The sequence below is a fragment of the Lysinibacillus xylanilyticus genome (assembly GCF_001708185.1).
GTDB lineage: Bacteria > Bacillota > Bacilli > Bacillales_A > Planococcaceae > Lysinibacillus > Lysinibacillus xylanilyticus_A.
On sequence record NZ_MDDN01000014.1, the window covers coordinates 1 to 57,671 of the forward strand.

Consider the following 57,671-nt stretch of genomic DNA (forward strand, 5'->3'; position numbering starts at 1 on the left):
CGATATGTTTCTTCACCTGCACAACATGTCGCTGAAAATCGATTAAATCGTGAATTTACTGCAAGCAAACCCAACGAAAAATGGGTAACAGATGTGACGGAGTTCAAATTAGGAAATGGAAAGAAAGTATTATTTACATAAGTACCAAACATTTGAAGCGTTACAACAAGCGATTGAGGATTATATCCAGTTTTACAATAACGATAGATACCAAGAACGATTAAACGGCTTAAGCCCATTAGAATATTGGGCTAAAGCCGCTTAAAAGCTTTTTATTATTTCCACTGTCTACTTGACAGGGAGCAGTTCATAGTGGTGAGGGGAATTTTTTTATACATGTTTATATTTATCTTCTCTTAAAAAGTATAAGTTAATTAGTTCATTTGCTAGCTCGCATGGCAGTTTTTTTTGTTCAAGTAAAGTTGTTAATATTAAACGCTCCAAGGATCCTACAAAACTATCTACAGCCACATTAATGTCTACACAATATAATTGTAATAGATGCTCACAATCATGGAGGTGTATCAGGGAAATTAACTGCTGTGTAAGCTGGGATTTAACTATAACTGACTGTTCGGATTCAAATAATCCAATTTTCGTTAACTTCGGATTTTCAAGTATGTAGACGAACAACATTTTTATTTTTTGCTTCAGCGTTCTAACTAAACCTTCTATTCCCTTTACAACTTCCTCTGAATGTTTACTCATGATTTCATCAAATCCACGCTGAAATCGTTTATTCAGATCGTTATACAGAGAGTCCTTACTTTCAAAATATAAATAAAAAGTTGGTTGTGTTACATTGGCAGCTTTTACAATGTCACTAATTTTTGTATCATGATAACCTTTTTCAGAAAATAGCTCTACAGCCTTTTCAAGCAATAATTGTTTACTTCGTTCACCATTTGAATTAATCTTCCTACCTCTTGCCATACTTTCCACCTTATCTTAGTTTGTAGTTCCTTCAAGTATTATTATTACTAAGTAATGCCAAATTATTAATATGTCCTGCTTATCAACATAACGTGTGGTTGATTTCCGTTCCGACTAGGCGCTTTGTTGCTGTCGCTTCGCTTTCGCACAGATAAATTGCCACAAGATGTGGCGTTCTTAGACTGAGTTCCTCTATTTCAGTAGATGTATGGACACCCATTGAAAGGGAATGTCATCACAACTTTTGGTGATGAGTCATATGCTCAGCAATTATATCTCTTCATAATTAGGTCCGGATTCATCTTACCATCTATAGAGTTGGGAGACTTCTGTAGCAGATGTTTCATTTTCGCTACAAAAATATTTCGCTAAAATAAGTTAAAAAATTCCACACTATCTGAATAAAATCATTATAATACAGCCCCTATTTTTTTACTATAAAATATTGTGAATATGACATTTTTTTTGCAACAAGTACTTATATTGTCTAACTAATCCAACTTTTATTTCCTGTTTTAGGATGGAGTCTTACTGCCCTTTAATGCGGGATAAATAGCAAAGAAGCTGCTTGTGTTCGTATTTATAGGTATACTTTGAAGATTTATCGAAACAATAACTCGTTTTATCGAAACTTTTTGGCCTTTTATCGAAAAACAACCTCTTCCTATTTTAAAAAAAATACAAAAATGGGTATCTAAGAATTTCTTCTAAGATACCCATTTTAATTACTATTGTTTTAAAAGTTTTCTTTTCAGTTTTTCACTAAGTTCTTTTACTTCCTTCACGCCAAATAATAAATAGGAGCCTACAAGCACAGCACCAAAAATAACAAGACCTACAATAAATGTTATCCACCTGTTGTCAAATACTAAATACTTGCTTGAAAAGTAAATAACAATCGTAATAATGATTGTTGGTGGAACTGCTCTGAAAAATTGTAGCTCTTTACTGAAGACGCCCATTTTCAGGTCATATTTATAGGCTGCATAAATAATCAGCATAATAAAGTTTGTCACCGAACTCAAAAGTGTCCCCCATGCAATTGCTTCTGCTCCACACTTATCGACTAGTAGCATAATAACGGCAATGTTAATCCCGAATACATTCACTAAGCTGAAGATAACAGGTGCCATTGAGTCACCCTTTGCATAGTAAAAGCGAGTTATATACGTGTTTGCTGCTAAGAAATACATAGATAACACGAAAATCGCTAGAACTGGTGCTGTAATGGCAGTTGAATTTTCATCAAAACTACCACGTTGATATACAACCTGCACAAGGTTTTCTGCATAAAAATATGAGTAGATTGTTACAGGAATAAGTAATAACAAAAGATAATGTAGTCCTTTTGAGTACAAAGTTTTAATGGAAGTATAATCATTATCTGCTTCTTTTTGGCTCAAAATTGGATAGATAACTGTCGTTACTGCTGTAATTAAAATTGCTTGAGGGAATTGCATGAGCCTCGATGCATAGTTAACAGCAGCTACTGCCCCTTCAGATAACATTCCAGCAAAAATACGTTGTAATAATGCGTAAAGTTGAATTGTTGCACCTCCGAGCATAATCGGTAAGATCATTACCCACAATTGCTTTGAAGCAATGTTACGCTCAAATGAGAAACCAACCTTATACGAATCCATTTTTCGATATCCGACAATTAAGAAATACACCATTATTACTGCACTTACTAATGCACTAATACCATATCCAATTGGGCCGATATTTGGAATATTAGATAAACCTACAGCAATTACTAAAAAGATTGCATTGTAAATCAAAATGGCGAAACTAGACAAATGGAATTTTTGATTTACATTTAGCAATCCACTATACCATGAGGATAATACGAGTAAGATTGATGAAGGCATCATCCAATAATACAGATTTTTAGCTAATTCTAAATCCTCTTGACTAAACTCGCCCTTTTCAACTTTAGCTTGGTTAAACATGTCCATAATCGGATTAGTAAACGCTAACATCACAACTGTCATTATTGATACAGTTAACAAGACAATTGTAAAGGACTGTTTAACAAATAGTGCACGGTCCGTTGTTTCTCGATTATAAATAGAGATGACGGCAGTCGTAAAAGCACCACCTACGACTAGATATAAAAAATTAGGGATTGTGTAAGCTGTGAAGATACTATCAGCAACATGGGTACTACCATATTGATATCCGATAATCATTTCACGTAAAAATCCGAAAACACGGGCCACGACATTAATAATCGCAACTGCCCCTACTACTTTTATAAATTTATTCATAAGCCATCCCTACCTTCGATGGCCGACTTGTAAATCGCTATACAGCGAGCTGTTATATTTTTTTCATCGTGAATGGTTAAAACCTTATCGACCGCTTCACGATTCATATATTGATCTTTTGGCGTGTTCACTGCACGCAGCATCTCCTCAGATAAAACCATAGCGTTTTCAGGCTCCACTAAATGCCCTGCGCCTTCTCCAAGCAAAGATACAAGTCCACCTACATTTGAAGCAATAACAGGTGTATCTGTCGCTAATGCTTCTAATGCCACTAACCCAAAACCTTCCAAATGGGATGGTAATACAAAGACATCACTTGCTTGGAACCACTTCACTAGTTCTTGTTGTTTTAGTGGATCTATAAATTTGACGTCTCCACTGATTAATGGTTGCAAGGATTGGAAAAATGCTTGATCTCTTCTAGAACCTACAATATTTAACTCTAAAGGACGAGATACTTTTGTTTTTAGCATTTGGAAAGCTTGTAACAGCTCCTCCACGCCTTTTTGCTTAATAACATTTCCTACAAATAAAAATCTGAATGGCTCCGAAGCTAATTGCAGTTCTTTGCACACTGCTGCTTGACTTCCTTTTGTGAAAACCTCACGATTCACACCCATACTAACAATAGAGATTTTATCAGATTCAATCCCAAAATCTTGTTCAATTTGTTGAGCTAAGACAGGGCCTACTGCAATAATATGTTCGCTTTCACGTAAAATACTGGCTGTCCAGTTGCGAATTCTTACATTTTTCTTGGCCATGCGCTCAATATCGCCGCCATGTGCTGTCACGATAAAAGGTATACCAAACATTTTCTTTAATAGCAACGACAGCATACCCGATGGGAACACATAATGTGCATGTGTGACATCAATAGACTTTCTGTTTTTTAAGCCTTTCATTAATGTCGATAAGCCCCATTTTGTATATTTCATAATGGTGTTTTTCTTACCTGTCGCCGGATTTGCATTGACTGATATATCTACGTCTAGTCCTGCTTTTTCAAGTGCAGTGACTTGGTTTTTCACAAAAATACCAAATGATAAATGATCAGATGTTGGATACATATTACTAATGACGAGTACTTTTTTCATAGACGTGTCACTGCCTTTTTCATTAATTCCTGACCATGCATGGCCTCTTGATGAATATGGGTAGCAATTTGTTTCGTCTCTGCAATTGACTGCCCCCAATTGCTACTTAATTTGCCAACTACTGTGGATAGAGCCTTCCCATCATCCTCTATATCCTGCATTTGTAAGCAACGATCTGATGCGCCCACAAAGGACATAAAATCCTGTACTTTTGTATGATAGGATATCGCAATAATCGGCGTTTCCGAATCGGTTGCCAAAATAAGCGAGTGTAGACGTGTACCGATGATAATGTCCTGCTCCTCAGTTACCTCAAGTAATCGCTCTGGCACCAAATTTTCCTCAATAATTTCTGTATGTGCACGTTGTTGCATTTTTTTCTGAATATCCTTCGTCACAGTGACGTCTTGCGGGAATTTCGTGGCAAAAAAAGTAATTTTGACATTATGCTCTGAAATTACATTATCTAAATTTTTCGCCATACCAGTAACGTACGAATCATATTTTTCAACATTTCCCTCTGGCCAATAATTTGCATTATAGTATGGAACCGCTGATACACCTATCTTAATTGGTTTTTCTGCGTAATTTTGACGATCCCTTTTTAATGTAAATGCAGGATCACCAATGATTTCTATTGGCTTTTTCACCCCAATACTTTGCAAAAGCTTCTTGGACTGAGGATCACGTACAGAGATACTTGCTGCATAACGACACATCGCACGAATACTGATTTTTCCAGAAAACGTATCAAGTGGTCCAGCGCCACATCCGTATATAATGTAGGGAATATTACTTTGTTTTGCCATCATTGCATACGCTCCATACAGGTGAGCTTCACGTTTATAGAAATCCATTAAAATACCACCTCCACCAATGATGAGGAGGTCAAATGTTGCTACATATTGTTTATTATTTTTAAAGGTATGGATAAACGTTTTAAATAAATTACTCTTTCTGTAATACAATGGATAGCTGTGTACCCCATAACGTTCGGATGTTTGTTGTGTGTTATTACTAAAAACGGTAATGTCATCACTAGTTACCGAAAATGTTTGTTTTACTTGTTGAAGAATGCCGTATAATATTGATTCATCACCATTATTATCATTGCCGTAATTCCCCACAATGCCTATTTTCATTAAAAAACATCCTTTTACTTTTTAATACTGAGATTATACCACAATTGTAGATTTTCGTTCTTTTTAAAAATAGTAAAAAAAGGCGAGCTTTAAAGGCCAATACTAGAAAAATTAAACTATATTTCTATCTAATACGGCTCCCTTTGCTTTAAAAACAAAAATAGCAAACTAGATAAAATACTACTAGTTTGCTATTTTTTAAAGGCAAAACCTTTCTTTAAGGACTACTGTTATTGATGGATTGCTCGATATAGGAATAATCCAAAGTGAGCGCGACTAATCGCTTCATTTGGCTTAAAAGTGTTATCACCATAGCCAGTTGTAATATTATTTGCTGCTAGTTGCTGAACATATGAATATGCCCAATGATCCTTCGATACATCTTTAAAGTTAATGTTACTTGTTCCTTCTAGGTCATAAGCTAATGCTACAACCTTCGCCATTTGTGCACGCGTTAAAGTACCATTTGCATCAAAGGTATTGTCGCCTTTACCACTCATAATACCAGCCTCTACTACAGCTGCGATTTGTTTATAATAAACGTGATTCGCAGGAATATCCTTAAAGCCTGGATTTTTTACATTGGATGTATCTAAACCAAGTGCGCGACTAATAATAACTGCCGCATGTGCACGTGTCAGTTTATCATTCGGTCTAAATGTGCCATCTGCTTGACCTGTAATTATATTATTCTTTGTTAAGTACTCAATTTCTTTATAGTACACATAATTATCTGGAATATCTTTAAACAAAGAAGGTTTTGCTACAGTCACCGCAGCCTCTGCACTTTTTGTTCCTAAAGTCGCTATCACCTTACCAGTAGCACCTGGATTTTTAGCTGTAAACTTACCATCATTAGTAATGGTACCGATATTACCTTCTACAGACCATTCCACCTGTGATGGATTGTAAACTAGAGGTTTGCCACCATCATCCTTTGCATCCATAGTAAATTTAACCGTTTCGCCAGCACTTACTGTTTTTGATTTTGGCGCAACGTTCAATGTTGCCGGAGCATCTACTACTTTCACTTGGAATGATTCAACAGCAGTGCCATCATGGTTGATGTAAATTCGATCATTACCGGCTTTCGTTGCCGTATAGTTTAAACCATTAATGTTTAAAATATTATTCTCAGATGTTAGCGATAAATGACCATCGAGTGGAAGTGCATTATAGTTCTCATCTAATACATATTGTACTGCTATACTAGACGAAGCACCTTCTAAAAGAGTTGCATAGTTTGTACTATTTGTCTTTTTAATATATTTTCCTTTACCAGTTGGTGCCGTACTAACAGCTTGTAATGTTGCAGACACAAGACGTTGCGTGTTTCCTGAATTCGATGGTAGGTTCGCTAATACGACATTATTGCTACCGTGATTTCGAATACCCATTGTTGTTGAGCCGCCACCATCTAGGTTAATTGCTTGATCGACACCAAGCGATACTAAATAATTAGCAAGTTGAACCATATTCATACCTTTACTATGACTTTGACGTCCATCTACCGTAATAAAGTGTACTGTTTTTCCATTATCACTTGTCGCAACAACTGTACGTGGTGCAACCTCTTTTGCACGAGAACTAGATGTGCTCATCATAATGTAAGGCTTATTATCCTTTACTAAATACGGACCACTTGCCATGATAAATTTTGCATCCTGCCACTGCTTATCAATAGAGAAGTTAACACTCAGCTCATCTCCAAGTGCTATTTGACTTAGCTTATTGTGCCAATCTCCCCCTTGTAATGAAACAACAAAGCCAGTTGGAGGAATAGATATTTTATCCTTTGATCCATAAGGTGTAATTTTTGTAACTTTTCCTGTTAACGTTTGTCCAAATTTATTTTCAGTAATTGGCGCACCTGTATCAACTACGATTTCAAAACCATATTCATTTGTATTTGTTGTTTTACTATAAAATTGTGGTGTGTAAATCATCGATTCGTTAATATTACGTTCACGGTTCATTCCTGACATTGCATAATTTGTGCCTTTGTGAGAAAGCGTTACATCAAAATCAAAATAGTCAATCTCACCGCGGCCATCTGCTGTCATCCCGAAAGCTGTAGGGACATTCATATATTGATCGGTGCCGTTTGAAACCGCTCCACCGTTTAAAATAACATTATCTTTAGCTAGTAAAAATAATGGGTAACCTTCTGACATATTGAAGAAACTTGCATTAATAGCACCGACTACACGATTCCCCTCGCGTGAATTACGATTAGCATTCGCTACTGTCGATTCTTTTCCATTGACTGTTGCAGGCATACCCAATTGTACCTCTGTCATTGGCTCATCGACATTTACCGTAATATGATTTATAGAATTTGTATAGGTATTTTTGTATGTATATTGTTTATACTGTATACCTTTCGATAATGGAATATCCTTCGTAACTGTTTGGAATGCATAGGCATTCAATGGACTAACAACCATTGACAATAACACAACTAAAACCAGTAAATTTTTCGCTATTTTTTTCATTTTTTTTGCGCTCTTAAGTAATATAGAGCCCTCAACTCTCCCTTCGTATGCTTTACTTCTATAACACTATCAAAAATATGCCAAAATAGCTATGGAACATTTAAGCTATTTTCCAGTTTTCTAGGAATTGTCAAGAATGCTATTCATATAGTCTCATTTTGTGATTTTTCTAACGTTTACCTTTATCGTGACCCTATAACTTTGTTAAAATGGTGTAGAAGTTTAGGAGGGTAAAAATATGAAAAAACTATCAATCATTGCAATGCTCATGACTGTAGTCGGCTTGCTTTTTTGGCAACCCCAACTGGCATCTGCTGCTGATGAACTCACAGGGCATTCCCATGAAAAGGGACTTCGCTATTTAATTTCCAAAAATGCATTAGTAAAAGATGCAAAAGGAAGTTATCGTCCAAATGATAATGTGACACGCGGAGAATTCGCTTCTTATTTGGCAAAGGCCATGAATCTTCAAGAGACTAGCGACATAGTCTTTAAGGATGTCCCAGATACATATTTGCATGCAAAAGATATTAAACTTGCTGCTTCAGCTGGGATTATTACAGGCTATGGAGATGGTTCATTTAAACCGAATGCCGCTATTTCAAGACAGCATATGGCGATTATGCTAGAAAGAGCTATTGATTACTTAGAAATTCCTAAAGGTACTTCTACTATTACCTTTAAGGATAATGCATCTATTATTAAAGACTACCGCCAAGCAGTAGCTGTAGGTGCCCAATTAGGGATCATTCAAGGCTCTAATGGTTACTTTATGCCTAACAAAAATGCAACTATTGGACAAGCAGCTACGTTTATTCACCGTTTAATGACACTTGCTGGTGATTCAAATACTGGTAATACGAACGATGGTAAGCCAAACACTGGTGATCCAAATGACGGCAACTCAAATGGCGGTAAGCCAAACACTGGTGATCCAAACGATGGCAACTCAAACGGCGGTAAGCCAAACACTGGTGATCCAAACAATGGCAACTCAAACGGCGGTAAGCCAAACACTGGTGATCCAAACGATGGCAACTCAAACGGCGGTGAGCCAAATCCTGGAGATCCGAATACAGACTCCCCTAAATACGTTATTAAGGAAATTTCAAACGGCACACTAGTTGGCAATCAAGGATTCGCTACTTTTGCAGATGCTGAAAAGGCCATGACAAAAAATACACAGGTTATTGTTCAGAATGATAAAATTGTGAAAATGTCTTCAGGCTATGTCGTGACAAATAACTATGTTGCACTAAAATCTGAAACAATTAATGACTCGATTGGTGTTGCAGGTAATACAGAGATGGAATACCTTAGCAGTGATGAAACACAAGTAAAAGTACGTTTAGCTGGTCAAGTCGGCTACTTAAAACACGCTGATGTTACATTAATCCCATTTGCAATGAGCAAAGGTCGCTCTTACTATACAAATGAGAATGGTGAAATTAAACACACGCTCTACGATTACAAAACAAATAAATATTCTTCTAGCTATGTTTACGGAAAGGCACCTTCTTTCATGAAGCCAGGTGAAAAATACTATAGCTGGGATGGCATCTCTTTCACAAATGGAAATGGGTCTTCTAAAGGGGAAGCCTATAACTACTATCAGTTTTTACCTGCTCGCGCAACAACACAATACACTGCAGAAGAAATTGATGCTTATATTATGCAGAAGTTAGCGGAGATGGAAAGTACGGGGATTACGCAATATAAAGATGCAACAAAGAAAAGTAAGTTAATCGGTTTAGGCAAAACATTAAAAGAAGTAGAAGCAAAATCACAAATTAATGCGATGCTTATTTTATCACTTGCACAGCATGAAAGTGCTTATGGTATGAGTCCTCATGCACAAGACTTAAATAACTTGTTTGGTTTGTATGTATATGATACTAACCCACTAAACAAAAAGTTTGATAGTATTGTTGCCAATATCAATGAGCTTGTTGATAAGTTTTTACAGCCAAACTATATCACGCCAGGTGGTTCACCAGGCAGAAACTTTGCCAACGGCGCTGTAGTTGGTTCAAAAGCTCTTGGCTTTAACGTAAAATACGCTTCTGACCCATACTGGGGTGCAAAAATTGCAGGACATTACTACCGTGCTGAAAAGGCATTAGGCTTTAAGGATGCCAATAACCCATATACGATTGGTATCACAACAACGCCTGGTTTAAATGTTCGTACAGAAGCATCTACAAGTAATAGTCCACTATTCACGTATGCACGTAGTGGAATGCCTGTTATCATCACTAACTCTGCTACAAACGGTTGGTATGAGGTTCTTTCTGATAAACTTCATACAGGAACAGCTTTTGTTAGCAAAGACTATGTACAAGTGATCAATACCGTAAAATAAAAAAGAAGTCGTCCTATCATTAGGACGGCTTTTTCTCTGTGAAGAAAGCAGTTTTTCAGGTTCTAAAATATTGTTATGGAGGTGGGATCGACACTCCTGCTGAAGAACTACGCATTGTGCCTGTAAAAACAAAGGTGGCGGATAGAACGCCCGATATACAAAAAGAGATGCCTCAACTGACTATTGAGACATCTCTACTATTGTTAATATGAAAGTTTTTTATTGTCCGTTTTTATAACCGCCGAGGCCAGGATCACAAAGCCAAGCATTAAAATAAATATTAAATCGAGTAAGCCAGTATGCATAGACACTGTAAATAGAGTAATGACAAATGCATAAGCTACTGAGTGGAAGCTACGAATACCGCCTTGCTTCACTTTATTATAAATTAATGAGATTAATACACCATATAAGAAGAATCCAATCCCTACAAGTACATAACCGCCATCTAAGAATAACTGACCGATAAACGTAGGCGTTGTTGTTCTATTAGGGCGTGTAATATATTTACCTTCTTCTACACTTAGTGAGTTTACAACTTCTGTTACTTTCATACGAGGTGACACTTGTTCACCTGATCGAATCGTGTTAAAGATACCAGCATGGAGTTCACCATTTAGGTAACCTTCTTCTTGCGTATATTCAATAATTTTACTTAAAACAATATGTCCAGTTACACTCTCACCATTTAATGAACGAATCCATTTTGGCGTTAAGTTAACTTGCTGCTCTACTGTTAACAGTTTTTCTTTTTCTGTTTCAGTTAATTCTACATCTGGTTGTTCACGGCTATTAAATTCCTTCGTCGTATCTTCTGATACAACACGTAGGAAACCAAACATTGAGAAAGCTACTCCGATGACAAACAGAGCTGAAAGGAACCATGTTAATTTCACACGCTTCACAACATAATGGAAAATAATAATACCAGTAAATAACATAATAATTAATGGTGTACGGTAACCCATTAATAGGAACAAGAACATAACAGCAGCATAAATAGAACCGTATACTAATACTTTCTTCCATGTCATGTGCTTTTCTAAAATCATTTTATACGATAATAACAATAAAACTCCAAACCATAATAATTGGGCAAAGAAGTTTAATTTTGGATCAAGGTTACGTCGACTAGATTCATCAGAAATTCCGAGTCCTCCACCAAAAATCATTAATAAATATGAAGCTAAACCAAGTAAAGTTAAGAATACAATAAAATGAACAACATATTTCCCTAAGAAAGATAAACCAAATGATGGGATTGTCCATTGTAATTTATCAATAACGTACACACCGATGTAATAGCATGCAAGTGCTAAAAATACCGCTGGCCAAATTGATACTTTTACATTAAATAACTCAAATCGATGGAAATCGAATAGACTCGTAAAGAAATATAGCACTAATATAAAAGGTAAAAAGAAGTACGGTGAAAACGTATCAATCTTATTGACCTTTGCTAAAGTTTGTTTCAATTTATTCATAAATGTCATACATCTAAGTAGATGTGATTGCCCTCCTCTATCGCAAATCATAGTTGTGTCTTTTTTTCATTCTTATACAAAACAAGAGTTATTATATCATAAATACAGATAGACTTATAGAAAGGAATGAAGTGATTTTATATAAAATTATGCAATAATTTCTCATTCTGCCTAATTAATGGCCCATTACCATAACGTGTGGTTGATTTCATTTCCGACTGGGGGCGTCTGATGAGCCGCTTAGACCGAAAGAATGTTGGTCATGAAGACTTATCACAATCCCCACTACCATCAACTTATATACAGGGCATACGTCTTAACAATTGTCATCCATTTTGATGAGGTGCCAAATTTTAATGATTCATCCATTATTTATGTGTAATATGAGTAATGTAGTGCAATTTTGATGGAAAACATAGAACTAAGGATGTGGATTTAATGCAGAAATTATTCATTTCATTACTTGTAGCATGCACTTTTATGCTTATAGCTTTTTTAGCACCTACACAAGCTAAAGCAGCACAGAAAATCGGTGTCGTTTTCTCTGAAAGTAGTGAAAAATACGCCAATACAACACACCCAGGTGGAACATTTAATGGCCAGTCTGTTTCTGAAAAGGTGGACTATAGCTCCACGTATAATAAGGAACTTAAAGCATTTCTTCTCTATCAGCAACAAGGCTTCCAAGTAGAGAAGATTTTTGAGAAAGACTTAAACCATTTAGAAAATTTAAGTGAATATGATGCAATCGTCTTTGCCTATACAGTCATGATGAATCATCAGCAACGCGAAAATGTCAAAATGTACGTTCGAAATGGCGGTGGTGCAATTTTTGCCTTCCAGACAGCGCGTAATGAATCAACAAAATTCCCTAAATCCGGCCAAATGGATCTTTCTCCATTAATCTATGATGTCGATTCATGGGTAATGGAGTGGGATAATTTAACCGAGGTATTCAATTCACGTTTTATTGACGATATCGTATTAGGAAATTCCACGATAAGCAATATTAATACTGTTCATCCAATTATTCAAAATACAACAAAAGAGCTTGGCAAAAGCAAGCTTACTCTAACAAAAACAAATCGTGATTGGGTAGAAATCATTAAGCCTTGGCAAGGGGGATCTGCAACACCTATTTTATATTTCTCAGATTACAATTTCACAGACAAGGCTAAAACAATGAAAAAGAATGAATTTGGCGCTGCTCATGCTATCGAATACGGTAAGGGCAGAGTTGTTCAAATTGGATTCAAAATCTATGATTATATTAATATTGATGCTAAAGCTGATTGGCAAGATCACGAAAATGGTGCTGCCTATTCCACAACTACTGGTGACAAGGATGCACAAGTATTTATGAAGCATGCTCTCAATTGGGTAGCCGACAATCATAATGGCAATGTGCCCCGCCGTTATAATCTTTCGCTTTACTCTGACGGGGTGCAAGGTTATGTAGCACCGTCCGGTAAATTTGTTTTCTACTCTACTGTAACGGTTAAGAACAATGGTAATGTGCCTGCTCGAGGTACATTGAAAGTAGAAATTTTAGACGCAAACGATAAAGTGGTTGGTAAAGGGCATGAACGTTACATCCCAGGCCTTGCTGCTGATTCCACAACAGACAATGCTGATAAAAAAGATATTAGTACCCATACCGAAAAATATCAAATTTCTATGCCTGGTAATTTAGCTGCCGGAACATATACGATACGTACATCCTTTATAGAAGGACGTGATGATCGCAAAAATGCTAATGAAAAATTTGCAACGATTGCAGAAATTAAAACGCTCACACGCGCAAAAGGTTCCAACAAAGCAACAATTGCTGCCGCACCATTCTTCCCAGATGTAGCATCATCGAATGGTGCCTATCATGATATTAAAAACTTATATGCACTTGGCATTGTAAAAGGTTCTAACGGGAAATTTAATCCACAGGGTACACTGACTCGCCTTCAAGCAACAGAAATGATACTGCGAGCATTAGGTATTCCAGCATCAAACTCAGCTACATTAAATGCGAGTGACATCAAAGCAAGTGAGTATGGCTATGCAGTTTTAGCAACAGGCTTACGCTACGGCATTATTGCATTAGAGGATGGCAAAATCAATGCCCACCAGCCAATGACGCGCGCTGCTATGGCAGAAGCACTTGTCAACGGCTTCAAGCTACAAGGCCACACGAATCATACTTTCACAGATGTACCTGCATCTCATGCTTATTATAAAGATGTCCAAGCTTTATATGCACTTGGCATTACAACAGGCTATGCCGATCATACATTTAAACCAAATGGTACAGTGACACGTCAAAACTTCGCGCAATTCATAAACAGAACACTACATGCAAATTCAAAATAAGTAAGATGCTACTTTGGATTCAAGATAAGTTACTTTTGGACAGCTGATAAAAATACTGGAATCGATGATAAAACAGCGAACATCGCTGATAAAAGTACTGGAACCGATGATAAAAACTCAACATCGCTGATAAAAGTGCTGGAATCGATGATAAAAACTCAACATCGATGATAAAAGTGCTGGAATCGATGATAAAAACTCAACATCGCTGATAACATTCCTTTTAACTGTACTACAAAAAAGAGCTACATGGTTCGTTACCTGAACCATGTAGCCCTTTTTATTATTGCTTTGAGTAATACTCCGATATTCCTTTGTAAACAGATTCAGCAAATAACTCAGCATATTGATCATCCGTCATTTTAGCGTTGTCTTCATTATTTGTGAGGAAGCCTAGCTCGACTAAGATAGATGGAATAGCCATGTTGCGAATTACATAGTATTGCTGTTCTTTGACACCACGATTTTTCATTTTTAAGTTATTAACAATTTGATTATTTACAAATGTAGCAAGATCAACGTCTTCCTGATGCATGTCCCCTGTTGAAATAGCATAATATGTTTCAGTGCCCTGTGCAGAAGTATTCGCTGCTGAGTTCACATGGATACTTACGAAGACTTCACCGTAATTAGCATTTGTAAAGTCAACACGGTCTTGTAGTGAAGGATAGGTATCCACCGTACGAGTCATCAATACCTTCGCACCCGCAGCCTCTAGCTTTTGCTTCACAAGTGTGCCAACCTTTAATGTGATGGCTTTTTCAGAATTAGAACCTACAACCGTTCCAGGGTCCTTACCACCATGACCTGGATCAATAATGATAATACGATCTTTTAACGCATTACCATTTTGATTTAATAACTTTAAGTAAGATTTATGGACATACCCTGTTTGACCATTAGAGGTAACTTGTGCCCAGTATCCGTTAATACTGTTCACTTGAACATATTCGCCCTTTTTCAGCTTACTTACTACCGTAGAAGTAGAGTTAGCTTCTGTGCGAATGTTTAAATTGTCAACTGTCACTCGACCAAGTAAATCACCTGTAACTGATGGCGTTATTGGGTCTGGAGTTGGAGTTGGAGTTGGTTTTGGGTCTGGAGTAGAAGGCTGTTCTACTTTAATATCCTCTGTACTATTTGCCACGATATAACCTGGTAATCCGTTCACTTCTGTTAAATAGTAGCCACTTACCGTCTTATAAACTGGTAATTTCACTTTACTATCGACAGTCGAAATAACCTTTGAAGAAGATGTTGGTTTGACGTAAATATTTATACTTTGTGTTGTAGTAACTTGCTTTTGAACATCCCCTAATGCATTACCGTCCGCATCTAAAAACTGTGCATACTTTTTATAAATATAAGCATAGGTATCTTCTGATGAAACTTTTAACCAATCTCCTTCAACTGCATAGACTGATAGTTTACCACCTTTATTCACTGTACCCACAATGTTAGCATTAGATGAAGAATCTTTGGATTTACGAATATTCAATCCGTCAGTCGTTGAGGAAACTAATCCAATGACCTGTGATGGATCAGGTACAGCTACACCTTTAACAGGTAACTCTAAACGATACTTTTCACTTTTCGCACGCGCTACAAATAACGCAAACTGTGCACGTGTCACTTGGCGATCTGGGTAATAATTTTGACCGCTCCCTTTTGTAATACCATTATAGTAAATTGTATTCACGTATTGAACGTAGTCATGTGTAATATCTACGTCCACAAAAGGAGAATCGACATTTTCATATTCACTTGTATCAAGCTTAAATGCTTTCGTTAATACATAACTCATTTCATCACGAGTTAAAGGTTTGTTCGGTAAGAATTGTCCCTTTGTATTTGTTTTAAAGTAACCAAGCTGTACGGCACGTTCTACATAACCTGAAAGCTCACTGCCAACTTGAACATCTGTGAAGCTTGATTTATTAACAACTAGTGGTTTATTACCTGAAGCAACAACAACCATTTTGGCAACTTGTCCACGCGTTACGTTATTATTTGGTTTAAAATACGTCTTCCCTTTTTCTGTATATCCTTTAATCACACCTAAATTCACTAAATAATTGATCTCTTCATAAGCTTCATGCTTTGAAGAAATATCTTCAAAATTACCACTTGCACTTGCATTATGTATGGTAAAAATAGAAGCTGATATGAATAAGATGCATAACATAAGACAGATTTTCTTGAGATACAATGTCTTTTTTCCTCCCTCCCTATTCTCATATCCATTTTAACAAAATTTAACACTTGAAACCAGCATACAAATGTAACTATTAGTATTTTTCGGGTTTATCTCAAAATATAAGGATTATGTCATCCACAACTTTTCGTGAAGAGCCAAATATAAACTCTCATTCATTTATAAATGACTCGAAACAAAAAAGAGCTACATCGTTCACTATGAACAATGTAGCTTCTATTTATTATTGTTTTGCGTAATATTGTGAAATCCCTTTGAAGATAGATTCAGCAAATAACTCAGCATATTGATCATCCGTCATTTTAGCGCGATCTTCATTATTTGTGAGGAAGCCTAGCTCGACTAAGATAGATGGAATAGCCATGTTGCGAATTACATAGTATTGCTGTTCTTTGACTCCACGATTTTTCATTTTTAAGTTATTAACAATTTGATTGTTTACAAATGTAGCAAGATCAACGTCTTCCTGATGCATATCACCTGTTGAAATAGCATAATATGTTTCAGTACCCTGTGCAGAAGTATTCGCTGCTGAGTTAACATGGATACTCACAAAGATTTCACCGTAATTAGCATTTGTAAAGTCAACTCGGTCTTGTAGTGAAGGATAGGTATCCCCCGTACGAGTCATCAATACCTTCGCACCTGCAGCTTCTAGTTTTTGCTTCACAAGTGTGCCAACCTTTAATGTAATGGCCTTTTCGGAATTAGAACCTACAACCGTTCCAGGGTCCTTACCACCATGACCTGGATCAATAATGATAATACGATCTTTTAACGCATTACCACTTTGATTTAATAACTTTAAGAAAGATTTATGGACATACCCTTTTTGACCATTATAAGTAACTTGTGCCCAATAACCGTTAATACTGTTCACTTGCACATATTCGCCCTTTTTCAACTTACCCACTATCGTAGAAGTAGAGTTAGCTTCTGTGCGAATATTTAAATTATCAACTGTCGCTCGTCCTAATAGATTACCTGAAACTGTTGGAGGAGTTGGATTTGGATCTGGCGTAGAAGGTTTTTCTGCTTCAACATCCTCTGTACTATTCGCTACAATATAGCCTGGTAAACCATTCACTACAGTTAAATGATAGCCACTTACCGTCTTATAAACTGGTAACTTCGTTTTGCTATTAACTGTTGTAATAACTTTCGAAGAAGAAGTTGGCTTTACGTAAACATTTAAATTTTGTGTTGCTGTAACCTGTTTTTGGACATTCCCTAATGCGTTACCATCTGCATCTAAATACTGAGCATACGTTTTATAAATATAAGCATATGCACCTTTATAGGTAACTTTTAACCAGTCTCCTTCAACCGCATAGACTGATAATTTACCGCCTTTATTGACAGTGCCTACTATATTAGCAGAAGATGAAGAATCTTTAGATTTACGAATATTTAATCCGTCAGTTGTTGAGGAAATTAATCCAATAACCTGTGATGTATCAGGTACAGATACACCTTTAACAGGTAGCTCTAAACGATACTCTTCACTTTTCGCACGCGCTACAAATAACGCAAATTGTGCACGTGTCACTTGGCTATTTGGGTTATAATTTTGACCGCTTCCCTTTGTAATACCGTTATAGTAAATCGTATTCACGTATTTCACGTACGGATTTGTAATACCTACATCCACAAAAGGAGAATCGATATTTTCATACTCACTTGTATCAAGCTTAAATGCTTTTGTTAAAACATGACTCATTTCATCACGAGTTAAAGGCTTGTTTGGTAAGAATTGCCCCTTTGTATTTGTGGCAAAGTAACCAAGCTGTACAGCACGTTCTACATAACCTGAAAGTTCTGTGCCGACTTCTACATCTGAAAAGTTTGATTTATTGACAACTAATGGCTTGTTACCTGAAGCAACAACAACCATTTTGGCAACTTGCCCACGCGTTACGTTATTATAAGGTTTATAATACGTTTTGCCATTTTCCGTATATCCTTTAATAACACCTAAATTTACTAAATAATTGATCTCTTCATAAGCTTCATGATCTTTAGGAACATCTACAAACCCACCACTAGCTTGGGCACTATGTATTGTAAACATAGAAGCTGAAATGAATAAGACACATAATATAAGACTGATTTTTTTGAGGTACACTGTCTTATTTCCTCCCTTCCTGTTCTCGTGTTCATTTTAGCAAAAACTCACAGACAAAACTATCATACGAACGTAACTATTCTACTATTTTTAGGCATCACCCCTTGATTATTAATATTTCATAAAAAGAAGAGAGCCTGCAGATGCAAACTCTCCTCAATTTATACATTATTTAAAAGAACTTCCCTGCATGGTATTACTTAAAACGTAGCCCTTGTCTAAGTAATACGGAATTTTAATTATTTTTGTAATTGTTGTGCGCGTTCAATAAATGTTTGAAGTTGTGAAATTTTTAACATTTCATCGTAACCGAAATTACCATTTCCTTTACCTTCTGTAATACCATTTGAAGCTAGAATTGAAACAAATTCATTTGCCCAATGATTTGCAGGAGCATCAGTAAATGTTACAACATCGCCTTGTTGTTCTAATCCAAAAGCATGTACTAATACTTTAGAGACTTGAGCACGTGTTATCGGTGAAGATGGGTTAAATTTACCATTACCATCACCATCAAAGATACCTAACTTCGATACAGCAGCAATCGCACCAGCATGTTCATATGTTGGTTTTACGTCTGTAAATTTCGTATTTTTATCGGATGTATCCAAGTTAAGTGCTTTAGCAATTTGCTCTGCCACTTCAGCACGAGAAGCGTAAACTGTAAAATCGATAGCAGCTTTCTTTACTTCTTCTTTAACAGCTTCAGCTTGTTCACTATCAAATGTTGCTACGCGTTTAGCACCAATGTAACGAGAACCCCAATAATATGGATCGTTTACATCTGAGTAACTAACACCTTTACCTGTTTGTGAGTGAATCATTTTTCCGTCACCTGTATATATCGATACATGTGAAACACCTTTACCACTAGTATTGAAGAATAGTAAGTCGCCCACTTGTAAATCGTCTTTTGCTACCGCTGTACCTTGTTCGTACTGTGAACTTGATGTACGGTTTAATTTAATACCTAAATCTGAAAATACTTTAGATGTAAAGCCTGAGCAATCAAGCCCTTTAGTAGTTGTACCTCCATACACATATGGAATACCTAAATATTTGGATGCTGTTTCAGTTACATCAGATGCTGTAGCTGCTTCAGCTGTATCTATGTGAGTTGTTGTAAATAACATAAAGGATGCAAAAATCGGTAATAACCATTTCTTTTTCATATTTCGGTATACCCCTCTCTGAACTTTTTTGCCTATAAATAGACTATCATAAAAGGTGCTATTTTAATTTTTCAATTGTGTAACGGTTTACAAAACGCAAAAAAACGCTGATACACCAACGTTTCCGTGGTTTATCAGCGTTAAAATATGGGTATTAATTAATGGATATCCCGGCGTTTTGTAACATTCCTGTAATATTAGCTATGCTTTGTCACAATAGAACACGAGATTCATAGGAAGTACTAATGAAATCGTTACGGATTTCAGGTATTTTCACGCGAATAATTGATTTGCTTCGACTTCGCGTATCCAGTCGCGTGCCAGGATTCTCCGAGGGCGTGGGTATTTTCCGGGCGCGTGGAGATTTGCTTCGCTTCCGCGGATATTTATCCCAGCTTCGCGGGTATTTACCTTGGCTTCGCGGATATTTGCTTCGCTTCCGTGGGTATTTGCCCCAGCTTCGCGGATATTTGCTTCGCTTCCGCGGGTATTTGCCCCGGCTTCGCGGATACTCGCTTCGCTTCCGCGGGTATTTGCCCCGGCTTCGCGAATTTTCCCCGGCTTCGCGGATATTTGCCCTGGCTTCGCGGATATTTGCTTCGCTTCCGCGGGTATTTTCCGGGCGCGCGGGTTTTCGCTTCGCCTTCGAGGGGATTCACCTCTGCCGTGCGAATTTCTCCGGCTTCGCGGGGATTTACTTTGCTTCCGCGGGCATTTACCCCGACTTCGCGGATATTTGCTTCGCTTCCGCGGGTATTTGCTTTGCTTCCGCGGACATTAACCTCGGCTTCGCGGGTATTTGCTTTGCTTCCGCGGATATTTGCCCTTTCTTCGCGGGTATTTACCCCGACTTCGCGGATACTCGCTTCGCTTCCGCGGGTATTTGCCCTTTCTTCGCGGATATTTACCCCAGCTTCGCGGATATTTGCTTCGCCTCCGCGGGTATTCACCCCAGCCGCGCAAATATCCACCACTACCCACGGGTATTTATTTTCCCCTCAACCCGCTCAAGTTATTGACTTGAAAACAATTGCACCCAATAGTAGTTTCCTTTGCTGTCAATGGCGATGGCTACTCCGGTATTTGTGTAATTTTCACGTAAAATATTTTCACGGTGTGTTGGAGAGGCCATCCACGCTTTCACGGCCGCTTCTGGTGATGGGATGTTTCTTCCTATATTTTCTCCTAAACTCGTATATGGATAGTCGAATAATGTCGCTAGATCCCACGGCATTCCGTAATAAGGGGATTCGTGCTCAAAATAATGTCGATTCACCATATCTTGCGCCTTAATAACAGCGACTTGTGTTAAAGCTGCATCATGGGTAAGTGGTTGCAAATTTTTCTTTTGTCGTTCAACGTTAACTAAACGAATGACATCATTAGACATGGTTGATGAATAATTTTTTGTTGGTATATACGACTTTGATAAAAAGTCATACGCTAATTCGAAATTGGTTACCTTCAATGAAAAGTCAAGACTTCGCTCAACCAAAGAAGCAAATTGAGCACGTGTGATCAATTGATTCGGTGCAAACTTTTGCGCATTGACCCCTTTAATAATACCGACATCTGCAAGTGATTCAATATAGTCTTTCGCCCAATGTCCCTCATTCACATCGCTAAACTTACTTTTATTTTCGGAATCCACTTCAATTTGATAAGCAAGTGTTAACATTTTGGCAATTTGCATACGTGTTAAAGGTGCTTCAGGTTTGAAACAATCACCATCTTGTAAAATACCTAATTCAACTAAAGCGCAAATTTCTTTGTAGTATGGATGGTTAATCGATATATCTGTAAATTTTGGCGTATATGTAGTATCCAGTTTTATCTGCATGGAACGAGCAATTGCAGCTGCAGCCTCTGCCCTAGTAATCGGTTGCTCTGGTCGAAAGAAGCCGCCCTGATCATTTGTCATATAGTGCTTCTCTAACATATGTTCTATCGAGCTACTAGCCCAATGTGATGGTGAAACATCCTTTGCAATATTAGCCGCCAATACTTCTTCAGATGTGTTCGCCAGAGATACATCGTATGATGTAGTCAGCAATATAAGTGACATACCAACAACACCAGAAACTTTTTTAAACATAGCTCCCTTCCCTTCATTCAGTTATGTATCGTACTCTATTTTCCTGACGACAATGCCCCATGTCTTCGGGTAATAAGCCTGAAATATACCATTAATCCCTATTTTACCCTAGATAGTTTTAAAAAAAAACACTCCAAGATTGCGGATAACCTAAGAGTGAGTCTTTGCTTTTATTCAACGCTAATAATATAAAAATCATTTTCGTTTTTTTGTAAGGTGCGATATAGGAATAACGCCATCTGACCGCGAGTAACGTCTGTATACGGAGAGAATGTTGTCGCACTAGTACCTTGTGTAATCCCATAATTTAATAACGTTTGAATATACTTATTGGTTTCATTATCTTTTGTAAAATCTGAAAAAGGAGCAGATAATGTTGTTGCCTGTTGTAAATCAAAGCCAAGTGTCAGCATCTTTGCCATTTGACTTCGCTTAATAAAATGATCTGGATTATAATTTGTATTTTTTTGGATAATTCCATTTTCAACAAGTGCAGCAATATGACCGTAATATTTATGAGAGGCAGGTACATCTTTGAAGCCAGGATTTACTACATTTTTTGTCTCCAATTTTAGAGCTTCAGCTAAAAAGTATGCTGCTTCCCCTCGCGTTAAATTTTGATATGGACTGAACGTAGTCGGTGTTGTACCAAATACAATTCCCTGACTATATAATTCACTGACTGCTTTGTATAATTCTGCTTCGCTTCCACTATTTTTTATATCTGTAAATGGCATAGTAGCTGCTTCTGTAGGAATGACTGCGACACAGGGTACTACTACTGCTGCAGCGGCAATAGCCCATGCTTTATGTACCTTCACATTAACGCTCCCTTTCCTCAAGGCCATAAAAATGAGGAAAAGAGGGATTGACCCTCTCTCCTTATTCTAAACCTAATGTTCTTAAATGATCCTGTAAAATACGGTAATTATACACTAAATCCTGTTGTTCAAGCGTCAGTGCATCGTATGATTTTTGTGCAGCCAGTACTTTCTTTTCGAATGTTTTAGCATCTGGATCCAACTCGCCAATCGCTTCAACAACTTTTAACACTGCCGCTACATCTTTTTCTGCTTTCTTTAAAGTATCGTAGTTAAGAACCTGTCCTTTTACTTTAGAGTCTAATGCTTTATATGCCGCAGAAGCATTCGCTACATCTTGAATATATGTGCTAGAAGTTGGATTAAGACCTGAAATAATTTCTACAACCTTCTTCACTTCACTCATACTTCTCTCTGCTTCAAGCAAAATATGATAATTAGATACCCTTTGCTTATCTGCTGTATTTAAGCTATCGTAATCTCTTCGCACAGATTCGATCATACCAAAATACAGTTTATCGCTTGGTTTTAAATCTTCAATACTCTTATAAACTTTAATAACATTATCTAACGATAGAAGCAATTGGTCGTTATAAACATATTTACGCTGAGTGGCAGTAAGATTATCATATGCTTTTAAAATCTTTTGGTATTGGCTGTCCATATTTTTGGATGTCATCAGTTTATCAATTTCGTTGACAACACTCATAACAGGTTTAATAAGCTTTTCTTGCTCCTGCAATGTTTTATAGTTTTCAACAGACATTTGTTGATCTTTTGGTAACGCATTATATGCTGCGCGTATCTCTTCAATACGTTTAACATATTGATCTGGCTGGACAGACGGAAGCTCATCAATCATGCGCTGTACATTACCTGCCCCGAGGATACTTGACTCAGCGGCTTGTAATAAATTGTAGTTTGTTACATATTGCTGCATGTCCTTACTTAGAGCATCGTATAATGCACGAGCTTGTACAGTATCCGCATGGAATGTTTTACTAGACGGCTTTAACTTGCCAATTAATTCAATCACTTTTGCAGTTGGTTCATACTTTTGTAAAGTATCAATATTTTTCACATATTGCTTTTGATCCTTTGTCAGCTTATCGAACGCTTTTCGTGCTGAGTTTACTTGACTAACAAATTTACTTGAGCTTGGATCTAATGTATCGATTTGCACCATGGCAGTTAAAATAGGTTTTACTTGCTTTTCACGATCCGTTAACAACTTCACATTAGAAACAAGCTTTTTCTGTCCGGATGTTAGTTTGTCGTAGGCAACACGAGCATTCATGAGCTTTGTTAAGTAATCCGGATCATCAGGCACTGCCGCATCTATTAATGCAATAACAGTGTATGCAGATTTCAGCTCAGTTTCAGCAGTAACAAGCTTTTCATAGTTTATGACAGCATTTTTCTTTTCTGCTGGTAATGCATCGTAATTTTTTCGTGCCGTATCTAAATCATTTAAAAACGTCTTACTTGTTGGTTTCAATGTTTCGATTAAGCCTATTAATGTAGCAACATCCTCGACAGCAGCTAGTTGGTTATAGTTTGTAACACGCTGTTGTGAGGCAAGATCTAATGCATTGTATGCCTTACGCGCTGCTAAAACTTTTTTTGTATAATCCTTATTTGCTGGATTTAAGTCTGCAATTAATTTAATAACCTTCACAACATTAGCATTATTTTTCTCATACGTTGTTAATGTCTTGTATTGTGTTACTAATTTTTTCGCATTTTTGTCCATCGTTTTATACTCAGAAGATAACGCTGCCACTTTTGCTACAAATGTAGTATCTGGTTCATTTGCTAAAGCAATCACACGATCATCGAAATTTTTTGCTGTTGCAATATAGCCTTTTGCGGTTTGAAGATCTGCATTATTTGTTACAAGTACTTTCGCTTCGGACGATAGCTTTTCAAAGTCTGTTGATAACAGTTCGACTGTTTCCTTATATGTTTTTTGCGAAGGGTTTAAGGCCATGATTCGTGTTACAATATCCATCGCCTCTACTTGATTCTTCAACGTTTTATAGCTTTTCACATATTCACGTTTTGTAGGGTCCAGCTTTAGGTAAGCTGTGTTAGCAGCCTTCGCTTTTTTCGTATAATCCTTCGCAGCTGGGTCTAGCTTTTCTACAAGGGATATAACATTTAAAACGGCTTTATGTGAACTTTCCCAGCTTGTTAGCTCCGGCAAATTGTTCACGATTTTCTTGACAGTGGCCGCGTCTATTTTTTGTCCAGCAGGTGCGACTGGTGTATTATAAGCTGCACGCGCTTTCTCGATTTGTGTAATTTTATCTGTAGTTGTAGCAATTTCCGCAATGAGTTTTTCAATTTCTTGCGCTGTTGCTATATTTGCCTCAGCCAATTCTAAGTCAGCGATATTTTTCACAAAATCTTTTTTAACTAAGGTTGTTAACTTGTCGCTTGCTGCCTTTACTGCAGTACGATAGTCGGCATTACTTGACGGACGTAACGCTGTAATTTGCTTGGAAACATTAGCCGCTCCCTGATATGGCTCAAGCTCTTTATAATTTGTAACTAAACGCTTTGAGCCTTCATCTAGTCTATTGTAGGCAGTTTCAATTGCTGTTACAGCACTAATAAAGCTTGTAGCAGATGAAAAGTCTTCTGGTTTCTTTTGCGTTAGCTGTGTAATACTAGCAATCACTTGATCAGCCGATGATAAGTTTGCTAACACATCTGTATATTTTTTATATGGTGTGACCGCTGTATTTTTAGGATTATGTGCTATAACAATTTTCTTTTGATCAGCTGTCAGAGTGTTCAATCCAGTCGTTACTTCAGTAGCAGCAGCAGCAATTTCAGTAGAAGTGGATGACTGGTTATCGAGAACAGCAATAAATGAATCTAACTTAGTAATTGTATTCTCTACATCCTTTGCATCCTTGTTCATTTTCACAAGCTTCTCAATATCTGCACCGTTCTGTTTGAAGTAATTAATACGCTCTGGTTCTCCATAGCCATATTGAGTTGATGTACCTCGAATTGAGGAAACAATGCCCTTTGACTCTTCTGATGCAAGGGCTGTATTTACAGCATTCTCGAAAGTCTTTTGAACATTTAAATAAGAGCCTGTTTCTGTTTCTGAACCTAAAAAAGTAGTGTAATTTTGATGTAATTTTGTCACATCATCAAAAAATGTTTTACTTGTATAAGACAACTTACTTATTTCTGTTCCGATATTTTTTAATTTGGACAATAAATCTCGTTGTGCCACAACATATTCGTATTTCGCTTTAATGAAATTGATTTCATCTGGTTTGAAGTCTGTAGTACTTAAAACTGCTACATCTCCCTTTGCTACTACCATTTCATCATTAGTTGATGTAACAGATAGTTTGCCGAATTGTGCAATTGTTTGTGATCTAGTGTCTGTTGTTGCTACATTAACATTAGCAACTTGCTCCACGTGAGAACTTGTTTGAGGTTGTGTTTCTTGAGCATTGGCAATCGCTGCCGGAGTTAGTAATAGACTTGTGATTACACCAACTTTAATCTGTTTCTTCAAAATGCCCACCCTTTCTACATTATAGGAAAATAAATATGTATCATTTAATTCTTATTTGCTACCTTTAATATCGGTGCCTATCACTCTATTTCAAGCTATTCTCTTAAAGTTGCTCACCTTTACTAACATAAAGATAATTGTTATTTTTAGATTGAATAGTCTTTTTATAGGAAGTTATTGTTAGGATACTATATAATTGAAATATGTGCATGGATCTGGTGCAAATTTTGGCAAAAGATGACTAATTACGAGTAAAAGTGCTAATAGGCCTTATTTGATCTTCCTAAAAGATAGTCTTAGAAGACAGACGTAGTGGTAAATATTGTGTCAAAAAAATACGTACATCGAGTAACAAAAACTTTGTATAATTGTCTTAAAAAGACGTTTCTCTTTATCGAGGAAAATCCATGAAAAACTCAGCATTTCTACTATGTTATTTACCAGTAATTAGGTGTATACTACAACTTTAATATTTATTTACTAGAAAGGGAGCTATATATGTTTTATCAATATAAGTTTTGGCATAGCTTAATGCATCCCACTAACTTTACCCAGGCTGTCGAGCAAGGGGAAATAAGAGGCTATAAAAAACGATCCTTCACCGTTTTCCTGCTCTTTATGATGCTATTTGTCATTCGTGAGTATTGGGGCATGGGGACTGAAAGCTTAACAACATTATTTGCATCGAATCATCCGAATGAATACTATACAGCCCGTTTACTATCAATGGTTGGGGCTATTGCCTGGGGAATCATCTATTATTGCTTCCATTATTACGGCGTTACATACTTGTTACATCTATTAACAGACATCCCTTACAAATGGATTCAGAAGGTACAACTTTATGTAATGGTATTTTTACTTATTGAAAAAACGATTTTATTTGCTGTGTTTTATGCAGTTGGTTACACAACAAACTTCTCCTTCTTTTCACTTGCACCAATTGCTCAGCAAGTAATTGATACGGATTTTGTGCTATTTGCCATCAATCAAATCACCGTAGCAACTGTACTAACAATTATTGTGCAATACACGTTCCTTTCGAAATGGGAGGAATTATCAGAGCGTAAAGCTTTATTAGCGAAAATTATTGGGCTTTATGTATTAATGGCTATCTTTATTGGAATGGTTAGTGTGTTACCACTTCAAGAATGGCTGGCAAGGGGGTTAGGATGATGCGCTTTATTAAATCTAGACCTTGGACAAGTTTGAGTATTATTGTGATCGCGTTATTAATCGGTGTAAATGCTTATTTTGTATTTAAGGACGATAGTGAAGTAGCAAGATCCTACTTTATCGATGAATTTCAGAAAGCTTCTACTGGTAAACGTGTAGAGACGGTTGAAAAGGTTGCGATTGTTGCACCTGCACAAACTTATACGATCTCAGCAGATGCAAAAAGCCTTTCTGCCATAGATGTCAAACGTGGACAGGAAGTAAGTGCCAATGATTTACTAGCTACCTATAAAACAGAGGAAGTTGACGGTGAATTAACAAAGCTTGAGGCTGAACGCACTGCCTACGAAACCGAATTAAGTGATTTAGAATCTGCTTTAGATCAGATAGAATCCGAATACGGTGACAACAATGACCCGACAAGCTCTATTAATACCGATCAAATTAGTGATAAGTTAAATGTCTCTGTTCAATTTGAATTAGGGCAGCAAACTTCTCCATCAACAGCAGTGGCAATTTTAAACCGTCACATTGCAGAAACCACTCGTCAAATAGCCTTAATGGATGCGCAAATAGCCCAAATCCAGGCACGAGAAGGCGTTATTTGCCCAGTAGACGGTGTAATTTCAAAAATCACAGAAGAAGCTGGTGCTGTGACATTTGAAATCTATTCATCTGAAAAGGCTATGCTTGCCTACTTATCTGAGGCTGAATGGCAAAAGGTGAAAGATGGACAAACCGTTGATTTTAACTTGCAACATTACAAAGATGATCTAGCAGGTGTTGTGTTTCAAAAACAAAAGATCACGACAAATAATGAATCCCTTTGGGCAAATGAATTAGCCAAATCTGCAAAACTACCTCAACCTTCAAGCTACGAGGTAATATTGCATCCAGATGACATTCTAGAAGACATTCCATTTTCAACTGTTGGTAAGGCTTCCATTACCGTAAATGAAGCATCCGATGCGTTTAAGGTGGATTCTGATTGGGTAAAATCCGGAAAGAAAAATAAACATAGCGTTTATATTCTTGATGAAAATGGCAAAATACGCCTTGAGGAAATTAAGGTAGCCTTTAAAACGGCAGATTCTACTATCTTTACGGGCGATCTAGTTGTTGGAACACCTATTATTACAAATGAAGAACGCAATATTTTAGCCCGCTCCTTCCGTTCTATGCCTCTGAAAAAAATTGAGTGGCAACATTTTAAAGAACTCGACTGGAAAGACTACGTGAAATATATTGTCTTTTAACATACAGAAACCTCCCCGAATGTTGGGGAGGTTTTCTGCTGTTGGCGATGTTTTTAGTTTTTATTGGTGATGTTCTCTGGTTTATCAGCGATTCTAGCTCTTTTATCAGCGGTTCCGGCTCTTTTATCAGCGGTTTCCTCTGGTTTATCAGCGATTCTAGCACTTTTATCAGCGATGTTCTAAATTCTACCGGCGATCACCATCTTTTTCTTATCTCAATGTTTAATTCTGTTCTCCATTTGTTCTTGTGTCGCTATTTCATAGTACATCGAAGTTACGCCACTTACCTCATAGACCATGCCATGTACATATAACTTCTCACCATTTGCTCCATTCAGGCGGATAGAAAAAGTAGCATCACCTTTTCCAACTCTTTTTACAGTGACACCCTTTTCTGAAAGCTCTACATCCACTATTTTATGATCATACCTCGCGCCTGTGTATTGTTCAATTTTGAAATCTTTCACAGTAAAGCCGATTTCACTTTTTGGAATGAACACACTGCTTTTTTCAACCGCAGAAGTTGTATACAAATCATAGCCATCAGATTCTGCTCGGATGCCTATTCGTACCGACTGTCCTTTATCATCCGATAATGTTGCAATATAGTCCCCTGCTTGTGATAGCGAAAGCACATAGTTACTGCCCTTAGGAACAGTTTCTTCTCCCCAGTCTTCGAGATCAATCGGTTGATAGCTGTAGACTTTCTCACTCACTGCATGACCAGCAGCCGTAGTTAGCTCAATATTTTTCGGATTAAAACCTAAATCTTCCTCCAAAAACAGCGCTGAGCCTGGCGTAACTTCATCGGTTGGCTGGCAGTTAATTTGTAGCTTTCCATCTACTTTTGTTACATCAATTTTATATTTTTGCATTTCAATTATATTATAATTTTCTTCATTATCTATATTGTAGCCAATAAGCATGAAATAGCCCGATCCTTCTCGTAACGCCTCTATCTTCACATCATTATCTGCTCGAAGAACGCGGAAAAATTCATGCTCACCATCCGCCGCTAGATTGTCTGAAGAATAAGCCTCAATATAGTTTGAATCAAGCTCGCTTGCGGTAAATGTTTGGATCACTCGTTTAGCCTGCATCGCTTCAATACGATGTATAAATAACGCAAGCTGTGAACGTTTGACCGTCTCTTTTAAACCAAAAGTAGTTGGTGTAAGCCCCTTCGTTATATTATTTTCAAACAATGGAGCGACCGCATAATGAGCTTCTGAATATTTTACAATATCTTTAAATGGTAATGTCTGATCAACATTATCACTTTCTAACTGATACGCCACTGTTAGCATTCGCGCTAATTGTTCTCGAGTAATCGCTTGATTGACACCAAAGCTCCCATCAGCAAGACCTGAAATAATCCCTTTATTTTCTAGAGCTGCGATTGCCCCGTAATATTCATCGCTCGGCTTTACATCTGTAAATTGTGGGTCCTCTATATTTTTAGTATCTAGTCCTAAAAGACCTGCTAAAATCTTCGAAGCCTGTCCACGCGTCACATCTGCGAATGGCTTAAATGTACCATCTGCATATCCTTTAATAATACCGCGTGCTGCTAAATCCTTGACCGCGGCACCATATTCCTTCGTGTAATCAACATCCGTAAATTTTTCTGCTGCCTGCGCAGTTGGCACTACCACAATAGCACTTGTCGTTAGAGCAGCAACTATTGCGCCCTGAAATAATGTATGCTTCTTCACTAGCTCAACCCCTCAACACATTTTATCTATCATACTATGATAATACGTGTAATGGAATCCAAAAATTTAATATTTTTCCATTATAAATTCTTCTGGTTTTACTTTTAATGTCAGCGATTGATTGCCACTCCTCCTCTGTTTGATGGTCTATCCGTTGCTTTGGCTGTTCTTTCCGCCGCTACAGATCCACTTTCCGCCGCCAACATAGTCAACTTCGACGCTAAAGATCCACTTTTCCACCAACATAGTCGCTTCCGCCGCTAAAGATCCATTTTTCGCTGCCAACATAGTCAACTCCGCCGCTAAAGATCCACTTTTCGCCGCTAACATAGCCGGCTCCGCCGCTAAAGTAGCATTTTTCGCCGCTAACAAGCTAACTTCGACGCTTCATCACCCAAAATAGATAATAAAAAAACAGTGGAGCGTTCGATTTACTCGAACCTCCACTGTATAAAAGTGTTTCTTAGTTTTTGAAGTCTTGCTTAGCTGTAACTTTTACAGGAGTTGCACTTTGACCACCAATGTTTACGCGAGCATTGAATACGTCTTTTGCTTTACCTGTAGCAGATGCAGTAGCTGTACCGTTATCGCTGAATACTACTTCGCCTGAAACTTTAGATAAAGTTAAAGTTGTAGCAGCAGTTGGAACGTTGTTAAATTTAGCTTGACCTTTTTCTGCACCAGCTTCAGCAACAGTTGCCATTACGCCGTATTGGTCAGTAACAACTACGTCAGCTAAACTGAAGAATGCATCTAGGTTGAAGTTAGCAGCTACATTGTAAGAAGAAGTTGTTACAGCGTTAACTGTTTCACCAGCGATGAATTTATCTGCTTTACCTTCTTCTACTACTGCCACTTTTTCTACTTTAGGAGCAACGTTAGAGAATGTTACTTCTTTCACGATTTCTTCACCAGTAGCATTGATTGTGATTGTTACTTTTGCAGTTGCAGTTTTTGCATCTTTATCGAATTCTACGTTAGCTGCATCGCCAGTCGTAACGTTACCATCTGCAACGTTTGTAAGAACTGTAGATTTTACAGTGTAGTCAGAACCTGCTTTAAGTGTAACTTCTCCACCATTAGCTGTTACTGCTTTCACTACGATGTCTTTGCCATATTTAGCTGGAATTAATTTTTCAGTTACATAGATAGGTTTGATATCTTCTACTTTATAAGAAGAGAATGAGCTATCTTTTACAACTGAGAATTGTTTAGAGTAAGAGCTAGCTTCGATCGCTTCGCCACCTACTTTTACAAGTTTGAATGTTACATTAGCAGTTGTTTTTGTAGCGCCTGCTTTGTATGCTACTGTGATTTTGTTGTTAGTAGCATCTTTAATTTCACCAGTTACAGTGAATGGTGCATCATTGTCTGTAACCGCTTGGATTGCATAGCCTGATGTTCCAAGTTTTGCAAGAAGCTCGTCAGATGAAATAACTTGACCGAATTGGTCTTCAACTACGATGTCTTTTGCAGTGATTTCTACTTTAGCATCAGCTAGTTCACGGATAGATGTGCTTACTTTGCTATCTAAGCCAGTGATTACTTTTGGTGCAGTTGTAGATTTAGGGATAACTGTTTGAGTTGCAACCTTACCAGTTGAAGATGTAACAACAACAGTTACTGGTGCGTTTTCTACTACTTTATCGCCTGCTACTTTTGCATAAAGCTCGCCGTCTTTTTCTACTAAAGTACCGCCAGTAATAGAGATACCTTTAGATCCACCTAGTACAGCAGTATCTTTAATAGCATTACCTTGTTTATCTAATACAGATAATGGGAATAGGATATCAGATCCAGCAGTAACAACTTTTGTTGGTGCACCTAATGTAACTGTATCAGCACGTAAACCTTCAGCAACTTTCACTGTTGCTTGGCCGTTTTTACCAGTTGCTTTTGCGATAACGATTACGTTTGTATCACCATTTGCTACGATGCTAGTAACAGGAAGTACGATTACATCTTTGCCATTGATTGTTTGTTTTTCAAATGCACCAAACGTTGCAACAGCTTGGTTTGTATTAGTAACAATAACCTCATCTTTTAGACGGTTTAAGTCAGTAACTTCTTTACCGTATTGGTCTTTTACAGTTACAGGAAGATAGAATTTATCTTTTGCTAAATTAGCATCTTCAGTTAACATTTTGCCATCTTTATTGTAAAGAGCACCAATTGTTACATCAGTTGCTACAGTTTTAGCAGAAACTGTTACAGTTTTTGTAGTTGTAGTTGCAGTTCCACCGTGGATTACTGTAAGTACAACTTTGTCGCCTTCTTTAAGACCAGCAGCTTTATTAATAGTGATAGAGCCGTCTGCATTTGCAACTGCTGAATCAGCGCCTGCTGCAGTAAGTGTTAAAGCTGAAGCGTTTAATTTTGTAATATCTTCACCGTATTGGTTTTTAACTTGGAAGCCGATTGTAGCTGTTTTGTCGCCAGTTGATGGAGCTACATCACCTAGAACTTCAATACCAGCAACTTTTTCGTCTTCAGTTTTTACAGAGCCAGTTACTGCTTTATCTGAAAGACCAGTTACGCTAACTGTGAATTCACCTTTTGTAATTTTGCTAGTTAATTCAATTGTTGCAACTGTTTTATCTTCGTTCCATGTAATAGAAGAGAAGTTAGATTTGAAGCCGTCTTTTTTAAGCTCAAATTTAGCTTTTTCAGTTTCAACTGGTTTGTTGAATGTTACAGCTAAAGTTTTTGCATTCACTGCATCAACAGATTTTACTTTTACGTCAGTTACATATGTAACTACAGCTGAATAAGTTTTACCATCGATCACAAACTCTACTTTTGTTTCTTTGTTTTCTGGAAGAGCAGTTTCTAATTTTACAGTATGTTTTTTGTCATTAGAAAGTGTTACTTCTAATGTTGTTGCATCTACAACTTTAGCTTCTTTAACAGTTAAAGTTTCACCTTGACCAATTTTAGTAATTGTACGGTGTAAGAATGATGCAAATTGACCGCGTGTTAATGTGTTTTTAGGATTGAACGCTTTCACGTTTGTAAGTCCAGCATATTCTAACGCGATGATTGCTTCACGATTTTCAGTAGCTGTAGCTTTGTCTAAATCCGTGATTGTCGTTTTGAAGTCAGATTCTTTGTAATCTGCTACTAAATCTACGTTATAAACAGTGTTGATCGCACGTACTAAAACAACTGCCATTTGTTCACGGCTCATGTTATTAGTATGCATTAATTTGTTGTTAGAGCCTTTGAATACGCCAGCATCTTTAACAAGTGCTGCATATTGTAATAACTCTTTGTCAGGTGTTGTTGTTGGTAAATCAGTGAAACGTGCTTCTGTTTCATAGTTTGCAGGAATTTCGTAGTTTTCTGATACTAACCATTTACCTAAGAATTTTGTTACATTTCCGCGAGTTACAACGGCATTCGGTTTGAATGTTCCATCTGGGTAACCAGCTACGATTTTAGCGTCTGCTAATGCTAAAATGGCATCCTTGTGGTCACTTTTTTCAATATCAGAAAAGCTGCTTGCTGCGCTTGCTGCTGGTACGATTGCTGATGCTACTAGGGCCGCTGATGCTGCGCCGACAACCCATTTACTATATTTTTGTTTCATATGAAAGAACCTCCTAGATAAATTAGCCACTTTTGGTGACTACGAATCTATTATAAGAGTACGTGATAATAAATTTCAAAGGGCAAGATTTGGAATGAAAGATATGGTAAACGTAGATTTATAAAGGGTTTTTAACCATATTTTAGATTAATAGATAAAACATCTCCATCCTGAAAATTAACAGACAAACCTTACTGCCGCACGGAAAATATACCAATTTGCCCATGTCTTTTTTACCAACCATTTTTTCGACAAAAATCGACTTTTTACCAATATTTGATTAAAAACCAGTAGTGAACAATTCGTGAATTTACGTTACAATGAGGTAGGTAATTTATTCTTGCATTTCCTTGTTTATATTAGAATTATCTAGCAGTTTTGCAGATTATCAGTTATTTTGGCGATTTTCACGCTATTATCAGTGATTTGGGGCATTTTATCAGCGAAGTTCACTGGACTATCGGCGTGTTGACATTTTATCAGCGATGTTCTCGGTTTTATCAGCGATTCAGGGTATTTTATCAGCGATGTTCTCAGTTTTATCAGCGATCATGGCGATTCTATTAGCAATTACATAATTATTAGAGATGGGGATTTGAAGGAATGGTTTTTAGTAGCCTTATATTTTTATATGTATTTTTGCCATTAGTGCTCATTGTGTACTTCATCTCTCCGAAGATGCTACGCAACACAATATTACTGTTGGCCAGTCTGTTCTTTTATGCATGGGGCGAACCGAAATATGTACTTTTAATGATGATTTCAATTTTGCTCAACTATATTTTGGGGATTGTTATTGAAAAGACAGTTTCGCAGTCCAAACGAAAAGCGCTACTTTGGCTTGTTATTGTAAGTAACCTAGCCATCTTAGGCTATTACAAATATGCCGGCTTTTTTGTGGACATTATTAACAACTACTTGGAGCAGCCAATTGAATGGGAGGCTGTACCCCTTCCAATCGGTATTTCGTTCTATACATTCCAAGCACTTAGCTATGTGATCGATGTTTATCGAAAAGATGTTAAGGCACAGCGTAATTTTTTGGATTTATCACTTTTCATTACATTGTTTCCACAGCTTGTGGCAGGACCGATCGTTCGTTACCAAACGGTAGCTGAGCAAATTAAAAAGCGTTTCTCTACAGCAGAGGATTGGATGATTGGTACACGTCGCTTTGTACAAGGGTTAGCTAAAAAAGTACTGATTGCGAATCCGATGGGCGAAGTCGCCGATCATGTTTTCAGCTTATCAGGCGGCGATTTAACGACAGGTACTGCTTGGATAGGTATCTTAGCTTACTCGTTACAAATCTATTTTGACTTCTCAGGTTATAGTGATATGGCCATTGGTTTAGCACGAATTTTCGGCTTCCATTTTGAAGAAAACTTTAACTATCCGTACATTGCACAGTCCGTCACAGACTTCTGGCGTCGCTGGCATATTTCGCTTAGCAGCTGGTTCAGAGACTATGTCTACTTCCCACTTGGAGGTAGTCGCGTTAGCCACGAATGGAAGCTCTATCGAAATTTATTAATTGTGTGGACTTTAACGGGCTTTTGGCATGGAGCAAGCTGGACATTTATGGCTTGGGGTTTTTATTACGGAATATTAATTTGCCTCGAAAAATGGGTGCTTTTAAAATGGTTGGAGCGTATTCCTCGTTTCTTACGCCATGTTTATATTCTTATTATCGTTATGATCGGTTGGGTATTCTTTAGAGCGAATGACTTTACATATGCTTTTGAGTTTATCAAAACGATGTTTGGGCTATCCGATGCGGCACTTTATAATTATGAAACGATTTTACTGGCGAAAGACTATGCCGTGTATTTTGTAGTAGCAATCATATTCGCTATGCCAATTTATAGACTTTATCAAACGTGGAGCGAACAAAAAGCAACCGCTTCCCTATCATTTGATTGGAGTCTACGTCTTGTACAAACAATTTACTATGGGGCATTGTTGCTCTTTATTACGATGTTTTTAGTAAACGCAACACATAATCCATTCATTTACTTTAGATTCTAGGTGGGACAATATGCGAAAAATACAAATGTATCTATTACCAATAACCTTTTTTTGCATCATTTTCGGTGGCTTCGTCGTGCATGTGCTAACGGTAGATCGTCCACAATCTGAAATGGAGAACCGTCCGTTAGAATCTGCAAACATTTCACCAAGCCCACAGGAGATCTTTTCTGGGGCATGGTCAAAACAAGTAGAAACATATATTTCCGATCAATTTCCTGCACGAGATACATGGATGCGTAACTATGTTTACTTCCAACGTGCAATGGGGAAAACCTACTTAAACGATAAGTACGCAGTTGATGATGACAGCGGCTGGATTATTTCAAAGCCCGCTGAAGCAAAATCTGATGAAGAGCTTGCTTCCTTCGCCTCCGATTTGCAAAATCTAAGCGAAGGGCTTGCTGAAAAAAATATCCCGTTTACGTTTTACTCACTACCAGCAAAGGCGACTTACTCACGAGAGCCAAGTCCAAGCTATATGCCTGACGATGCAGGAATAGCCAATAATGCACGCTTACATGAGCTTGTTACTGATGCTGGCGTAGACAATATCCGTCTCTATGATGAAATGAAGAACGACTTTTCTGCTGAACGGAACTTCTACAAAACCGATCATCACTGGACGATGCGTGGCGCATACACAGGCTACGAGGCACTCATGAAAACGATGAGCGAGCGACTCGGTGAAACAATTGAGCCGATTCCATACGAGGAAGCCAATACTTATTGCTTACCGAATAAGTTTGCTGGCTCATGGAATAAAATCCTGTACATGACCGTCGATAACCACGATGAAATTTGCTACAACGAGCCCGCTTCGTTCGCAACGCAATTTACAATCTATGACGGTACAATCGAGGATGGCGTCACGGCTCCGTACGAGTCAGTATACGGTCGTGCCAAGCAAATGAGCCCTGACACAGTCGTAAACTATGCTGATGCTTACAGCCGAGACTTTGCAGAGCTCACGATTGTTAACAATGACTATGACAGCGACAAACATGTCGTCGTCATCAAAGATTCGTATTTTAATGCCATTCAATTTCATGTAGCCAGTCATTTTAAAAAGCTAACAGTTTTAGACTTACGTTATTTGGATAAAGATGTTCTTTCTTATTTACAAAGCATGCACCCAGACTACGTCGTGCTTGCTTACAACGACCGCAATTTAAAATTGATGCCCGAGTAGCGAAAGCTTTTAGTACAAGTATTATCTTCTAGCGGCGGAATTGACTAGGTTACCCGCGGAATTTCAACTTTTAGCGGCGATACTCCGGCTTTTAGCGGCGCTACTCACTACTTTACCGGCGATACTTCGACTTTTTGCGGCGCAACTCACTACTTTACCGGCGATATTCCAACTTTTAGCGGCGCTACTCACTACTTTACCGGCGATACTCCGGCTTTTAGCGGCGCAACTTACTACTTTACCGGCGATACTTCGACTTTTTGCGGCGTAACTTACTTCTTTACCGGCGATATTTCCACTTTTGGTGGCGGAACTTGCATGTTACCGGCGATACAAAAAAAGCAGTGATTTCTATAATGAAAGAAATCACTGCTTTTTCTATGTGGCACGCTTTTTAATTTTCCCTACTACCCATTGACTATATGGAAGTAATGAAATCAACTTGGTCACCGCAATACAAACGACTAACGTCCACAACATCAACAGTGGTACTCGGACTAGCGTACGATCAAAGTGCTCTACAAACCAACCTGTCGATAAACGCAGAACTTCCCAATGTATGAGATAGATCATAAACGAATATTGGCTCAGCACTCGAACCGTTTTCGTGTAAGGTATCGACTGTCCCCAGGCAATTACTAGCAGGGCAATACTTAAAACAAGCGGCATTAAATCAAGGCGTCTCGAATGTGTATCTGTATAACCAAGCAGCATACGAATGTATAAAAAGGCAACAGATAACACGAAGAACACAATTGTCGCGTAACGATATTTTTTCGCAAGCGTGGCAATCTGCGTATAGTACACCCCCATCGCATAAGCAATGGCAAAATACCCAAGCCAACCCGTAAAGAATAAACGAAACATTAACTCATTCTCTTCAAAAATCGGATATGGTAATAAAATCACCGAATGATGGACAAGCGTAATCAGCATACATAACGGTAAAAACCAAGCCATAGACCACTTAAAACGTTTCATTAACGCAAAGACTACATACAGCTGCATAATGACCAAAACAAACCAGCCTACAAACTCACTGTAGAAGACATTGCGGACAAATTTTTCCCATAATAAGCCCTTGCGATAAATTGACTCGACAATTACTGCATCGATCATCGCCCATATTAAATAAGGCAGAAAAATATATTGAATTCTATTTGACCAAAAGTTACTCGGTATTTTATCCTGATAACGATTCGCCAAAATTAATATAGATAATAAAATAAACGTCGGTGTCGCATAACATAGCGCAATACGTAAAAACAGATAAAATGGCTGCTCCGGTATCGCACCAACTTCAATAATAATCCACGAAGAAGTGTGTAATAATAAAATAGATAAACACGCGACCACACGTAGTAAATCCCACTCTTTAATCACAAAACATTCCCCTAATACTTTACTTTTATCTCTAATTTAAGGATGTCATAGATTGTCGAAGAATGCAATGGCAATACTAGCAATCTAATTTTTTACGCTATAATGAGGAAATTTAATAGAAGAATGTGGGAGTTTTATAAGACAAGAAAACCAGCATAAGGCTGCATTGAAATAAGCACAGTAAACGTTAAACGCCCACTTCAGTTTCTAACCAGAAGTGGGCGTTTGTCGTTTTGAGTTTAATTTACCATATCTTTTCTACCCATTCTGGATGGTCTATAAATGGGTTGCGATTACCTTGGATTTCGTAAATTCTCTCGTTTCTTTGTTTTTCGTAGGCATCTACTGGATCTTGCTCGTGCCATTGTAAAAGAACAGAAAGTTTACCATGGTAAGGAGCTGTTCCATTGTTGACTTTGTCATTTAATTCAAGGTCTACCTTATCTCCAGTCTCGTAACGAGTGGCCATATATAATAGTATACGAGCTACATCACCTTTTACGCGATTAGGTGGTTCGAATGAATCTGAATCTTTCAGGCAACCATTACAGCCTGCTACTGGACTGCCGCCATTGTCAAAATCTAAATTTCCTCTTGAGCTATTAACTTGTACATCGGTTGCACGTAAGTGATGGATATCCGTTCCTGGTCCATTGCTTGTTCCAAAATTACCGTGGGATTTTGCCCATGTATGCTCTCGGTTCCAGTTTCCTACATTGCCACCACTGTTTGTTTTGGGACTAGATTTCCCAGAGTAAAATAACATGACGTTGTTTGGATTATTAGGATCTTCATCCGTATACTTTAATGCATTCCAAACTTCATCATAAGAAAGTACCTTTTGTTCAGAAATGATATCGTGAAGTACCTTTTTTAGTTCCTGCCCCTCTTTGTTATAGGCAGCTGTATAATAATCATTCGCAACAACTGTAACACTGAAACTTGCTGTAACACTTTTTTTACCATCAGATGCTGTAACGCCAACAATATGGCTACCCTCTTCTAAATTAAGCGTTAATGTCTTGCCCTTTACAGTTCCTTTTGTAGCTATAAATGAAAGCTCGTCACCATCAGGATCTGAGAAATGATCTGTTAAATCAATGTTAATTGCCTCACCAACAGCTACAGATTTGTTTGCTATAGGATTTTTAATGATAGGTGCTTTATTTTCAGAAGGTAAAGAAGGATCTCCAATGGGTTCCCCCTTCGAATTTGTAAATTTAATTTGCTCAGGAGCTGCCCCCTTCTTATAGATTATCGATTTAATATCGATATTTTCAGCGCCTCTTATTTCACTGACATTTGGACCTTCAATTGTGAGTGTTTTCACGCTATTGCCTTTAAGGTCGACAATCATCCCTGCTTTCGCTGGACTAAGGATAACATCAGTCGTCTTAAAGCCTTCTCCATGTAGCTCCGCATAGGCACCTTTAAGGAATACACCTTTTGGAATTACAGATTGAGCATCTAAATGCACTGCCACACTTGGTTTATTTATTGTTAATTTGTTTGTTTTGTAGTTCTTAAAGTCATATACGATGTCAGGCTTAATCGGTTCAACACTTGAATCTTTCTTCATATCAATTTGAACCATGACAGGATCATGGTCACTTGCACGACCAGCCATGTCCGTAAAATCAGCATTAATATGAAGGACATCGACAACTGTTTTGTCTGCTAGATTATTCGAAACTAAAATATGATCTAATACTTGTGAATTTCCTTGAAAGACGTATGTGTAACGATCAGAATCTTCCACTTTATTAATCATATTCGTCATTAATTGACCTTCATGTATTTTTAAAGCATCTGCAAATTGAAAATCATTAAAATCGCCTAATGAAACAATATTTGCATCTGGATTGTTTGATTTAATATCTTCAATAAAATCATAAACAATGTGTGCGATTTTTTGACGTTGCACTTCACTGCCATATACAGGCGGTTGCTTAGCACCAAATAATGGCGTATCTCCATTTTTAGAATTCCAATGGTTGGCGATCACTACTACGTCTTCGCCTTGGAATTCAAATTGTGCCGCTAAAGGTTTACGACTACTATTAAACGCTTCGTTTGTTGGATCAATACGACCAGGGTTCAGTGTTAATTTCCCATCTTTATAATCTACAGCTGTTGTAGCATCTCCTGCTGGGATACCTTCCTTCAACTTCACTCGCTCTGGATTATAAAGGAAGCCAACACGAATATTCGCATCTGGTGCTCCACCGTCTTGATTGTTGATAGGATCAATATTAACATACTGATATTCAACACCACTTGTAGCTTTGATCGCGTCAATTAGTCTTTGATAACTTTCATTTGCGTTTGAATCACCAGGAGAAGCACCGTTATTATCTTGCACCTCAGTTACACCAACAATATCTGGGCTCCCCATATCAATGCCAATTGCTCGTGCTAGCTTTTTCGCTTTATCATCAGTCGTAGAACTTTTGTTATTCGAGAAGTTTTCTAAATTATAAGATGCAACTGTTAGCTTATCATCGGCTTTTACAATTTTTGTTTTCTCAGGTGATGCTGTACCTCGTTGATGGGCAGCTTTCATTTCGTCTAAAGGAACATAGATTTTAAAGTTTTGATAGGAATAGCCTACGACTCCCGTAATAGGTCCTTTAAATTGATCACCTGTAGCCACTTCAAAATCGCGTGCAGCGGCATTCGGTTCCAATCTGAATTGAATTCTGTTTGGATTAGCATTTCCTTTTTCGTACAATACGCCACCGTGAATTGTATTTGTTGGTTCACTGTCAAGTACTGTCACCAGATCTCCATGCTCTTGTGGCGCTACTGCTTTTACGTCCTCTACTTCTACCCGCATCCCTTCAATGCTTTCCCAGAAATCTATAGCATCAATCGTTGGATTAAATGTTTGAAGCTGATCACTGTCAATGCTGCTTAAGGACATTTTTAATTTATCAAGTTCAATTGGCTTTGGTAGCGCGACACTATTTTTCACGACTTCTACTTTCCCGCCTTGATCGTTACGTACATTGATTTGCGTAGTTTTTAAATCTGTTTGTTGTCGATCACTATAACCATCATAGGCAAATTCATTTACTTGCCCTTTAACAGATACTAAGTCCCCTACCTGAACTGGCCAAGCGTTTTTACCACTGTATAGTAAAATCCCTTCAGACGTATTCGGATTATTATCAGCTAAATCATCAGGTGTTTGAATGTTATAATACCAATTGTTATTTAACATGAATGAATAGGTTACGACACCTTCAATGCCCTCAACCGTTTTACCATTGAATGAAGAAGTATGATTGGCACCTTGAATATCATGAATTTGTAATTTATCTGAAATAATATAATCAAACGTAGTTACTTCACTAAACGCACCATTTTTATCTTTAACAATTGCCTTTACTGTAGTATTTTTACTGACTTCTAGTGGCATCTCATATTTATGACTTTTATCAGTTGGCTCAGTGCCATCTAATGTGTAATAAATTTCTGCATCTGCAGTCGGTGTTGTCAACGTAACGGTTGTTTTCCCTGTAAACGTTCCACTTCCAGGAGATGCAATAGCAGGTTTTAATGCTGAGCTATCCACAACAATGTCTGCTTTTGAGCGGGGAATAACTTGATAATCTTGATCGAACTGTTGGACAATACCCGTGATAGATTCATAGGAAGTACCAGCAGTTAATCCAAGTGAATTCGTTTCATCCCGTACAAGGAAATTCGTCCCATCATTCGCAGTAAAGTTCGCCCATCCATTCCCTTGTTGAACATCTGTAAGCGTAACATTTTTCACTGTTACTAGCTGTGATTCATTATCTTCAGTTACTTGAGCACCTGTTACTACCTTTGGCGATGGTGCACCAGAATTCCCACCTTTTTCAACGATTGTAGCACCATCTAATTGTAGTAATCCGCGATAGTCAGCTATTTTACCTGTTAAAGTAACCTCATCCCCGATAGTCAAAGGGAGACTAGTAGGTCGTACAGCAATACCACCTGTATCATCTTGGACGGAGAATGTATTTTTCAAGCCCGCTGCCACTTTCCCTTTAATGGTTACCGTTTCGCCCACACCTTTAGTTCTAGCATCCCCAATTGGGAGGATTACCGGTGCTTCCGGGTCAACAGGATCAACAGGTTCACCTGAGTTGTCCATTACGTGTTGCCCTAAATTAGAAAAATCATCAACTGAAGAAGAATTCCATTCTAAAGCAGAATTAAATGGATCATTAATATTTGTATCACCCGACAAGACTGAATTCTTTCTTACTAAAGTTACATCTTTAGCAAAATCTGCTGAAGGACCAACTTGTCCAATGGAATCGATGATTTCACCCGATTTCCTTAATACAATGGGATCGTTCCCATTGAAATTAATAACAGTTGAGTTTTCTAGATTTCCTTGTGCTTTAATGTTTGGATCTGCATCTTTATGATATAAAACATACGTAGCTCCATTTTCTATAGTACCTGTCAAACTCACTTTGTTTTTCGCGGTAGCTTCACCGTTCGTATGAATCTCTAAAGTATAACTACTTAAATCAACCGCGGCACCTGTACCATTATATATTTCAATCGCTTTATTAAAGGAACTACCTTCAATATACTCTGAAATGATTAAATCATTTGCTAATGTTTCGGCTTTTACCGTAAGCGGTGCTACAGGTACGGCAACACTTGCAACTAAGGTTGTTGCTAAAAAGGCATTTATCGGCTTCTTCCACTTCTTCTTCGACATCCAGTCAAATCCCCTTTCAATCTTAGGAAAGTTAGTTTTTAAAATACAAAGCCTTCACTCTAATAAGAAAAGACTTTATAGAATTGTTTCTCTTTTAACTGTGATTCCTCAATATAAACTTTTTTCAGCATTTATTTTTGAAAGATCTACATTCTCTTCTACTATCGGCACTAACCTCCTTAACTGCTGTCACCTTTCTTTAGGCCTACACCATACAGGCGACTTTCATCGCATACGGCTTGCCATCAATAGTTGAAATAATTTAAACCTATTTCCCCACTATATGTATATGTTAGCATATTATTGTTAATGACTTATTTTAATAGTATCTATATTGTGTAAATTGATTTTAATTTCAGTATTCGGGATACTATGGACACCCTTGTCTTTCGCTAACAGTTCCTACTGCCAAGCCTGTAGTGGACTTTCACCCCGAGTTGTTGCATATGCCGGGCGCACTAAAAGAAAAAGCATCCTCAAAAGAGGACACTTTTATAAATATTTGATATTTAAATTTTTATAACTTACTGAACAATATGGAACGATTAACTCTTTACCTCTACGATTTCTGGTTTACTATCTGAATAATTTCCTTCCAAATCATAAACTCTTAAAACTACCTCATAATTTTCAATTTCACTAAACTTGACTTTACATTCCATACTTTGTTTATCACATTTATTTTTATCACCATCTACTAGTAATTCAATTTTTTCAATGCCATCTATTGAGGTAGCCTTAAATTTAATTTTTGCGATTTCATTCTTTTTGATAGTGTCAGGAATGATAATTTTAGAAGCTATATTTATGACAGGAATTCTTGTTATTTTCATTTCTCCAGTTTTATTAACATCTTCTCTCGTCCAATGATTAGATATAATCCAGTAGGGGAAATTTTCCGGTATTATACTATTTCTGCCATGAGCTAAACCTATATAGACAGGGTCAGTACTTCCTTTAGGTGTAGTTGTTAGAACTTCCCAAGATGTACCTTCATTTTCAGTGTATACTACTGCTGATTGAAAATCATGCTGCTGATTCCATTCATCATGAACAATACCAATCACCCGAGATTCATTATTTACAATATGCGAATGCATATCATAAGTAGCTGTATCTAATGAATCTTTTAACTTGAACGTTTCTTCAAAGTGCATACCATCAACCGATTTTGCAAAATAATTGTTAGATGCGTATGGAAAGTCAGTAGCTGCAAAGATAGCATTTTCAGTAAAAGTAAGACCAGTATAGCCTTCAGTTGCTTCTGTTTTTATCCAATTTTCTCCACTATCTTTAGATTTCCATGTGTATCTATTCCAATCACCATAAGTTACAAATAATTCATTAGTGTACGGATTAACCAAAGTTGAATGGATGTGTTTGTCAGCTCCGATTGTAGCTGCCTCTTTATTCCATACAAAACTGTTAACTTTATTACTATCATCTAAAAACGAACCTATCTTTTCCCAACTGTTTTTAGCGCCATCCTTTTCACTTTTATAAACGTAAGCAACACTAATAAACATTTCTTCTTTAAGGTCTGTTTCTGGATTGTAATTTGGATTTGTGATATTTGCGTACTCCCCATGATAAATTACTCCATCATTATCTTCTGTTATATTCCACACATTCAAAGTTGATTTTGGATGAGAAAGTACATTAACTACTTCAAATTCTTTCCCTTGTGGCTCATTAGACCTGTAAACTTTCCCGTCTTCCAAACCAACAAAAATATACCCTTTTTTTGAAATATACACTGCTCCGTAAATAGGCAGCCTTGCTAACCCACCACCGATTTTTTCGAAATCGTACCATTCATCCCATGTTTCACCGAAATCTTCGGAACGTTTAAGTTTACTTCCATCCAATCCCCACAGATTCCAATCATCGTCAATAAACGGATGGTAAATATCCGTTTCAATCTCATCAATTTTAGAAACAATAGGGTTATTTATAGTTTTGCTTGATGCAGTGTCGTTAAATAAGTAAAATAATCCTCCTAATAAAAAACTAAAAATAAATATTGAAAAAGTAATTTTTTTCATAAAAATCCTCCATTAATACATTTTATAATATAAATGGTATTTTCGAGAACTATTATATACTATTATTCTTTTTTTCCAAAGTTTGTTGCATGTTAAATATCCCCAACATTTACAACACCACTTTTTTTAAAAAAATATAATAGATTCATTTAATAATTAATTGTAGCTTTAATCTCTCGGCATCTGTAATAACTTTACGATCAACAAGCACAAATAAATCATCAACACTGAAATTACTTAGTAAAACTTGATTTTTAACATAATTAAATAGTTTGCTCATTATATTAACCCTCCTAATAATAAATCGTTAATAACTTTTTCTATCTCTACAATGCGTTCTTTCTCGCTTGGCACTGTTACCGGTGGAGGCTCTAACTTCAAGCGCTCATCGAATTGCATTTGTGTTAAGATCTCGATTTGTTCAAATGTAAACCCTGCGTTGATAGCATTTTTCAACATTACATTATCAACGTTTAATGATCCATCAATAACTTTTGTTGTATCCTTAACCACACAATAACGCATCATATATCGCCTCCGTGACCGTGTATAGAAATAAGTAATACCGCATTACCTGAGTATGGAGTGCCTACTACGTCCCACACTAAATCAAAACCAGTATCATCTATGTTATTTAACATTGCTCTTGTAGTATTAGTTGTGTCAGTATTAATAAAATAAATCACTGTATTCGAACCTAGGCTACCGCCATTAACATCTGTAAAGTGCACACGCTGAGTACCATCCTCTGCCCAAAAACCATGTGACGTGATTTTTGTGTTTGGTATAAAAGCCTTAATCTCTACGCTTTTAGCTTTAAAATTCGTTGTTATACGCTGGGTACCGCCAAGCGTTAAATCACGTGTAACAGGTATCAGCTGAGCTATTTTATCAGCCAAATGTTCAGCAACTTCCATTTGTATACTATCGACTTTTTGATTGGTTTCTGTTAAATCTGGAGTATCACCATAAGGATGAGTAGAAACGAGTACAGTAATAAACGCCCTCTTCCGATTTTAAGAGGGCGTTTATTGTTTCGATTTATTAAACTACTAATCTATACAAATACAGCTTGCAGTTGCTTCAGTTTTTCTTTTGCTTCTTCTTCTGTTTCTCCAACAACACCAAAATAGAACTTACATTTTGGTTCTGTACCAGATGGTCGAATGGCTACCCAAGAATTATCTTCAAGTATATATTTCAAAACGTTTTCTTTAGGCAATACAATAGACTCAGTTGTACCGTCAGCTAATGTTGTAAGTCCTGTTAAGTAATCCTCAAATCGTTTTACAGCTAAGTCTGCTATTGACTCAGGCACGTTTCGTCGAAGATTATCTAATATTGCTTTCATTTCATCTTGACCATTCTTTCCTTCAAATACCTGAGAAACTAAAGCCTCTTTGTAATAACCATATTGATGATACAAATTTTGCAATCCATCTAATAATGTTTGTCCATTCTTTGCATAGAAAGCTGCCATCTCCGCTACCTTTAATGCAACTTGTACCGCATCCTTATCGCGAGCGAAAGTTTCAATTAAGTAGCCATAGCTTTCTTCATAGCCGAATAAATACGAAAAAGCACCCGTTTTTTCATACTCCGCAATTTTTTCAGCGATGTATTTGAAGCCCGTTAACGTATTGACCGTGGTTACACCAAATTGCTTGGCTATCATCGCACCTAACTCTGAAGTTACAATAGTTTTCAACATTACCCCATTATCCGGTAAAGTATCATTAGATTGTTTTGTTGATAACAAATAATGTAGCAATAATGCACCAAGCTGATTTCCCGTCAATAGTTCGTAGCCCTCACCATTCTTCACGGCCACACCTAAACGGTCCGCATCGGGATCTGTTGCTAATAAAAGATCTGCGCCTACTTTTCGCCCCAGTTCCATCGCTAACGCAAAGGCAGCAGGCTCCTCTGGATTTGGGTAAGAAACCGTGGGAAAAGCTCCATCCTGTACAGCTTGTTCGTTCACAATATGTATGTGCTGAAAACCAAAAGCTTGTAGCCCTTCACTAACTGGCACTAAACCAGCACCATGTAATGGCGTATAAACAAGCTTCATATTTAGAGCAATATCATCATTGTCCTTTAATGTTAAAAGATGCTCTAAATAGGCGGCATCCATATCACTTCCAAGCCATGACAAGATTCTTTGCTGTTCCAGTTGCTCAAGTTCACATACCTTTATAGAAAATATATCCTCGATATTTTCCATATGTTCCACGATGTCATTGGCAGATTGAGGTGTTAGTTGTGCACCGTCCTCACCATACACCTTAAAGCCATTATACTGTTTAGGGTTATGACTTGCCGTTATGACAACACCTGCATAAGCATGTAATTGACGTACCGTAAATGATAACTGCGGTGTTGGCCGTGCTTCCTTATAAACATATGAACGAATACCATGTGCTCCTAGTACACTTGCAGTTTCACAGGCAAATTCATACGAGAAATGACGTGTATCATAAGCAATAACAACCCCACGCTCTTTAGCGGCCTCGCCATTCGATTCGATATAACGAGCAAGTCCCTCTGCGACACGACGAATGGTATAAACGTTCATACGGTTTGTTCCAGCACCTAAAACACCACGCATTCCACCAGTACCAAAGGATACGTATTGATAAAAGCGATCCTCTATTAAACTACTATCCTCAGCAAAAGATACAAGCTCCTCTGCTAAATAACTAGGAAGGCTCATCTCGTTCCACCAATTATATAAATCACGAACATTAACCATTACTTTAACACCTTCTCTTCTTTCAACAACTCTAGCATTTTGCGTTTATACGCTTCAACTCCAGGCTGATCAAACGGATTAACCTCTAATAAGCACGCACTCATCGCACAAGCTTTCATGAAGAAATAAATCAAATAACCTAAGTGATACACATCAAGCTTCGGTAATTCAAGCTGAATAACTGGCACCTTTCCTTCTGCATGCGCAAGTGCTGTACCCTGTTTGGAAATAGCATTAATCTCATTAAAGGTGCGAGTCGATAAATAATTTAACCCATCTTCATTTCGAGCATCAAAAGGTACAGCTAAATCTCCCTCGATTTCATGAAAGTGTAACAATGTCTCAAACATTACACGACTTCCCTCTTGAATAAATTGCCCAATCGCATGTAAATCTGTTGAGAAATTCACCGTTGAAGGATAAAGTCCCTTATGCTCCTTCCCTTCACTTTCACCAAATAACTGCTTCCACCATTCATGGAATTTATTCAAACCTGGCTCAAAGGAAGCAAGCAACTCAATCGTAAAACCTTTCTCATAAAGCATATGGCGCATGACCGCATATTTGTATGCATCGTTATGTGCTAAATCTGATTCCGCTAGTTCCGTAGCTGCATGTCGCGCACCATCCATTAAAGCACGAATATTGACTCCCGCTACTGCTATCGGCAATAAGCCTACAGGCGTCAACACGGAATAACGTCCACCAATATCATTCGGAATCACGAATTGACGATAGCCAGCTTTATCAGCAATACCCTTCAATATCCCTTTTTCAGCATCTGTAGTCACAATAATGCGCTCAATGGCCTTATCACCATAACGTTCTTCCATATATAAACGCATTACGCGAAACGCCAACGCAGGCTCCATCGTACCACCTGACTTTGAAATCACATTGACATACACTTGCTTTGTATCTAAATACTCGAGTAGTTCCTTAATATAGGCACCGCTCATATTTAGACCAACATAAACAACCTCGATGCCACATTTAGCTAGACCAAAATAAGGCATTAGCGCTTCTTGAATTGCTCGTGCCCCTAAAAATGATCCACCAACCCCGACAACGACAAGTACATCCGCACATGCACGTACCTCACTCGCTACTCGTTCAATAGAAGTAAGTAGTGCTTCTTGATCTTGTAACGGAGAATCCACCCATCCTGTTAATGGATATTGTGGTAAAGCGTCATGAATCCTCTTTACACGATCTTTATATCGAATTATATCACTATCGTCTAGGGAACAATTCAGCAACGTTGTTTTAACAATTTCTGTTAGCACAATTGAATCCTCACTTCTCAAGGTAAAATTTGATATGTATATTATGACATATAGTAATTAGAATGAACAATTTCAATATCCTTAGATATTTATTCTTTTATCATTATTTGAATGACTTCGCTCTTTAATCGACATTAAAATAAAAAGTATGCCCCAATTTGAGACATACCTTCTAATTGAAATTTCTGTTATAACGCCAGGCACTTTGAATATTACGCACATGAGTAACTCCATCTATAAATCGCTTTGCACAAAAAAGTTTGTGTATCTACAATCTAACGTTGCAAGTACCATAATTATTTGATATAACAACTTCTTGAGTTTTTCTACTAATTCTCTGACAAACGATATCAATAAAGCCAATAACAACTAAAATCAATCCGTTTTGCCACTCAATTGTTTAGCTTTTTGTAAAATTAACGCTTTAACACTTTCGCTTAAATCGTCACGTTCTAAAGCAAAATCAATTGTCGTTTCGATGAAACCTAATTGTTCACCTACATCATAACGACGACCTTCAAATACATATGCAAAAACCTGTTGAATACCATTTAAAGATTCAATAGCATCGGTTAACTGAATTTCGCCACCTTTACCTTTCTTCTTCTCATCCAAGAAATAGAAAATTTCAGGTGTTAATACATAACGTCCAATAATAGCGTAATTTGAAGGTGCGTCCTCTAGGCTAGGCTTTTCAATAAATTGTGTAACTTGTATTAAACGACTGTCAGTATTAACGGGATCAATAATACCATAACGATGGACATCCCTATCTGGTACTTCTTGAACACCAATCACACTTGAAGACGTTTTTTCATATTGATCCATTAATTGTTTTAAGCAAGGTTCATTACTTTTAACAACATCATCGCCAAGTAGCACTGCAAACGGCTCATCACCAATAAATTTACGAGCACACCAAATTGCATGGCCTAGTCCAAGCGGCTCTTTTTGACGGATGTAATGAATTTCCACCTCAGCAGATTCCTGAACCTTTTCAAGCATATCAAATTTACCTGCTTCTATTAGGTTCGTCTCAAGTTCAAATGAATTATCGAAATGATCCTCAATTGCACGTTTACCTTTACCTGTAACTATTATGATATCTTCAATTCCGGAGGCAATGGCTTCTTCTACTATATATTGGATTGTCGGCTTATCTACAATTGGTAGCATCTCTTTGGGCATTGCCTTTGTCGCTGGAAGGAAACGAGTGCCAAGCCCTGCTGCTGGTATAATAGCTTTTCGGATTTTTTTCATAATTTAAGTTTGACCTCTTATCTCTATTTCATCTTAACTCCTTCAGTTTTTAATACACTGAAAAATGTCATCCAAATTATTTTTATATCTAGCACGATACTCTTATTATCAACATAGTATTTATCGTAATCAACTTTTTCCTTATCAGAAATAAAATCACGTCCCATCACCTGTGCATAACCCGTTAACCCTGGCCTAACAGAGTTAACATTCACACTGTTACGCATTTCAATTAACTCGTATTGATTATATAAGGCCGGTCGTGGTCCAACTATTGACATATCCCCTTTAATAATATTAAAAAGTTGTGGAAGCTCGTCTATGCTAGTTTTTCTAATAAATTTTCCAAAAGGTGTAATATAACTAGTTGGATCACCTAGGTCTTCTGTTGAAACATTTGGGGTCTCTGTATACATTGACCGAAACTTATAAATTTCAAAATGGATGCCATTTTTACCAACACGCTGTTGTTTAAATAATATCGGGCCTTTTGAAGTTACTTTAATTATAATGCTGACAATCACCATAGGAACGGCAAATATAATAATCGCTATAAAACTTAAAATAATATCCAATATTCGTTTCATTATTCCCTCTCAGTTATGGCAATCGCTTGCCCAAAATTAAACTTTTGATAGGAATTATCTTTATATGATGATAACTCTCTCTCATAATATAAATCTCCAAACACCTTCTTATAGATCATCTTATTCCCTATCAGCAACTTTAGAACTCTTCCTACTAGTTTATTAAAATAAACAGACTTACCATGCACTTTCGAAATCTCCCGTACCATTGAACTTGTATTAATATATTGTGGATCTTGTGGGTGAAAAATGCCAGACTCTTTATGTTGAATTAATTGGAATATAAACTCATTTAAATTATTTATAAAAAGCATACTCCGTTTATTCTCTACTTTTGGAAAAACAAAAGTTTTCCGACTTAACTTACTTAAAAGTGAATAATTACCTGGACACTTAGGACCATATACCATTGGTGGTCGTACAATGGCAACTTGAAAATGCTCTTCTTGTAATTCTAAAATTTTCTTTTCTGCAGCTAGCTTACTTTTTCCATAGAACGTTACTGGATTCAGCTTGGTTTGATAATTTATTTCCCCTTGTACATCACCATACACAGCCATTGTACTAAAGAAAATAAATTGCTTGACTCCTGCTGACTTTGCTTTCATTGCCAATTGATAGGTTAGTTCGGTGTTTACTTGATAGTAAAGCCCCTCACTATCAGTTGTTTCTTTTTTATGAACGAGTGCAGCTAAGTGAATTAGAACATCTACCTCATTTAAGTACAGATTACTTATAGCATTATTTCGAATAGACTTTAGAAAAAAAGAACTCTCTGCAAATTTCGAAGTCAAATAGGCTTTTAAACTTTTCGCTATATAACCTGATTCTCCTGTGATTAAAACGTTCATACTCTCACCTTCTATAAATAGTGCTTCTTAACAGCATTCCACGCATAATGAACGAAATACCAAGAAGTTTTCAATCTATTAATATTTTCTGACTTTCTATATACAATCCACATCTTTTTTGCTACTTTGAGCTTATTACTTGAAGCAGAGTTTCCTACAATCCGATAGCTTGCCAACACTTCTTGAAGGCAATACGCTTTATTATTATTTCTTAAAATTTTTAACCATAAAGCAGTATCCTCAGGTTGCAAATTAGGCATAATCGGCTTACCAAGTTGCTCAATATTGAGCATAACAGTTAAACAACCAATCGTTGTGTTTTTTAACAAACTGTTATAATCGATGACACTAGGACACGTTACAGTTTTATTAAGAGAATTACCCTTCTCATCAATCATATTATAATTAGTGAAAGAAAATGTATAATTGTTGCTTTCCATAAACTTCACTTGTACTTCAAGCTTATGTTGATCCCATAAATCATCACTATCCAGAAAGGCTAAGTATTTCCCATTTGCAACTTGAATTCCGTAATTCCTAGCAGTAGCAGCCCCACTATTTTTCTCTAACTGATATATTTTGATACGCTCATCTTTTTTACTAAATGCGGTAATCATTTCTAAACTATTATCCTTTGAGCAATCGTCCACAATTATCAACTCAAAATGAGGATAGGTTTGATTTAAAACCGAATTAACCGTATCCTCAATAAAGCGTGAACTATTAAAAGAAGGCGTAATAATAGAAACTAAAGGATGATTCATATTGTGTCACCTTTTTTCGTATTAGATTTATAAATTTCTATTAATTTTCTTTTAGAGGTATCCCAGCTAAACGCTGGATAAATAGATTTTGCATTACTTCCTTTTACTATTAACTCTTCTTTACTAATAGATTTAATCATTTTGCTTAAGTTGTGCTCATCAAATTTCGTAATATATCCTATATCATATTTTTCAACAAATAAATTAATTGAAGTATTTTCAGCTACAATACAAGGTTTTCCTAAATACAATGCTTCATATAATTTATTTGGGGAAGCGATTTGGTTATGCTGATAGCTTGGGTCATACACCATATAAATAACATCCATTTGGCTAGCTACAGATAAAATTTGTTCTAATTGTAGATAACCTAAGTAATGAATATTATCATAAGTATCTGCATTCTCTACTATTTCCCCCTGTAATTCACCTTTACCAGCAAACCATAAAGAAACATTTTTTTGCTTTAATAATAATTCAATACCTCTATCTTTACTAAGTGCACCATAATAAAAAATATTTAACGTGTCACCATTTATTTTCACTTCATAGTCCACTGTTTGTTGAGGTGGATCAATACTATTGTTAATAATTACGGTTTTATTTTGAAACTCTTTTGGAATATTGACAAGTCGGTTTTCATCAGGGATTATTACAACTTTTGCATGATTCATTATTCGTTCACTTAAACTTTTAATCATTGAACGAATAAACTTAGGAATAGGACTATGAAAAGTCTCAACAAAATCAGCAATATCATAAATAAATTCAAATTTTAATTTTGGATTTAGTAGCTTAGCTATATAAACAGGTAATGCCAAATCAAAATCAATTGCATGCACAACCTTATATTGATGGCCATTTTTAAAAAGGAATAGTATTACTTTTATGATAAATAGAATTTTATTAAAAATTGTAATGATTCCTTTTCCATATGGTGTATTTCCACAATAAATGGAGTGGACAGTAATTCCTTCTAAACCAAAGCTCTTAGTTGCATTTTGAATAATCTCGGCATTTACTCCACGGTTCCAATTTAATATATCTACTTCATAGTCCGCTTCTTTTAAAGCACGGGCAGCACGTGGCAAACGATTCGCGATAAACGCACTATTTTGTGCGAGTAGGATTTTATTTTGTGTCATTGTTATATCTCCAACATTTGATTAAAACACATGTGATTTATACATGCTTAATCACAAATTATTTCTTTAATGCAAAAATTTAACCATTAAAAATGTAACAGGCACTCCTAATGCAGCCGATATTGCGTAAATACGCCGCTATAATAAACTACCGACAATTCTTGCTCCATTCTCCAATTATTTCTCCTCCTTTGACTCTTTCAACACATAACGAATCTCTTGTGCTTTTTCTTTCCACGTATTGATCATCGCTTCTTCCTTAAGCAATTTTAAGTACTTCTTATCATCTTCTAATTGTAATGCTCGATCAATTTGCCCAATAAATTGTTCACGGTTTTTAGCGATTAAAACTGATTTATATTTTCTACATTCTTTCATATTTGTCGTAACAATTGGTTTCCCCATTGCCATATATTCAAATAATTTTACAGGTGATGTAGATTCTGTTACTTCATTGATTTTGAATGGTATTGTTGATACATCAAACCACTTAGAATAATCAGGTAAAATAGAGTAATCTATAGGACCTATAACTGTAATATTAGGTACTTTATCTAAATTACATTTAACTATACTTTTGTCATAATCCCAACCAATTAATAAAATTTCGTAATCTGGGCGCTCAACTGCTAATTTTAATACTAGCTCATAATCAAACCACGATGCGAAAGCACCGAAATATCCAATAATTGGTCTTTTTTTCTCTACTACATTTCTTATTTCTTTAGGAATCGCATTATTTTGATTTTTATTAAAATGATTAAAATCCACACCATTTGTTACTAATTTATAATTTTTACTTCTATGAGATTCAACATCTGCTAATAATTTATCTGCTGAAGCAATTGCTACACAATTAATGTCATCTTTTAATAATTTTTGGTGATTTTTAAAAACATATTCAGGTATTTCTCCAGTAATGTCTTTATGTAGTTCATCTATATATTCATATAAAATCACATCATTATTTTTTATTGCTTTCTCATATACTTCACCAATATCTCTCATATCAGTTGAATATAAATGAATAATTTTTTTATTAGGTAAACCCAATAAAATATCCTGTTGGTTTGTCAAATAACAAGAATTTGCTATTTTTCTAAAACCATTCAAGTTATCTTTAACAGGATTATTTGTACAATAGAAATAAAGATAATTTGAATTAGCTAAGTTTAATGCAATATGGTGTGGTCTTTGATACAGAGGTAAGTTCCACGGAACTGGAGAAAAATACACTATAATTTCTTTATCTGCATGTTCATTCAAAATAATTTCTAATTGTTTTTGATTTTCTTTTTTACTTAATTGTCTTTTTATTTTATAAACCGCTGTTCCAATGACCTTATTTATTAATCCTTTAAAACCATGGTATTTTATATACCTAGCAATTTTATGAGTTAATTGCATAAGCTAGTTACCTCCAAATATTCCATGATGATACTTATATAAATTAAATATCCTCCTAATTTCTATAGAACTATTAGAAATCAGAAGGAGTACTTTTGCTGGTTTGTTCTTAAGTAACATGAAAGCAATTATCCATTACGCCTCAGCGTAATTGCGTCCAGATTCTTTCGAGCCCGCTCGAAAAAACTCCTCTTTAAATCTGTGACATCCGCCAAAAGCTTTATCTTTTCTTTATTCAGCGGGAGTTTACACACCCGCTGAACCAACAAGATAAAATCAAATGATTTCATCCATTTGGTATTTATAATTTTTCATACTATCGGATATTTTATTAGAAGCTATTAAATAGTCCCCAGCATCAAAAATATCTTCACTAAAATGTAAAAATTGCAGTCGACCAAAACTATTTTTCTCTCTGTTATTAATGATTTTCTTCATAAATACCATAATATTATGACCTTCAAGTAAGTATGTTTTAATTCGGTCAAGAACACGTTCTAAATCTTTTTCATCATCAATATAAAAATGGATAATTTTATTCGACTTTAATTCAATCTCTGGGCTTTCTGCCTCGATAAAATCCTTAACAATAGTAGACCATTTCTCACTCCATTGGGTTTTTGAGAATGTTTTAGAAACCTGAATAGCATTTTCTTTAACAAATTGTAGCTTTTCTGGATTACTTAATAACTCTTCTATTGCCTTTTTCAGCGCACTACTATTAGGTTCGATTAAAATACCATTAAAATCATTGATTACCAAGTCTGTTAATCCGCCAATTCTCGTTAATATTACGGCATTTCCAGAAGACATTGCCTCTAGGCATGATAAACTAGTTCCTTCACTATGCAAAGTAGGTACTAATGATATGTCAGCAATTTCGTATGCCTTATGCATTTCTGAAGGATCTAGAGAATACCACTTAATCCTATCCTTCCATTTTCCAATCTTTTGTTCAACATGTTTTGTATCTTCTTCAAACCCTTTTCCAACAAAATGGAAGTCTACATAAGGGAATTTTGTAAGAATCTCATCAATAATATCTAATACCATATATAATCCACGAGCTCCGTATAATCTTCTTGGATAAGAGATTACAACTCTGTCACTCTCTTTTTGGCTAGGCTTAAATATATTAGTATCAACATAGTTAGGTACATACTCCATAGTATTTCCTAATTCAAAATCAATAGTTTGGAACCAATTAGCTGTATTAGTATCTACAGACACCATCTTATCAACCAAGGATGCCGATTCAATGATTTTTCTATTTTGTTCCCAAAAAGTCAAAGCTGATAGCCCGCTATTTTGTGGTGAGTCCCATGCGATACCATGACTAATACCTATACTTGGGCTTGCTACATTTGGCCATGATTCAAAGAAAGCAGAATATACGTTTAATAACGATACAGCATTTTCTTCATCATAAAATACCTTATTATAATTTCTTACATTTTCAACTGATAACTCTGTTATTTTTTCTGTTCCACGCGCCAAGGATCTAACTTCTATATTTTTGAATTTTCGTGTCCATGGGAAAGTTCCATATTGATAAATAATTAATCTTCTATTTAATGAGTTCACAACTTCATTTAAATCTATTAAATATCTTTCAGCTCCACCTGAATAGAAGTTTTCTCCATCCAAACCTAAGAAAGTGCCTGTCATAACTGATACATGATCATCAATAAAATAATTAGCATATGCTTTTAAATTGCTTATATTCTTTAGCATTTTTTGCTCTACAATTTCAATACGATTTTTCCACTGATGTTGGATTGCAAACTCTTCTGAAGTCTGCTTTAACTGTTCTTTGTCAAGCAATAAAGCATCTTTAATGCTGCTTTCAAATTCCTCTAAGCTATTTGCAATATATACACCATAATCATTAGAGAATTTTTTCATTTCATGTATTCCCGTAGTAACTACTGGTAAACCTAAAGCTCTATATTCAAAGTATTTTACTGGAGATACACAATCCGTTAAGTCATTAATTTTAAAAGGAACAATACCAACATCAAAAGCAGACGCATAGTTCACTAATTTAATGTAATCAACTTTGCCTACTAATCGAATATTTTCAAGCTTTTTAAACTTAATACCAGCCCCAATATGTCCAATTATTACAAATAACCATTCTTTATTTCTTTCTGCTAATTGATTAATTAAATCTACTTCAAACCACTCTTCTATTGCACCAAAATAACCTACTACTTTTCTATTCTTTATACCTTGTAAAAGCGTGCCTTGCTTCTCGGTATCTTTTTCTTGAATAAAGTCTGCTAAGTTACTAGCATTAGGTAAAACTATTGCATCTGTTCTTTTGCTAACATATTTATGTAATTTGTCAGCTGAATAAGTTACAATATCTGCGTGTTCAAGGGTTT

General features: G+C 36.6%; 38 protein-coding genes and 1 pseudogene (1 of these 39 running past the window's edge). 8 read left to right on the top strand and 31 right to left on the bottom strand.

Translation table 11 applies throughout. The annotated features are described in order from the left end of the window. Nucleotides 1-163 precede the first annotated feature (163 nt). A pseudogene (locus tag BFJ97_RS25855) lies at nucleotides 164-265 on the top strand (IS3 family transposase); the annotation flags it as partial. Between the two features lie 65 nt (nucleotides 266-330). Here BFJ97_RS25855 and BFJ97_RS18715 read toward each other — a convergent pair. From BFJ97_RS18715 to BFJ97_RS18735, 6 genes are all read right to left on the bottom strand, one after another. Then, on the bottom strand, nucleotides 331-933 hold the full coding sequence (locus tag BFJ97_RS18715; RefSeq protein ID WP_068986165.1) for a TetR/AcrR family transcriptional regulator: 603 nt from the start codon (nucleotides 931-933) through the stop codon (nucleotides 331-333). A gap of 82 nt (nucleotides 934-1,015) precedes the next feature. Further along, nucleotides 1,016-1,153: a hypothetical protein gene (locus BFJ97_RS24875; RefSeq protein WP_175401807.1), complete on the bottom strand. Its 138-nt coding sequence runs from the start codon at nucleotides 1,151-1,153 to the stop codon at nucleotides 1,016-1,018. 508 nt (nucleotides 1,154-1,661) lie between these two features. Then, nucleotides 1,662-3,203, bottom strand: coding sequence for a murein biosynthesis integral membrane protein MurJ (murJ, locus tag BFJ97_RS18720; RefSeq protein WP_068986166.1), 1,542 nt, complete (start codon nucleotides 3,201-3,203; stop codon nucleotides 1,662-1,664). Continuing rightward, nucleotides 3,200-4,300 (bottom strand): glycosyltransferase, encoded by a 1,101-nt coding sequence (locus BFJ97_RS18725; protein WP_068986167.1) that lies wholly within the window; start codon nucleotides 4,298-4,300, stop codon nucleotides 3,200-3,202. The genes murJ and BFJ97_RS18725 overlap by 4 nt, the downstream gene beginning before the upstream one ends. Next, nucleotides 4,297-5,442 carry a polysaccharide pyruvyl transferase family protein gene (locus tag BFJ97_RS18730; RefSeq protein WP_068986168.1) on the bottom strand — a complete coding sequence of 382 codons (1,146 nt, stop codon included), beginning with the start codon at nucleotides 5,440-5,442 and terminating at the stop codon, nucleotides 4,297-4,299. The genes BFJ97_RS18725 and BFJ97_RS18730 overlap by 4 nt, the downstream gene beginning before the upstream one ends. Nucleotides 5,443-5,672: 230 nt before the next feature. Then, nucleotides 5,673-7,937 carry an S-layer homology domain-containing protein gene (locus BFJ97_RS18735; protein ID WP_068986169.1) on the bottom strand — a complete coding sequence of 755 codons (2,265 nt, stop codon included), beginning with the start codon at nucleotides 7,935-7,937 and terminating at the stop codon, nucleotides 5,673-5,675. Nucleotides 7,938-8,175: 238 nt separating this feature from the next. On the opposite strand from BFJ97_RS18735, the gene BFJ97_RS18740 reads away from it, so the two are divergent. Beyond that, nucleotides 8,176-10,299 carry an S-layer homology domain-containing protein gene (locus BFJ97_RS18740; protein ID WP_068986170.1) on the top strand — a complete coding sequence of 708 codons (2,124 nt, stop codon included), beginning with the start codon at nucleotides 8,176-8,178 and terminating at the stop codon, nucleotides 10,297-10,299. A gap of 203 nt (nucleotides 10,300-10,502) precedes the next feature. On the opposite strand, the gene BFJ97_RS18745 is transcribed toward BFJ97_RS18740, so the two are convergent. After that, entirely contained in the window at nucleotides 10,503-11,783 is a 1,281-nt protein-coding gene (locus BFJ97_RS18745) for a hypothetical protein (RefSeq protein WP_068986238.1), read from the bottom strand. A 438-nt stretch (nucleotides 11,784-12,221) separates the two neighbouring features. Here BFJ97_RS18745 and BFJ97_RS18750 point away from each other — a divergent pair, with 438 nt between their 5' ends. Continuing rightward, entirely contained in the window at nucleotides 12,222-14,147 is a 1,926-nt protein-coding gene (locus BFJ97_RS18750; RefSeq protein WP_068986171.1) for an S-layer homology domain-containing protein, read from the top strand. Nucleotides 14,148-14,430: 283 nt separating this feature from the next. Here BFJ97_RS18750 and BFJ97_RS18755 read toward each other — a convergent pair whose 3' ends face one another. From BFJ97_RS18755 to BFJ97_RS18765, 3 genes are all read right to left on the bottom strand, one after another. Next, nucleotides 14,431-16,356 carry an N-acetylmuramoyl-L-alanine amidase gene (locus BFJ97_RS18755; protein WP_068986172.1) on the bottom strand — a complete coding sequence of 642 codons (1,926 nt, stop codon included), beginning with the start codon at nucleotides 16,354-16,356 and terminating at the stop codon, nucleotides 14,431-14,433. 229 nt (nucleotides 16,357-16,585) lie between these two features. Then, nucleotides 16,586-18,487, bottom strand: coding sequence for an N-acetylmuramoyl-L-alanine amidase (locus BFJ97_RS18760; RefSeq protein WP_254660205.1), 1,902 nt, complete (start codon nucleotides 18,485-18,487; stop codon nucleotides 16,586-16,588). A 239-nt stretch (nucleotides 18,488-18,726) separates the two neighbouring features. After that, nucleotides 18,727-19,659, bottom strand: coding sequence for a C40 family peptidase (locus BFJ97_RS18765; RefSeq protein ID WP_068986173.1), 933 nt, complete (start codon nucleotides 19,657-19,659; stop codon nucleotides 18,727-18,729). 245 nt (nucleotides 19,660-19,904) lie between these two features. Between BFJ97_RS18765 and BFJ97_RS24350 the strand changes: the two genes are divergently transcribed. Then, nucleotides 19,905-20,678, top strand: a complete 774-nt coding sequence (locus BFJ97_RS24350) for a hypothetical protein (RefSeq protein ID WP_139114486.1) — start codon at nucleotides 19,905-19,907, stop codon at nucleotides 20,676-20,678. Here BFJ97_RS24350 and BFJ97_RS18775 read toward each other — a convergent pair. From BFJ97_RS18775 to BFJ97_RS18785, 3 genes are all read right to left on the bottom strand, one after another. Next, complete coding sequence (locus BFJ97_RS18775) at nucleotides 20,672-21,685, bottom strand: S-layer homology domain-containing protein (protein WP_439098005.1); 1,014 nt, start codon at nucleotides 21,683-21,685, stop codon at nucleotides 20,672-20,674. The two genes, BFJ97_RS24350 and BFJ97_RS18775, sit on opposite strands and share 7 nt — an antisense overlap. Nucleotides 21,686-21,924: 239 nt before the next feature. Continuing rightward, nucleotides 21,925-22,575: an S-layer homology domain-containing protein gene (locus tag BFJ97_RS18780; RefSeq protein ID WP_175401808.1), complete on the bottom strand. Its 651-nt coding sequence runs from the start codon at nucleotides 22,573-22,575 to the stop codon at nucleotides 21,925-21,927. Between the two features lie 61 nt (nucleotides 22,576-22,636). After that, nucleotides 22,637-26,128: a hypothetical protein gene (locus tag BFJ97_RS18785; protein ID WP_254660206.1), complete on the bottom strand. Its 3,492-nt coding sequence runs from the start codon at nucleotides 26,126-26,128 to the stop codon at nucleotides 22,637-22,639. A gap of 489 nt (nucleotides 26,129-26,617) precedes the next feature. On the opposite strand from BFJ97_RS18785, the gene BFJ97_RS18790 reads away from it, so the two are divergent. Both BFJ97_RS18790 and BFJ97_RS18795 read left to right on the top strand, forming a co-directional pair. Beyond that, a complete protein-coding gene (locus tag BFJ97_RS18790; RefSeq protein ID WP_068986177.1) occupies nucleotides 26,618-27,295 on the top strand; it encodes a hypothetical protein in 678 nt (225 codons plus the stop codon). Continuing rightward, the gene (locus BFJ97_RS18795) at nucleotides 27,292-28,551 is read left to right on the top strand and encodes an efflux RND transporter periplasmic adaptor subunit (protein WP_175401809.1); all 1,260 of its coding nucleotides are present in this window, start codon (nucleotides 27,292-27,294) and stop codon (nucleotides 28,549-28,551) included. Before BFJ97_RS18790 ends, BFJ97_RS18795 begins: the two co-directional genes overlap by 4 nt. Before the next feature lie 215 nt (nucleotides 28,552-28,766). On the opposite strand, the gene BFJ97_RS18800 is transcribed toward BFJ97_RS18795, so the two are convergent. From BFJ97_RS18800 to BFJ97_RS18810, 3 genes are all read right to left on the bottom strand, one after another. Then, nucleotides 28,767-30,266: an S-layer homology domain-containing protein gene (locus BFJ97_RS18800; protein WP_068986179.1), complete on the bottom strand. Its 1,500-nt coding sequence runs from the start codon at nucleotides 30,264-30,266 to the stop codon at nucleotides 28,767-28,769. Nucleotides 30,267-30,413: 147 nt separating this feature from the next. Next, a complete protein-coding gene (locus tag BFJ97_RS18805) occupies nucleotides 30,414-30,638 on the bottom strand; it encodes a hypothetical protein (protein ID WP_068986180.1) in 225 nt (74 codons plus the stop codon). 91 nt (nucleotides 30,639-30,729) lie between these two features. Continuing rightward, on the bottom strand, nucleotides 30,730-33,855 hold the full coding sequence (locus BFJ97_RS18810) for an S-layer homology domain-containing protein (protein ID WP_068986181.1): 3,126 nt from the start codon (nucleotides 33,853-33,855) through the stop codon (nucleotides 30,730-30,732). A 603-nt stretch (nucleotides 33,856-34,458) separates the two neighbouring features. Between BFJ97_RS18810 and BFJ97_RS18815 the strand changes: the two genes are divergently transcribed. Both BFJ97_RS18815 and BFJ97_RS18820 read left to right on the top strand, forming a co-directional pair. Continuing rightward, a complete protein-coding gene (locus tag BFJ97_RS18815) occupies nucleotides 34,459-35,883 on the top strand; it encodes an MBOAT family O-acyltransferase (protein WP_068986182.1) in 1,425 nt (474 codons plus the stop codon). A 10-nt stretch (nucleotides 35,884-35,893) separates the two neighbouring features. Continuing rightward, a complete protein-coding gene (locus BFJ97_RS18820; RefSeq protein WP_068986183.1) occupies nucleotides 35,894-37,075 on the top strand; it encodes a DHHW family protein in 1,182 nt (393 codons plus the stop codon). 378 nt (nucleotides 37,076-37,453) lie between these two features. Here the strand turns inward: BFJ97_RS18820 and BFJ97_RS18825 are convergent, their stop codons facing one another. The 15 genes from BFJ97_RS18825 to BFJ97_RS18890 all read right to left on the bottom strand — a co-directional run. Further along, the gene (locus BFJ97_RS18825) at nucleotides 37,454-38,458 is read right to left on the bottom strand and encodes an acyltransferase family protein (RefSeq protein ID WP_068986184.1); all 1,005 of its coding nucleotides are present in this window, start codon (nucleotides 38,456-38,458) and stop codon (nucleotides 37,454-37,456) included. Nucleotides 38,459-38,702: 244 nt separating this feature from the next. Then, nucleotides 38,703-43,184 (bottom strand): endonuclease, encoded by a 4,482-nt coding sequence (locus BFJ97_RS18830; RefSeq protein WP_068986185.1) that lies wholly within the window; start codon nucleotides 43,182-43,184, stop codon nucleotides 38,703-38,705. Between the two features lie 545 nt (nucleotides 43,185-43,729). Next, the gene (locus BFJ97_RS18835) at nucleotides 43,730-45,229 is read right to left on the bottom strand and encodes a hypothetical protein (protein ID WP_068986186.1); all 1,500 of its coding nucleotides are present in this window, start codon (nucleotides 45,227-45,229) and stop codon (nucleotides 43,730-43,732) included. A gap of 145 nt (nucleotides 45,230-45,374) precedes the next feature. Continuing rightward, on the bottom strand, nucleotides 45,375-45,509 hold the full coding sequence (locus BFJ97_RS25530; RefSeq protein ID WP_302621810.1) for a hypothetical protein: 135 nt from the start codon (nucleotides 45,507-45,509) through the stop codon (nucleotides 45,375-45,377). Further along, the gene (locus tag BFJ97_RS18840; protein WP_068986187.1) at nucleotides 45,509-45,757 is read right to left on the bottom strand and encodes a hypothetical protein; all 249 of its coding nucleotides are present in this window, start codon (nucleotides 45,755-45,757) and stop codon (nucleotides 45,509-45,511) included. Before BFJ97_RS18840 ends, BFJ97_RS25530 begins: the two co-directional genes overlap by 1 nt. Further along, nucleotides 45,754-46,128 (bottom strand): hypothetical protein, encoded by a 375-nt coding sequence (locus tag BFJ97_RS18845; protein WP_068986188.1) that lies wholly within the window; start codon nucleotides 46,126-46,128, stop codon nucleotides 45,754-45,756. Before BFJ97_RS18845 ends, BFJ97_RS18840 begins: the two co-directional genes overlap by 4 nt. A gap of 158 nt (nucleotides 46,129-46,286) precedes the next feature. Further along, nucleotides 46,287-47,984 (bottom strand): phospho-sugar mutase, encoded by a 1,698-nt coding sequence (locus BFJ97_RS18850; protein WP_068986189.1) that lies wholly within the window; start codon nucleotides 47,982-47,984, stop codon nucleotides 46,287-46,289. Next, nucleotides 47,984-49,270 carry a glucose-6-phosphate isomerase gene (locus BFJ97_RS18855; RefSeq protein WP_083227100.1) on the bottom strand — a complete coding sequence of 429 codons (1,287 nt, stop codon included), beginning with the start codon at nucleotides 49,268-49,270 and terminating at the stop codon, nucleotides 47,984-47,986. The genes BFJ97_RS18850 and BFJ97_RS18855 overlap by 1 nt, the downstream gene beginning before the upstream one ends. A gap of 375 nt (nucleotides 49,271-49,645) precedes the next feature. Continuing rightward, nucleotides 49,646-50,530, bottom strand: coding sequence for a UTP--glucose-1-phosphate uridylyltransferase GalU (gene galU / locus BFJ97_RS18860; protein WP_068986190.1), 885 nt, complete (start codon nucleotides 50,528-50,530; stop codon nucleotides 49,646-49,648). 23 nt (nucleotides 50,531-50,553) lie between these two features. After that, nucleotides 50,554-51,117, bottom strand: a complete 564-nt coding sequence (locus BFJ97_RS18865; protein WP_068986191.1) for a sugar transferase — start codon at nucleotides 51,115-51,117, stop codon at nucleotides 50,554-50,556. After that, on the bottom strand, nucleotides 51,117-51,968 hold the full coding sequence (locus BFJ97_RS18870) for an NAD-dependent epimerase/dehydratase family protein (protein ID WP_068986192.1): 852 nt from the start codon (nucleotides 51,966-51,968) through the stop codon (nucleotides 51,117-51,119). Before BFJ97_RS18870 ends, BFJ97_RS18865 begins: the two co-directional genes overlap by 1 nt. An 11-nt stretch (nucleotides 51,969-51,979) precedes the next feature. Continuing rightward, nucleotides 51,980-52,732, bottom strand: a complete 753-nt coding sequence (locus BFJ97_RS18875; protein WP_068986193.1) for a glycosyltransferase family 2 protein — start codon at nucleotides 52,730-52,732, stop codon at nucleotides 51,980-51,982. Continuing rightward, nucleotides 52,729-53,877, bottom strand: a complete 1,149-nt coding sequence (locus BFJ97_RS18880; protein ID WP_068986194.1) for a glycosyltransferase — start codon at nucleotides 53,875-53,877, stop codon at nucleotides 52,729-52,731. The genes BFJ97_RS18875 and BFJ97_RS18880 overlap by 4 nt, the downstream gene beginning before the upstream one ends. A 177-nt stretch (nucleotides 53,878-54,054) precedes the next feature. Next, nucleotides 54,055-55,284: a glycosyltransferase gene (locus BFJ97_RS18885; protein WP_068986195.1), complete on the bottom strand. Its 1,230-nt coding sequence runs from the start codon at nucleotides 55,282-55,284 to the stop codon at nucleotides 54,055-54,057. A 276-nt stretch (nucleotides 55,285-55,560) separates the two neighbouring features. Then, nucleotides 55,561-57,671, bottom strand: the final stretch of a protein-coding gene (locus BFJ97_RS18890) for a glycosyltransferase (protein ID WP_068986196.1). Its footprint extends 2,251 nt past the window's final position; the window shows 2,111 of its 4,362 coding nt (coding positions 2,252-4,362); the start codon falls outside the window, past its right edge; it ends in the stop codon at nucleotides 55,561-55,563.

What these genes read in the sequence shown, in the direction of transcription:
- BFJ97_RS18865 (WP_068986191.1), bottom strand. Translation starts at nt 51,117, where the DNA reads ATGAAACGAATATTGGATATTATTTTAAGTTTTATAGCGATTATTATA.
- murJ (WP_068986166.1), bottom strand. Translation starts at nt 3,203, where the DNA reads ATGAATAAATTTATAAAAGTAGTAGGGGCAGTTGCGATTATTAATGTC.
- BFJ97_RS18815 (WP_068986182.1), top strand. Translation starts at nt 34,459, where the DNA reads ATGGTTTTTAGTAGCCTTATATTTTTATATGTATTTTTGCCATTAGTG.
- BFJ97_RS18740 (WP_068986170.1), top strand. Translation starts at nt 8,176, where the DNA reads ATGAAAAAACTATCAATCATTGCAATGCTCATGACTGTAGTCGGCTTG.
- BFJ97_RS18765 (WP_068986173.1), bottom strand. Translation starts at nt 19,659, where the DNA reads ATGAAAAAGAAATGGTTATTACCGATTTTTGCATCCTTTATGTTATTT.
- BFJ97_RS18830 (WP_068986185.1), bottom strand. Translation starts at nt 43,184, where the DNA reads ATGTCGAAGAAGAAGTGGAAGAAGCCGATAAATGCCTTTTTAGCAACA.
- BFJ97_RS18725 (WP_068986167.1), bottom strand. Translation starts at nt 4,300, where the DNA reads ATGAAAAAAGTACTCGTCATTAGTAATATGTATCCAACATCTGATCAT.
- BFJ97_RS24350 (WP_139114486.1), top strand. Translation starts at nt 19,905, where the DNA reads ATGAAATCGTTACGGATTTCAGGTATTTTCACGCGAATAATTGATTTG.
- BFJ97_RS18795 (WP_175401809.1), top strand. Translation starts at nt 27,292, where the DNA reads ATGATGCGCTTTATTAAATCTAGACCTTGGACAAGTTTGAGTATTATT.
- BFJ97_RS18715 (WP_068986165.1), bottom strand. Translation starts at nt 933, where the DNA reads ATGGCAAGAGGTAGGAAGATTAATTCAAATGGTGAACGAAGTAAACAA.
- BFJ97_RS18745 (WP_068986238.1), bottom strand. Translation starts at nt 11,783, where the DNA reads ATGAATAAATTGAAACAAACTTTAGCAAAGGTCAATAAGATTGATACG.
- BFJ97_RS18790 (WP_068986177.1), top strand. Translation starts at nt 26,618, where the DNA reads ATGTTTTATCAATATAAGTTTTGGCATAGCTTAATGCATCCCACTAAC.
- BFJ97_RS18880 (WP_068986194.1), bottom strand. Translation starts at nt 53,877, where the DNA reads ATGACACAAAATAAAATCCTACTCGCACAAAATAGTGCGTTTATCGCG.
- BFJ97_RS18835 (WP_068986186.1), bottom strand. Translation starts at nt 45,229, where the DNA reads ATGAAAAAAATTACTTTTTCAATATTTATTTTTAGTTTTTTATTAGGA.
- BFJ97_RS18875 (WP_068986193.1), bottom strand. Translation starts at nt 52,732, where the DNA reads ATGAATCATCCTTTAGTTTCTATTATTACGCCTTCTTTTAATAGTTCA.
- BFJ97_RS18840 (WP_068986187.1), bottom strand. Translation starts at nt 45,757, where the DNA reads ATGATGCGTTATTGTGTGGTTAAGGATACAACAAAAGTTATTGATGGA.
- BFJ97_RS24875 (WP_175401807.1), bottom strand. Translation starts at nt 1,153, where the DNA reads ATGGGTGTCCATACATCTACTGAAATAGAGGAACTCAGTCTAAGAACG.
- BFJ97_RS18735 (WP_068986169.1), bottom strand. Translation starts at nt 7,937, where the DNA reads ATGAAAAAAATAGCGAAAAATTTACTGGTTTTAGTTGTGTTATTGTCA.
- BFJ97_RS18810 (WP_068986181.1), bottom strand. Translation starts at nt 33,855, where the DNA reads ATGAAACAAAAATATAGTAAATGGGTTGTCGGCGCAGCATCAGCGGCC.
- BFJ97_RS18750 (WP_068986171.1), top strand. Translation starts at nt 12,222, where the DNA reads ATGCAGAAATTATTCATTTCATTACTTGTAGCATGCACTTTTATGCTT.
- BFJ97_RS18730 (WP_068986168.1), bottom strand. Translation starts at nt 5,442, where the DNA reads ATGAAAATAGGCATTGTGGGGAATTACGGCAATGATAATAATGGTGAT.
- BFJ97_RS18870 (WP_068986192.1), bottom strand. Translation starts at nt 51,968, where the DNA reads ATGAACGTTTTAATCACAGGAGAATCAGGTTATATAGCGAAAAGTTTA.
- BFJ97_RS18820 (WP_068986183.1), top strand. Translation starts at nt 35,894, where the DNA reads ATGCGAAAAATACAAATGTATCTATTACCAATAACCTTTTTTTGCATC.
- BFJ97_RS18850 (WP_068986189.1), bottom strand. Translation starts at nt 47,984, where the DNA reads ATGGTTAATGTTCGTGATTTATATAATTGGTGGAACGAGATGAGCCTT.
- BFJ97_RS18885 (WP_068986195.1), bottom strand. Translation starts at nt 55,284, where the DNA reads ATGCAATTAACTCATAAAATTGCTAGGTATATAAAATACCATGGTTTT.
- BFJ97_RS25530 (WP_302621810.1), bottom strand. Translation starts at nt 45,509, where the DNA reads ATGAGCAAACTATTTAATTATGTTAAAAATCAAGTTTTACTAAGTAAT.
- galU (WP_068986190.1), bottom strand. Translation starts at nt 50,530, where the DNA reads ATGAAAAAAATCCGAAAAGCTATTATACCAGCAGCAGGGCTTGGCACT.